General features: G+C 40.5%; 51 protein-coding genes (1 of these 51 running past the window's edge). 45 read left to right on the top strand and 6 right to left on the bottom strand.

Annotation, left to right across the window (positions count from 1 at the left end):
* Nucleotides 1–27 precede the first annotated feature (27 nt).
* The 13 genes from AACZ87_RS10550 to AACZ87_RS10490 all read left to right on the top strand — a co-directional run bounded on the left by AACZ87_RS10550 (nt 28) and on the right by AACZ87_RS10490 (nt 13,566).
* Complete coding sequence (locus AACZ87_RS10550; RefSeq protein ID WP_339866999.1) at nt 28–798, top strand: DUF4221 family protein; 771 nt, start codon at nt 28–30, stop codon at nt 796–798.
* A gap of 2 nt (nt 799–800) precedes the next feature.
* Nucleotides 801–1,949, top strand: coding sequence for a DUF4221 family protein (locus AACZ87_RS10545; RefSeq protein WP_339866992.1), 1,149 nt, complete (start codon nt 801–803; stop codon nt 1,947–1,949).
* A gap of 6 nt (nt 1,950–1,955) precedes the next feature.
* Nucleotides 1,956–3,107 carry a DUF4221 family protein gene (locus AACZ87_RS10540; RefSeq protein ID WP_339866991.1) on the top strand — a complete coding sequence of 384 codons (1,152 nt, stop codon included), beginning with the start codon at nt 1,956–1,958 and terminating at the stop codon, nt 3,105–3,107.
* Nucleotides 3,108–3,113: 6 nt separating this feature from the next.
* Nucleotides 3,114–4,235 (top strand): DUF4221 family protein, encoded by a 1,122-nt coding sequence (locus AACZ87_RS10535; protein WP_339866990.1) that lies wholly within the window; start codon nt 3,114–3,116, stop codon nt 4,233–4,235.
* Nucleotides 4,236–4,241: 6 nt separating this feature from the next.
* Entirely contained in the window at nt 4,242–5,390 is a 1,149-nt protein-coding gene (locus AACZ87_RS10530) for a DUF4221 family protein (protein WP_339866989.1), read from the top strand.
* On the top strand, nt 5,383–6,546 hold the full coding sequence (locus tag AACZ87_RS10525) for a DUF4221 family protein (RefSeq protein WP_339866987.1): 1,164 nt from the start codon (nt 5,383–5,385) through the stop codon (nt 6,544–6,546). Before AACZ87_RS10530 ends, AACZ87_RS10525 begins: the two co-directional genes overlap by 8 nt.
* Nucleotides 6,539–7,657: a DUF4221 family protein gene (locus AACZ87_RS10520; RefSeq protein ID WP_339866985.1), complete on the top strand. Its 1,119-nt coding sequence runs from the start codon at nt 6,539–6,541 to the stop codon at nt 7,655–7,657. The genes AACZ87_RS10525 and AACZ87_RS10520 overlap by 8 nt, the downstream gene beginning before the upstream one ends.
* Nucleotides 7,650–8,801, top strand: coding sequence for a DUF4221 family protein (locus AACZ87_RS10515; protein WP_339866984.1), 1,152 nt, complete (start codon nt 7,650–7,652; stop codon nt 8,799–8,801). Before AACZ87_RS10520 ends, AACZ87_RS10515 begins: the two co-directional genes overlap by 8 nt.
* Nucleotides 8,801–9,949 carry a DUF4221 family protein gene (locus tag AACZ87_RS10510; protein WP_339866982.1) on the top strand — a complete coding sequence of 383 codons (1,149 nt, stop codon included), beginning with the start codon at nt 8,801–8,803 and terminating at the stop codon, nt 9,947–9,949. The genes AACZ87_RS10515 and AACZ87_RS10510 overlap by 1 nt, the downstream gene beginning before the upstream one ends.
* Before the next feature lie 68 nt (nt 9,950–10,017).
* Nucleotides 10,018–11,187 (top strand): DUF4221 family protein, encoded by a 1,170-nt coding sequence (locus tag AACZ87_RS10505; RefSeq protein WP_339866980.1) that lies wholly within the window; start codon nt 10,018–10,020, stop codon nt 11,185–11,187.
* A gap of 108 nt (nt 11,188–11,295) precedes the next feature.
* Nucleotides 11,296–12,396 (top strand): DUF4221 family protein, encoded by a 1,101-nt coding sequence (locus tag AACZ87_RS10500; protein ID WP_339866978.1) that lies wholly within the window; start codon nt 11,296–11,298, stop codon nt 12,394–12,396.
* A gap of 114 nt (nt 12,397–12,510) precedes the next feature.
* On the top strand, nt 12,511–13,125 hold the full coding sequence (locus tag AACZ87_RS10495) for a cytochrome c oxidase subunit 3 (RefSeq protein ID WP_339866976.1): 615 nt from the start codon (nt 12,511–12,513) through the stop codon (nt 13,123–13,125).
* Between the two features lie 6 nt (nt 13,126–13,131).
* Entirely contained in the window at nt 13,132–13,566 is a 435-nt protein-coding gene (locus tag AACZ87_RS10490) for a hypothetical protein (RefSeq protein ID WP_339866974.1), read from the top strand.
* On the opposite strand, the gene AACZ87_RS10485 is transcribed toward AACZ87_RS10490, so the two are convergent.
* Nucleotides 13,563–14,033: a transcriptional repressor gene (locus tag AACZ87_RS10485; protein WP_339866973.1), complete on the bottom strand. Its 471-nt coding sequence runs from the start codon at nt 14,031–14,033 to the stop codon at nt 13,563–13,565. The two genes, AACZ87_RS10490 and AACZ87_RS10485, sit on opposite strands and share 4 nt — an antisense overlap.
* Nucleotides 14,034–14,244: 211 nt before the next feature.
* On the opposite strand from AACZ87_RS10485, the gene AACZ87_RS10480 reads away from it, so the two are divergent.
* The 12 genes from AACZ87_RS10480 to moaA all read left to right on the top strand — a co-directional run bounded on the left by AACZ87_RS10480 (nt 14,245) and on the right by moaA (nt 23,997).
* Nucleotides 14,245–15,498 carry an aspartyl protease family protein gene (locus AACZ87_RS10480; RefSeq protein WP_339866972.1) on the top strand — a complete coding sequence of 418 codons (1,254 nt, stop codon included), beginning with the start codon at nt 14,245–14,247 and terminating at the stop codon, nt 15,496–15,498.
* A gap of 118 nt (nt 15,499–15,616) precedes the next feature.
* The gene (locus AACZ87_RS10475) at nt 15,617–16,207 is read left to right on the top strand and encodes a LemA family protein (protein WP_339866971.1); all 591 of its coding nucleotides are present in this window, start codon (nt 15,617–15,619) and stop codon (nt 16,205–16,207) included.
* An 11-nt stretch (nt 16,208–16,218) separates the two neighbouring features.
* Complete coding sequence (locus tag AACZ87_RS10470; RefSeq protein ID WP_339866970.1) at nt 16,219–16,656, top strand: TPM domain-containing protein; 438 nt, start codon at nt 16,219–16,221, stop codon at nt 16,654–16,656.
* Complete coding sequence (locus tag AACZ87_RS10465; protein WP_339866969.1) at nt 16,634–17,440, top strand: TPM domain-containing protein; 807 nt, start codon at nt 16,634–16,636, stop codon at nt 17,438–17,440. The genes AACZ87_RS10470 and AACZ87_RS10465 overlap by 23 nt, the downstream gene beginning before the upstream one ends.
* A gap of 182 nt (nt 17,441–17,622) precedes the next feature.
* On the top strand, nt 17,623–18,798 hold the full coding sequence (gene glp, locus AACZ87_RS10460) for a gephyrin-like molybdotransferase Glp (protein WP_339866968.1): 1,176 nt from the start codon (nt 17,623–17,625) through the stop codon (nt 18,796–18,798).
* Nucleotides 18,799–18,819: 21 nt separating this feature from the next.
* Nucleotides 18,820–19,404 (top strand): molybdenum cofactor guanylyltransferase, encoded by a 585-nt coding sequence (locus AACZ87_RS10455; protein ID WP_339866966.1) that lies wholly within the window; start codon nt 18,820–18,822, stop codon nt 19,402–19,404.
* On the top strand, nt 19,401–20,213 hold the full coding sequence (gene cobA, locus AACZ87_RS10450) for a uroporphyrinogen-III C-methyltransferase (RefSeq protein ID WP_339866965.1): 813 nt from the start codon (nt 19,401–19,403) through the stop codon (nt 20,211–20,213). The genes AACZ87_RS10455 and cobA overlap by 4 nt, the downstream gene beginning before the upstream one ends.
* 28 nt (nt 20,214–20,241) lie before the next feature.
* Complete coding sequence (locus tag AACZ87_RS10445; protein WP_339866964.1) at nt 20,242–20,478, top strand: MoaD/ThiS family protein; 237 nt, start codon at nt 20,242–20,244, stop codon at nt 20,476–20,478.
* Between the two features lies 1 nt (nt 20,479).
* The gene (locus AACZ87_RS10440) at nt 20,480–21,508 is read left to right on the top strand and encodes a HesA/MoeB/ThiF family protein (protein WP_339866962.1); all 1,029 of its coding nucleotides are present in this window, start codon (nt 20,480–20,482) and stop codon (nt 21,506–21,508) included.
* Nucleotides 21,489–21,917, top strand: a complete 429-nt coding sequence (locus AACZ87_RS10435) for a molybdenum cofactor biosynthesis protein MoaE (RefSeq protein ID WP_339866961.1) — start codon at nt 21,489–21,491, stop codon at nt 21,915–21,917. The genes AACZ87_RS10440 and AACZ87_RS10435 overlap by 20 nt, the downstream gene beginning before the upstream one ends.
* Nucleotides 21,918–22,082: 165 nt before the next feature.
* A complete protein-coding gene (gene moaCB, locus AACZ87_RS10430; RefSeq protein WP_339866960.1) occupies nt 22,083–23,000 on the top strand; it encodes a bifunctional molybdenum cofactor biosynthesis protein MoaC/MoaB in 918 nt (305 codons plus the stop codon).
* Nucleotides 22,984–23,997: a GTP 3',8-cyclase MoaA gene (gene moaA, locus AACZ87_RS10425; RefSeq protein WP_339866958.1), complete on the top strand. Its 1,014-nt coding sequence runs from the start codon at nt 22,984–22,986 to the stop codon at nt 23,995–23,997. The genes moaCB and moaA overlap by 17 nt, the downstream gene beginning before the upstream one ends.
* A gap of 13 nt (nt 23,998–24,010) precedes the next feature.
* Here moaA and AACZ87_RS10420 read toward each other — a convergent pair whose 3' ends face one another.
* On the bottom strand, nt 24,011–24,682 hold the full coding sequence (locus tag AACZ87_RS10420; RefSeq protein ID WP_339866956.1) for a hypothetical protein: 672 nt from the start codon (nt 24,680–24,682) through the stop codon (nt 24,011–24,013).
* A 258-nt stretch (nt 24,683–24,940) separates the two neighbouring features.
* Here AACZ87_RS10420 and AACZ87_RS10415 point away from each other — a divergent pair, with 258 nt between their 5' ends.
* The 8 genes from AACZ87_RS10415 (at nt 24,941) to gldB (ending at nt 32,780) form a co-directional block, all read left to right on the top strand.
* Complete coding sequence (locus AACZ87_RS10415) at nt 24,941–25,822, top strand: EboA domain-containing protein (protein ID WP_339866954.1); 882 nt, start codon at nt 24,941–24,943, stop codon at nt 25,820–25,822.
* Nucleotides 25,823–25,858: 36 nt separating this feature from the next.
* Nucleotides 25,859–26,764, top strand: coding sequence for a TatD family hydrolase (locus tag AACZ87_RS10410; protein WP_339866952.1), 906 nt, complete (start codon nt 25,859–25,861; stop codon nt 26,762–26,764).
* 3 nt (nt 26,765–26,767) lie between these two features.
* Complete coding sequence (eboC, locus tag AACZ87_RS10405) at nt 26,768–27,679, top strand: UbiA-like protein EboC (protein ID WP_339866951.1); 912 nt, start codon at nt 26,768–26,770, stop codon at nt 27,677–27,679.
* Between the two features lie 71 nt (nt 27,680–27,750).
* Nucleotides 27,751–28,905 carry a 3-dehydroquinate synthase gene (locus AACZ87_RS10400; protein ID WP_339866950.1) on the top strand — a complete coding sequence of 385 codons (1,155 nt, stop codon included), beginning with the start codon at nt 27,751–27,753 and terminating at the stop codon, nt 28,903–28,905.
* A 24-nt stretch (nt 28,906–28,929) separates the two neighbouring features.
* Nucleotides 28,930–30,141, top strand: coding sequence for a metabolite traffic protein EboE (eboE, locus tag AACZ87_RS10395; RefSeq protein ID WP_339866949.1), 1,212 nt, complete (start codon nt 28,930–28,932; stop codon nt 30,139–30,141).
* A gap of 1 nt (nt 30,142) precedes the next feature.
* Nucleotides 30,143–31,516, top strand: a complete 1,374-nt coding sequence (locus AACZ87_RS10390) for a nucleotide pyrophosphatase/phosphodiesterase family protein (RefSeq protein WP_339866948.1) — start codon at nt 30,143–30,145, stop codon at nt 31,514–31,516.
* A gap of 106 nt (nt 31,517–31,622) precedes the next feature.
* A complete protein-coding gene (locus AACZ87_RS10385) occupies nt 31,623–31,760 on the top strand; it encodes a hypothetical protein (RefSeq protein WP_339866947.1) in 138 nt (45 codons plus the stop codon).
* Nucleotides 31,761–31,763: 3 nt separating this feature from the next.
* Nucleotides 31,764–32,780 carry a gliding motility lipoprotein GldB gene (gldB, locus tag AACZ87_RS10380; RefSeq protein ID WP_339866945.1) on the top strand — a complete coding sequence of 339 codons (1,017 nt, stop codon included), beginning with the start codon at nt 31,764–31,766 and terminating at the stop codon, nt 32,778–32,780.
* 98 nt (nt 32,781–32,878) lie between these two features.
* On the opposite strand, the gene AACZ87_RS10375 is transcribed toward gldB, so the two are convergent.
* The 4 genes from AACZ87_RS10375 to nth all read right to left on the bottom strand — a co-directional run bounded on the left by AACZ87_RS10375 (nt 32,879) and on the right by nth (nt 37,721).
* Nucleotides 32,879–33,826, bottom strand: coding sequence for a fasciclin domain-containing protein (locus AACZ87_RS10375; RefSeq protein WP_339866943.1), 948 nt, complete (start codon nt 33,824–33,826; stop codon nt 32,879–32,881).
* Between the two features lie 228 nt (nt 33,827–34,054).
* Entirely contained in the window at nt 34,055–35,278 is a 1,224-nt protein-coding gene (locus tag AACZ87_RS10370; protein WP_339866942.1) for a glycosyltransferase family 4 protein, read from the bottom strand.
* Complete coding sequence (asnB, locus tag AACZ87_RS10365; protein ID WP_339866941.1) at nt 35,275–37,050, bottom strand: asparagine synthase (glutamine-hydrolyzing); 1,776 nt, start codon at nt 37,048–37,050, stop codon at nt 35,275–35,277. Before asnB ends, AACZ87_RS10370 begins: the two co-directional genes overlap by 4 nt.
* Nucleotides 37,050–37,721, bottom strand: a complete 672-nt coding sequence (gene nth, locus AACZ87_RS10360) for an endonuclease III (RefSeq protein ID WP_339866939.1) — start codon at nt 37,719–37,721, stop codon at nt 37,050–37,052. Before nth ends, asnB begins: the two co-directional genes overlap by 1 nt.
* A 333-nt stretch (nt 37,722–38,054) precedes the next feature.
* Here nth and AACZ87_RS10355 point away from each other — a divergent pair, with 333 nt between their 5' ends.
* The 12 genes from AACZ87_RS10355 to AACZ87_RS10300 all read left to right on the top strand — a co-directional run.
* The gene (locus AACZ87_RS10355; RefSeq protein WP_339866937.1) at nt 38,055–39,167 is read left to right on the top strand and encodes a P1 family peptidase; all 1,113 of its coding nucleotides are present in this window, start codon (nt 38,055–38,057) and stop codon (nt 39,165–39,167) included.
* Nucleotides 39,168–39,176: 9 nt separating this feature from the next.
* On the top strand, nt 39,177–41,171 hold the full coding sequence (locus tag AACZ87_RS10350) for a heavy metal translocating P-type ATPase (RefSeq protein ID WP_339866936.1): 1,995 nt from the start codon (nt 39,177–39,179) through the stop codon (nt 41,169–41,171).
* A gap of 48 nt (nt 41,172–41,219) precedes the next feature.
* A complete protein-coding gene (locus tag AACZ87_RS10345; RefSeq protein WP_339866935.1) occupies nt 41,220–41,597 on the top strand; it encodes a nuclear transport factor 2 family protein in 378 nt (125 codons plus the stop codon).
* A gap of 4 nt (nt 41,598–41,601) precedes the next feature.
* The gene (locus AACZ87_RS10340) at nt 41,602–41,964 is read left to right on the top strand and encodes a cupin domain-containing protein (protein ID WP_283412098.1); all 363 of its coding nucleotides are present in this window, start codon (nt 41,602–41,604) and stop codon (nt 41,962–41,964) included.
* A 126-nt stretch (nt 41,965–42,090) separates the two neighbouring features.
* Nucleotides 42,091–42,837 (top strand): DUF2490 domain-containing protein, encoded by a 747-nt coding sequence (locus tag AACZ87_RS10335; RefSeq protein WP_339866933.1) that lies wholly within the window; start codon nt 42,091–42,093, stop codon nt 42,835–42,837.
* Between the two features lie 113 nt (nt 42,838–42,950).
* Complete coding sequence (gene ggt, locus AACZ87_RS10330; RefSeq protein WP_339866932.1) at nt 42,951–44,648, top strand: gamma-glutamyltransferase; 1,698 nt, start codon at nt 42,951–42,953, stop codon at nt 44,646–44,648.
* A 176-nt stretch (nt 44,649–44,824) separates the two neighbouring features.
* Nucleotides 44,825–46,132, top strand: a complete 1,308-nt coding sequence (locus AACZ87_RS10325; RefSeq protein ID WP_339866931.1) for an amino acid permease — start codon at nt 44,825–44,827, stop codon at nt 46,130–46,132.
* 60 nt (nt 46,133–46,192) lie between these two features.
* Entirely contained in the window at nt 46,193–46,384 is a 192-nt protein-coding gene (locus AACZ87_RS10320) for a hypothetical protein (RefSeq protein WP_283412094.1), read from the top strand.
* Between the two features lie 58 nt (nt 46,385–46,442).
* Nucleotides 46,443–47,510 (top strand): DUF3500 domain-containing protein, encoded by a 1,068-nt coding sequence (locus AACZ87_RS10315; protein ID WP_339866930.1) that lies wholly within the window; start codon nt 46,443–46,445, stop codon nt 47,508–47,510.
* Nucleotides 47,511–47,649: 139 nt separating this feature from the next.
* Nucleotides 47,650–49,032, top strand: coding sequence for an ATP-binding protein (locus tag AACZ87_RS10310; RefSeq protein ID WP_339866929.1), 1,383 nt, complete (start codon nt 47,650–47,652; stop codon nt 49,030–49,032).
* A gap of 255 nt (nt 49,033–49,287) precedes the next feature.
* Complete coding sequence (locus AACZ87_RS10305; RefSeq protein ID WP_339866928.1) at nt 49,288–53,055, top strand: two-component regulator propeller domain-containing protein; 3,768 nt, start codon at nt 49,288–49,290, stop codon at nt 53,053–53,055.
* A gap of 2 nt (nt 53,056–53,057) precedes the next feature.
* Nucleotides 53,058–55,210: the 5' portion of an ATP-binding protein gene (locus AACZ87_RS10300; RefSeq protein ID WP_339866926.1), read on the top strand. Its footprint extends 1,537 nt past the window's final position; only the first 2,153 of its 3,690 coding nucleotides appear in the window; the start codon lies at nt 53,058–53,060; its stop codon lies off the right edge, out of view.

Below are 55,210 nucleotides of genomic sequence, written 5' to 3'. Positions count from 1 at the left end.
AAGCTTCTCAAACGAAGTTTCCCCTAAATTTTAAACCGTTTCTCGGACAGTAGTGGTTTAAAATACAATTTTAGGGAAATAGAGGGTCTTGATATAGATGAAGAAAGCTTGATCACTTATAAAGCCCACATCTCATCTGATGAAAAGCACCTCTTTGCCTTGACTAATCCTTACAAAACAAGTACAGATGTAAGACTAATTATTATAGATCCAGAAACCAAAACAGGAAAAAGCATTTCCATGCCTAATATGCTTTCAACTTTAAGGTTTAAGATAGATATGCAGCAAGGGGGAAATTATTTGGGAGTAAAGGAAGCCATTAATTTAAAGATTTTGAACGATAAGCTTTTCATCACTAGCAGTGCAAATTCAGACAGTTATGTGTACGACTATCATAAAGACTCGCTTCATTTATATGAATTTCCTCACCAACTAGTATCTCTAAGAAAATCAGCAGAAGTAAAAAATGAGGTTGAGGATGAAAATGGGTTTTTTTCCGAATGGGCCAAATTCAAATATCAAACAAGCTTTGATAAGTTCTTATGGGATAAGAAGCGACAGCAATATTTCCGATTAGGCTACAATTTAATACCCCAGGAAACGCCTGAATTGGAAAAAGAATCTGAAGTTTTCCTTTTCACCTATGACAAAGACTTAAACCTTCTCGGTGAGACACGATTGGATAATATAGAATCCAGACTGGAATCTCCCTTCTTCAAAGACGGCAAACTCTACTCCTATGTCAACGTGGAGGATGAGCTCGGCTTTGCTGTATTCACATTTAATTTTAAAAAGTAACTATGAAAAAACTATTCGCCATTTCTCTTATCGCCCTACTCTCAGCCTGCGGCGGCAAAGAATCCGAATCCACAGAACAGAAAAATATCCTTGAAAATCTGACCTATTCGGTGGATACGGTGGTGGTGGATGCTGGAGAAGATTTTTTTAATCTAAGTTATGGTATAGCACCAAGACTTTCTCATGACAAAAAGACATTGCTCTTTTTTGAAGGAGATCCTTTAAAACTAGTTCAAGTGGATCTGAACAACTTGAAATTAAACAGCAAAACGGAGTTTCAGCATGAAGGTCCAGATGGAGTGGGGCCTTATATAGTAGATTATCAAGTAGGTCATGAAGGTAATTTGGCCATCAAAAGCTATGTAGGTATTGGAAACTTCAGTACTGAAGGAAAACTTGTGGAAACGCTCAAAATATTTCCAGCAAGCTTACCTCCAGGATTAGAAGATGATTATTTAAAATTGTATGGACCCACAATTTACTCTTCTAAAGCAAACCGCATTTATACACAACCTTCAACTGAGGTCCTAGGGGAACCAGCCTTATTTAGCATTGATCCCGACTCGAAGACCTATCAATCTTTTCCCATTCCAAAAGTTAAATTAGTTACAGATTTTTCCGGTACCTATAGAACAAAATCCAGTCAGGGAACAATGATTCGCTTTCTTGGACCAGAAACTTTTATGGGAATTGAAAACGGACACTTATTTATTTCTGGTGGCGCGATGAGCGGTTTTTATAGCTTGGACACCAATACTGACAGCCTTAGATTCATCGATATTGAGCATCAAATAGCCCCAAACCAATGGGATTTCGAAGTGATGAAGGAGTCCAGCGACGAAAGCAAATTTGAGGAGGACGAAAGAAAGGTAAACGAAGCTCTAAACTATTTGGACATCAAATGGGATGAGACTAGAGAGATGTACCTCCGTTTTGGGAAAAAGACTTTTCTGGGAAAAACCAGAGCAGATCCCAGAAAGTATGAATTATATCTTTTTGCGTACGACAAGGACTTCAATGTATTAGGAGAAACAAAAATTGAAGGATTGGAGAAAGTTCCAAGTTCCTACTTCTGGAAAGACGGCAAACTCTATTCTTATGTCAATGTCGAAGACGAGCTCGGCTTCGCAGTTTTCACCTTTGATTTTTAAGCATTTATGAAAAAACTACTGACAATTCCACTTTTAGCATTACTTGCTTCCTGCGGCGGCAAAGAATCCGAATCCACAGAACAGAAAAATATCCTGGAAAATCTGACTTACTCCGTGGATACCGTGGTAGTAGATGCTGGAGATGACTTTCTCAGCTTAGGTTTTAGATTAGGAGCTTTTGATCTGTCGCCAGACAAAAAGGAGCTACTTTTTTTCCAAAACAAGCCCCTTTCACTCGTGACCGTCAGCTTGGATGAGCTGAAAGTTCTCAGCATAACTGAGTTTGAGACAGAAGGGCCAAACAGTGTAGGCTCATTTATTGGTAACCTAGAGGCAGGGCCATCACCCGATGTTTTTATCAAGGGTTTCAATGGTCAGGGAATTTTCACTGCAAAAGGTGAAATGATTGAAAATCTCAAGATTTTTCCAGAGGGGCTTGATCAAAAATACACCAATGACTTCATGAAGATTTATGGTAATTCTATCTATGATTTCCAGAGCGAAAAATTTTACACTCAACCGTACGGCGAAATTATAAAAGACAATGAACTCTGGGTGATTGATCCTGCTAGCAAAACCTACACATCTTATCCTCTGCCTAAGATGAAAAGCGTAGGAGATTTAGCTATCACTTTTACCCAAAAGACTGCGGATGGTACGATGTCATCCTACTATGGACCTTCTGCTTACATGGAAATTCAAAATGACCAAGTGCTGATCTCGGGAGGGACGATGAGTGGAGTTTATAGACTGAGCAGCCAAGCGGATAGTATAGAATTCATAGACATCAAGCATATCACCGTACCAAACGAGTGGAATATCACCGTTCAGAAAGTATCAAGTGACGAAGCTAGTTTCAAGGAAGACCGGAGAAAAATTGCTGAGCAATTGAATTTCATGGATTTCAAATGGGATGATACTAGAGAAATGTACATCCGATTTGGGAAAAAGACATTTTTGGGAGAAAACAGAGGTGATCCCAGCAGCTATGAATTATACCTTTTTGCTTACGACAAAGATTTCAATGTATTAGGAGAAACCAAAATTGCCGGATTGGAGACAATCCCAAGTTCTTACTTCTTCAAGGACGGCAAGCTCTACTCCTATGTCAATGTCGAAGATGAATTGGGATTTGCTGTATTCACTTTTGAGTTTTAACTGACTTTGAGAAAGCTAAACCCATTTCTTCTTTTTATTGCTTTTGTTTCTTGCAATGAAAAAGATAGTTCCAAAAATTCTGAATCTGGAAATATCCTAGAGAATCTGACTTACTCCGTGGATACGATAGTCATGGATTCTGGTGAGGAGCTATTTAATCTTTCGGGAATGATTCATATGGCGTCTCAGCTTCCGAATTTGGTATATCTATTTGATGAAAAGCAATCTAAAATTCAAAAAATCGATCTTGACAAAAGAGCCCTCGTGTCCACGTTTCAATTTGAAAAAGAAGGGCCAAATGGAACAGGAACTTACCTCTCCAACTTTCAGTCTCTAAGTCAGGATCGTTTTCTCATCGTCTCAGATGAAGCTCAAGGAATTTTCAATGCAGAGGGAAATAAGGAATTGGATTTGAGATTATCCAATTTTTCTGATCCAGAGACTGAAGCTGAACAGGGAATTCAGCTACCCTTTGAAATGCAAATATCTGGTAATGGCAATTTTGCTTATGCTATAGTGGGCGATTTCTTTGAAGGAAATTGGAATTTTGTACGAATTAATCTGCAAAGCAAATCCTTAAAAACCTGGGATATGCCTGAGCTTCTAAATTCAAAAAAGTTTACAATTATGCTCAAAGGAAGTGATTCTTTTGACTTGAGAGCTGAAGACATTCACCTCAATAAACTGAATGAAAAGATAGCCGTCACTGCAGGCAATACGAGCTCGGTCTACAAGTATGATCCAGCATCTGACAGTTTGTATTCAGTAGGATTTCCACACGAACTGACTGCTAAAGAAAAGACCGGCACCTACCCGCTGGAAGTAACTTCCAAAAAGGAATACAGTGAAATAGTTTCAGAGATTAGGTCGGAGATCACATACGATACATTTATCTGGGATAGCAGTAGAGAGAAGTTTTTCCGATTGGGGAATAAGAGAATCAGAGATTCCAAAAAGTCAGAGGTCTTCCTCTATGCTTATGATAGTGAGCTAAACTTAATCGGTGAGCAAAAGATAGAGGGATTAGAACGGCCCCCATCACATTATTTCTTCAAAGACGGCAAACTCTACTCCTACGTCAATGTCGAAGACGAATTGGGATTTGCTGTATTCACTTTTGATTTCTAATAAACTATGAAAAAACTCTTACCATTTTTATCTCTAATTATTCTTGCATCCTGCGGTGAAAAAGACAGCGCAGAATCCACCAACTCATCCAATCTTGACTTCACGGTAGAAATAGACACTGTGCAGGTAGATCCCGGAGCTGATCATTTTATTTATTTGGCTAAGTTTTTACGTTCATCTTCCCTCAGCTCAGATAAGAAAACACTCTATAATTTCAACCCAACCGTTCCCGAATTGGAAGTTATTGACCTAGATGAGTTAATACTCAAGGAGGTGATAAAGCTGGAAAATGAAGGCCCAACAGGAATTAACGCTGCGAATTCATATATACCAATGGTTCATGTCTCTGACTCCGGCGAACTCTTCCTGAATAATTGGTCTCACATGATTAAACTCAATGCAGCGAAGGATAAGAAAAGTAGGTATTGGTTTTCATCAGACTCATTGAAAGGAGAATCATTGTCAGAGGTTGAAAAGATATACACTGAGGGATTTATGTCAGATGATGGGAAATTCTACTTTAGCAACTATGGAAAGCAGGATAATAGCCACAAAAATGGTCTCGCCATAGTGAATCTCAATTCCAAGGAACTAAAAAAAGTGCCACTGGATATTTTTGAAAAAATCGAACAATTTGAAATTGTATTTAGACCTAATGAGGATTCTAAAACGTCTGTCTCAGAGACAGTTTTTTACCTCCCATTTGAGGACAAAATTCTTATTTCAACTACAGCATATAATGAAATCTATCAAGTAAGCATTTCTGATGGCAGCGTAGAAAAAAAATCATTTCACTCTGAACTTACCGACGATGCCAAGCAAGGTAATTTTCAGAAAACTGCTGGTTCTGATAAAGAGCTAATGGATCTCGCAATGGAAAAAGTAAAAGAGATTCATTTCCTCAAGTTTCATTACGATGATCAAAATGAGAAATTCTGGAGATTTAGTACTTCACTCGATCGCATGATTGGCGATTCAGCCACCTACGATATTGTGCTTACAATTTTTGACAAGGATCTCGCCCAGCTGCACGAGGAAAAGGTGGAGTTTTCTGAAAAGGGTTCACTTACTTTCTTCAAAGACGGTGCTCTTTATTCTTACATCAACCTGGAAGACGAGCTTGGTTTTGTCAGAATCAAACCTACCTATGAATAAACTTAGACTACTTACCCCGATTATTCTGGCAGTTTTAGCCAGTTGCGGTGCAGAAAATAGTGTTGAAAACACTCAGGTTGACTCCATCAGTTTTTCCTATGAAATAGACACAGTGATGATCGATGCCAAGGATGAGTTCTTGTTTCTGAATATGGATATATACTTTTCGGATTATTCAGCTAAAGAGAGACTTTTATACAATATTAACCCTCAATCCGGTAGAGTAGAAATTATTAATTTGGAAAATAACAGCTTGGAAAAGCTTGTTCAGTATGAGCTTGAAGGACCTAATGGTATTTTAGAAATGGCAATGACGGGTTTGAAAAAGGCTTCTACCGGTGATTTTTTCTTCATGAATTATTATTTGTTAAACCAGCTGGACTCTTCGGATACTAAGACTGCCTCTTACAGATTGACAAATGAATTTCTGCACGGAGATGAGCTGGCAGAAAGTGAAGAAATAGACGGCATGGGGCAGATAGATTCGAATGGAAATTACTTCTCAAGCTTTTATGGAAACTATCAAGAAAAAGGTGGAATACGCGGAATAGCCAAAATCACTTTTTCTGACAGCACGCTTCAACTTATTCCACTGAATTTTTGGGCTGATATGGACAAGTATACGATCAAAATGGATGTGGGAGATGGCAGAGCTGTCTCTTCTCCTGAGCGTAAGTTTCTAACACTAGATGACCAAAACTTTATCGTCTCTACCACGGCCAAAAATTCTCTTTGGTACTATGATGCTGCCAAGGACAGCATTTTTTATAAGGAATATTCAAGTGTGTTTACTCAAAATGAGAAAGTGGTCAATTACCCGATAGATGCCAATTCTCAGGATGCTTTTAATGAAGCAAGCAAACTAAAAAATGATCAAGTAGTTTTTGGTCCTTTGGTGAAGGATGAGGATTCTGGCAGATTCTATCGCTACAGCCGGGAGAAAGATGATAGTGAAAATAATTATGCCTACGTTCTCACGATTTTTGATGAAGAACTGAATCAGCTTCATGAGGTAAAAATGCGTGAAGAGGTGACTATTCCAGGATACTATTTTGCAGCCAAAACTTTTGTCCACGATGGAATGCTTTACACCTTTCTCAATATGGAGGACGAAATGGCTTTTGTGAGGCTCAAACCAAATTTTAAAGATGAATAGGGTTATACTTTTACTGATACTCCTTGCTTCTGCAAGCTGCTCTTCAGAAAAAAAAGCTGATGGGGAAAACAAGAATTTCCAGTTTTCTTATGAGCTGGACACAGTTTACATCGACTCTAAAGGGGAATTTTTGTTTTTGAACAGAGGATTGGCTGGTTCCACCCTCACCAATGAAGACAAGCTCTACACATTCAACCATCCTAAATACCGAATAGATATTATAGACTTGGATACAAGAGAGTTGATCGATACTATCAAGTTTGAGAAAGAAGGGCCCACAGGTATAGGAACCTTCGGGGTAGACATGATCAATATAACCGATTCAGGTGAATTGTTCTTTTCCTCCTTCACAGGTCTGAGACATATAGATGCAAATGGGATTCTGAAAAGATCCTTGAATTGGGATGGTGATGAGCGTATCCAAGAGCAATTGGGAACGGGTGAGCTGATTAGTTTTGATGGAATCATTTCATCTGACGGCTCTAAATTCTATGGCACCTATTCCGGTAAAGGCAGGGGAGGATCCAGCATGGCAGATGGGTTGGCAATTATAGATTTGAATACATTCGAATTGAAATTAATCGAAGTTCCCAAACTGGCTGCGCTGGAGGAATTTACCATAACAGCGGAAATAGCCGATATGATGCCAATGACTAAAGGGGACAATTTCAGCCTTTTGCTAAACGATTCTAAAATTGTCATCTCTCAGAATTCAATCAATGGTGTATCTGTGTACGACGTGGAGAAGGACAGTCTGCTAACCTACGACTTTCAAACTGATCTTTTGCCTGACCAAAAGCCGGGGAAATTTGAAAGAAAAGTAGCCACCATGGAGGGATATGAAGAGTCCGCAAGAGCTCGGGCCAAAGAGCCTGATTTTGGAAAATTCATGTATGACTTCGAACGTCAATTGTATTACAGGATCAGTTTTCTCGATCAAAAAGGTATTCTTTCCATTTTCGATACAGACTTTAATCTGATCCATGAAGAAGCAGGCCTAGGAGATTATCATGGATTCAAATTCATCCGGGACGGTAAAATCTACCGCTTCATCAATAGCAATGACGAAATGGCTTTTGAAGTCTTAACACCAAAAATTAACTATGAATAAATTCAACTGTTTAATTCTCGCAATCTTAGTCGCCAGCTGCTCTTCGGAGAAAAAATCAGGTGATTCAGAAGCTGTTCCTTTTAATTTTTCCTACACCATAGATACTCTCATGGTGGATTCCGGGGATAGTTTTTTATTCCTGCAGCAAAACCTCGCTTCATCAGACCTTAGTCCAGATGGCAAGTATTTGCTCAATTTCAATGCGAAAACAATCGAAATGGAGATCGTTGATCTGGATGAGTTGAAGCTTTCTGAAGTTGTTCCATTGGAACAGGAAGGTCCGAATGGGATTGGGACAACTCCCTATTTCGGTGACTACAAAGCTCTATCAAAGGATGAGTTTATGTTTGCTGCACAAAACAGGGTAATTAAACTAGACTTACCTACTAACACAGCGACCTATTATTCTTTTAAAAGAGAAGATTTGGATGCGGAAGCTCTGGCTCCAAATGAAACACTCAAATCTAGAGGTCTCCTTTGCGCTGATGGTGCGATATTTTATTGCTGGTATGGTCTTGATGAGAAACCTTTCGATAACGAAGGCTTAGTTAAAATTGATTTGGTAAGCTCAGAAGTGAATGTGATTCCGATTCCACAGCTGGAGAAGCTAGAGCAATTTGCAATAGAAATTGAGATGAATGATGAAACCAAAATGGCTGGAAAATTCGGCGAGTCCGTCGAGCTTCTGGAACTAGAAGACAGGATCGTTATCCTACCATCAGCTATCAATGAGCTCTGGGTACTCGATAAGTCAACATTGGAAATAACTGTAAAATCCTATGAGTCTAACTTGATTTCAAATAGTAAAAAGGGGAATTATCCCAGAAAAGTTGATTCGAGACAGGCCATGCAGGAGGCGATGAAGGAAAGAAGTAAAGAGGTCAGCTTTTTCAGTTTAATGCATGATCCAAAACGAGACATGATTTGGAGGATTTCTGCTGAATTTGACCACATGAAAGAGGAGACAGTGGTGAAGAATTATTTCTTTACATTCTTTGACATGGATCTCAATCAGCTAGGTGAATTCCAGTTGGAAGATTGGGAGATGACAGGTATGCCATTTATCAAGGACGGAGATTACTATCAATTCATCAACATCGAGGACGAAATGGCTTTTATAAGACTTCAACCAACTTTTGACTAATGAAAAACTACAGTTGTTTAGTGTTAGCCTTGGCTTTCGCCAGCTGTTCTTCTGAGAAGAAGTCCGATAGTAGGGAAGATGCAGCCTTTGATTTCAGCTACGCAGTAGACACGGTGATGATAGATGCAGGAGATCACTTTTTTTTCCTCAACTGGGGGTTGAGTTTGTCGGATGTTTCCGAAGATCGAAAACTACTCTATAATCTAAATCCCGAAACCTATCTACTGGAGATTGTGGACTTGGACAATCTCAAATTAAAGAAGACAGTCCAATTGGAAAAAGAAGGTCCTGATGGAATTGGGCTCCCTTATTATGGAAAAATTCAGGTATTGGAAAATGGTAACATCGCTTTGTTTGGGCAGTATAAAATCCACATCGTCTCTGAGCAAGGGAAACTGGTCAATACCATTGAATTTGATCAAATCAAAATTCAAAATAATGATCAAAAAGAGGAAGAGAAAATTGGCTGGACCAGCGTACTTTCTGATGACGGCAAATTACTCGCGAGCACTTTAGTCAACTTTGATTACAAAACTCCAGCAGCAGGAATTGTTGTGATTGATTTAGCTTCAGGCTTGAATAAATATGTTTCAATGGACTTATTTGAAGAACTAAAGCAATTTGAAATCATGCATCAAGAAGGCAATGCCCCGGGTATTAGTATTGGCGAATATTCATACTTGAGTTTCATTGATCATAATCTGGTCATCTCATCTTCGGCGTACAACGAAGTGTATACTTATGATGTCAACATGGACAGCCTTGATCACTTCAGTTTTAGCGCAAGCCTTACAGCCAACGAAAAAAAAGCAAATTACTCTAATGAGGTACACTCAAATAAAGAATGGGCGGATGCTGAGAAAGCAAAAAACGAACAAGTTTCTTTTGATGAATTTTTGAAATTACCTGAGCAAAATATTTTCTGGAGACTGAGTACAGACAAAGACCGCATGATTGCGGATTCTGTTGTTTTCAAGCAGGTAGTCACCTTTTTTGATGCTGATTTTAAGATGCTCAAAGAGCAAGAACTTGAAGAGTTTTATAATTTCAGAAAACCATTCTTTAAGGACGGGATGCTTTATAACTTTATCAATATCAATGACGAAATGGGATTTGTGAGGTTAAAATCGATTTTTGATAAGGAATAAATCGTCACAATCGGATGAAAATATCGGATAAGTTGGTGTTTTGGAATTTTGACCTTACTTTTTAGCACATGAAGCTATGCTACCTTATAGGTCTTTTTCTTCTTGCCTCCTGCGGTCAGCAACCTGTAGAAGTGCAGCTTCCTGTAGCCAATGTTTTTCCAGATTTTAATTATGTCCTAGACACAGTTTTCATAGACGCAGGCGAGGAGAAGATTTACCTGGATATGGAACTGAATATGTCTGATTATTCGCTGAATGAAGGCAGGCTTTACAATTTGACTCCAGAATCTGGACGTGTGGAAGTCATTGATCTGGAAAACCATAAGCTAGACAGCATAATCAATTATAAGATCAATGGACCTAACAGCGTAAAGCAATATTTTCCATTCGGGATTAAAAAGACACTTTTGGGAGACACGTTTTTCAAAGAATACCATGTGATTCATAAAGTGAATTCGGCGGGCAAGAAGACAGATTCCTATGAACTGATCAACAGAGAGCTTTCTGGAGATCGCTTGCCTTTTGATACGGAAATCGACGGATTGGGAGAAATCTCTCCAGACGGGTCGTTTTTGGCGAGCTTTTATGGGAATTTCAAAATTGGAGGAAGTGTGCTGGGAATTGCGAAAGTGAACCTCAAGGATAAGTCCTTAAAATTAATTCCCATTGACTTTTGGGATGAATTGAAGGAATATACAGTCACAGTGGATTATGATATTGGCAAGAGAAATAGCTCTCCGGAATTAAAATTCTTGCTGTTGAATGGGCCGGATATCATACTTTCCACATCTGCGAGTAACGAGCTCTGGTACTACGATGCGGAGAGTGATTCGGTGATTCACAGGGAATTTCATAGTCGGATTACCTCTGACAAGAAATCGGGGAAATACCGCAAAGACATTAAGGATCAGCCATTATATATGTACTGGGTCAAGCGTAAAAATGATGAGGTCGTATTTGGTCCCCTGGTCAAAGATCACCAAGCGCACTTATTCTACCGATATAGCCGTGAGTTGGACAAAAGCAATCCTACTAAGCCAAAGTATGTATTTGTACTGACTGTTTTTGATGAAAAACTTGATCAAATTCACGAGCAAAGGCTTCAAAACAGCATTCCTATAATCGGTAAATACTTCGAAGGCAAGACCTTTGTGCATAAGGGATCGATCTATTCCTACTTGAAAAAAGCAGATGAGCTGGCTTTCATCCGACTAAAGCCAAGCTTCGAAAATGACTAAAGCTTCTCCTCTTCGCTGATGTTCGTGTGACACGAACCGAGGCTAAATCAAAGACCAATTAGCGAAACCTCAGAAGTAAAGTAAAAACCTGAATCTCCTATTTAACGAATGACAAAATACTTACCTCTTTTCATCATTCTTTCAATTGTTGGCTGTGCTGGCAAAAGCCAGAAAAGTGCTCAGTTAAAAGAGTTTGCATTTTCTTTTAGTATAGACACCGTGAGCATTGATCCAGGGGAACATTTGTTTTTTTTAGGACATGGATTGCCCAAAGCAAAGCTGTCACCAGACGAGCGCTACCTATATTATTTCGATGACTATAATACTACATTCGACAAGGTGGATTTGGTAGAAAATAAATATGCTGGGACAATTCCACTAAACAAGGAAGGTCCAAAAGGAATTGGCTCAACGTTCGATTACGCTATCAATCCTGACGGCACTTTCTTAGTATTAACAGGAAAAAGCTTACTTCATTTAGGTGAAAAGGGTGATTTACTTACTTCAGCACCGATAGTGGATAGTTTATTTGAAATCGATAGAGAAAAGCATTTTTTTAGATATGCGAATATATCCTCAGATCAACGATACTTTTTTGGGATAACTTCAGCTAACAATCAAGAACGATACCTTGCATGGATAGACAGAAAGGATTCTATTTATCACGAAGTAAGAGCTGATAGCATGGCCTACACTGAAAGTCTAAGAATTAATTTCGGGGGACTATCGATTTCAGGTATAAAAGAAGTCAAATACTTCAACAATAAATTTTTGCTATTCCACGATGAGGGAATTGATATCTACAGTCTAGATCCAACAGATGGGAATTGGGAATTCCATGACAATAATCCTAAGCTGATAGAAAAGCGAAAGTCTGGAAACTATTCTAAATCAGGGGAAATAGAAGATGCAGCTAAGATTCTAGCACAAAAAAATTTAGAAGTCAATTACCAACCCTTGGTTTATGATGTCAAAAACAATAGGTACTATCGAGTGGCAAGTAAGAAAAGGGAAAACCAAGCTAGGGGTACTGTTTCTGATCAATTCCTACTTATTTTTTCAGAAGACTTTAAATTGATTCATGAAGTAGATTTTTCTGATTTCCCTATTGCTCTTGGGAGATATTTTATACGAGAAGGGAAATTCTGGATGAGAAATAATGACACAGAAGAACTGGAGTTTTTCGTGTTTGATTTTGAGTTGAAATAATTTCAATAGAATAATGATTGCGCTCTTTGCGTAAACTCCTCCTCCTTCGTGGAAAAAAAATCCTTCAATTTACAATTTCCTGAACCTTCACCTCAGTTGACTGTTTTCTGAATAATGACTCAGCAAAATGATCAGCTTACTCTTTTCCAGCGGATTGAACGACTTCATCCCTTTGAGACCATGCTCTATCTGGGCATGCTAGGTAGTGGACTCATATTTATGTTTCTGACTTTTGCATTTCTGGTCTCTTCCCGAAATCTCCTCTCTGGAATGAACCAAACAGTGCCGGCAGCCTTTGTTGTTTCTACTTTTTTATTAGTAGTGAGTGGGTTTTCGGCTACAACTATACGTATCGCTTATCAGGAAGAAAACACTGAAAAGTTACTCAGCACCCTTAGGAATACGGTATTATTAGGATCCTCCTTTACGATTCTGCAAGTTATCGGTTGGTTTGAGTTGAAAGAAAAAGGCATAGAATTTACAGGGATCCCTAGTGGAAGTTTCCTGTATGTACTCAGCGGAGTTCATATTTTTCACTTGGTCGGAGCAATGATTTTCGCACTTATTCTATACGTCCAACTAGCCAAAAGCAACAAAGATGTCGTGAAAAGGTTAATCCTTCTTACCAACCCATTTGAAAAAATGCGGATTCGCTTGTTTACCTTTTACTGGCATTTTATGGACGGCATTTGGCTGATCCTCTTTCTCTTATTTGTCCTTAGCTTCTAAATAGACATGAAAATCAATATATCTACTAAGGTCAATCAGGACTATTTATCTGTCAAAAACGGATTTGATGAAACTCTCTTCACAGAGCTCAGCCCTCCATTTCCACCCGTCAAGTTGAAGCAATTTGATGGTTCTGAAGTTGGGGACATCGTTTCTTTGGAGTTAAACTTCTTGCTGTTCAAGCAGGATTGGACGAGCGAGATTACCGAAAGTGATACTACTGCCAAAGAATACTTCTTTGTGGATATCGGAGTGGCACTTCCATTTTTCCTAAAAAAGTGGAGACACAAACATCGAATCCTAAATGTAGGTGATCACGCTATCATCAAAGATGAAGTGGAATTCTCCGGGCCTTTTGGCATAGCGACTTTCCTCCTTTATCCGGCTATTTATTTGCAGTTTTTGTATCGCAAGCCGATTTACAGAAAGATATTCTCTTAGATCTCCTGAAGATTTTCGCAGTTTTCTATTTCACAATTCCCATAGAGGACGAGTGAATGACTAGTAATTCCTGATTGAAAGCCTTTGCCAATTATCTCCTTGATCTCATTGATTTTAGGGTCTGAAAACTCTCTGATTTTGCGACACTGATTGCATACATGGTGATCGTGATGCTTGTAGGTGAGTGCTTGTTCATAGAGCGCTACTTTATCTTTGAATTGATGCTTTACGGCCAGCCCACTTTCTACTAGCAAGTCCAAGGTGTTGTATATCGTAGCCCTACTGATGGTATAACCCTTATTTCTCATGCTGAGAAAAAGTCCTTCTACATCCATATGCTCATCTTCTGGAAGAGAATATAATTCGTCAATAACTGAAAATCTTTCAGGTGTTTTCCTGCTTCCCTGCTTCAATAGGAAGTTTTCAAAGATTTTTTTAGCCTTTTCGATAAGGGCTTTATCTGCCATGGGTTTAAAATAAGTTGATTTAAAGATCAGTCATTATCCATTTTATGACAAACCTAGTCGCTGAATCATGGTAATTTGGTTTCAATCTAATTAAAACTAAATAAGAGAATTCCGTAAGGAGTAGTGAAGTAATCGCTAGATTTTGCTGTCTACCCTTCAAAATTTCAAAATTCGGAGTAACTTATTTGAAACATCCAAGTTTCATAATTCTATGCATAAACGCTTACCTCTTTTCTTGGCATTTTTTCTGGCAGCGCAAATTTTGTGTTTAGCTCAGGTGCCTGGATTTTTTATGAAAGAGGAAAAGCGTAAAGTCACCTTACCATTTGTCGCATCGAATAGCCTAATCATAATTCCGGTTTCAGTGAATGGAAATACACCCATAAATTTTCTGGTAGATACAGGGGTACGCTCCAATATTTTATTCAGCAAGATTCTAGGTGATGCATTAGGTCTAGAGTATACTCGAAGAATCAAGTTGGTCGGAGCAGATGGAACCGATGATTTAATGGCTTCTGTCTCACCGATTAATCATTTCGATTTGGGCCCGGTCGAAGGCATTTTCCAGAGTTTGCTGGTTCTGGAGCAGGAATTTTTAGAATTGGAATCCGTGATAGGTGTTCCTATATATGGGATTCTTGGCTATGAGTTTTTCAAATACAACCCTGTTAAAATCAATTATGACGACGGGAAGATAGTTTTCTATGAGCCTAAGGCATTCAAATGGAGACCATTTATGTACAGGAAATTAGACTTGACAATTCTGGACAACAAACCGTATATAAATGCTGAAGTGGAGCAAAAAGATGGCTCAGTCTTAAGCCCTAGACTATTGGTAGATACTGGCGCCAACCATGGATTACTCCTAAACCGCGAAACCTCGGAAAATATTACAATGCCCCCACTTTTTATAGAATCAGCGCTGGGTCAAAGTTTGGGAGGTCTTTTGTATGGATACATAGGAAGGGTGGAGCATCTGAAATTGGCGAACTTCAAATTGGATGACGTTCTTACTTCCTATCCTGAGGAAACTCGATTTAGCTATGTGATCAAGGATTCTGGACGACTTGGGAGTTTGGGAGCAGAGGTTCTTGGGAGAACAAAACTTATTTTTGACTACCCCCGAGAGCGTTTGTGGATACAAAAAGCAGAAAATTTCTATGCGCCTTTTGAATACGACATGAGCGGCATGTCTCTTAAAAAAATCCCCAATGACGATAATAGAATCTATGTCAATGAAATCCGTCCGGGCTCTCCGGCTCATCGGGCAGGAGTCCAGGCCTTTGATGAGATCTTGGAAATAAATAGAGTTCCTACATTCATCTGGGCGCTTAGCGAAATCAACAAATTGCTGAGATCAGAGCCTGGCAAAGAAATCCAGCTGCAGATTCGCCGATACGAGGGTGATGACCTCACCAAATACGAAGATCACTCGTACACCTTTGTTTTGAGGAAGCAGATTTAGTCTTCTTTTGGGTGCGATTAAGATAAAAGCGGTAATTTTGAGTGAAGGATGGATGAAGAACCAAACTTCTTCTACCAAAATACGTGTCTAATCAAGTTATAAAATTCAATCTTTACATATGAAAAAGTTTCTTATTCCTATTGGTATCCTCTTGGTGCTCGGTATTTTCATTTACACCAAAGCCGTAGGAACCTACAATACTTTTGTCCAAACAGAGGAAGTGATCAACGGCCAATGGGCTGAGGTAGAGACTCAATATCAGCGTCGTTCTGACCTGATTCCTAACCTGGTAAATACGGTAAAAGGCTATGCAGATTTCGAGCAGGAAACCTTGACAGCAGTTATCGAAGCAAGAGCTAAAGCAACTTCTATGAATGTGGATGCTTCTAATCTTACTCCTGAAAAACTTGCTGAATTCCAAGGAGCACAGGACAACCTTTCCGGCGCATTGGGAAGATTGCTCGTAAGTGTGGAGCGCTATCCTGAATTAAAGGCAAACCAAAATTTCTTAGAACTTCAGGCTCAGCTGGAAGGCACAGAAAATAGGATTGCTGTCGCCAGACGTAATTTCAATCAGTCCGTTCAGGATTACAATTCAAATCTTCGAACCTTCCCGAACAACATCTTTGCAGGTTGGTACGGGTTTGAGCAGAAAGGTTACTTTGAGGCATCCGCAGGAGCCGAGAATGCACCTTCCGTTCAATTTTAATACAACTCATCATGGCTGAGAAATTATTCTCAACAGCAGATCGGGAAGCGATAGTGAATGCGATCCGATCTGCTGAAGTTTCCACCTCTGGAGAAATTCAAGTTCATATAGAAAGTCGATGCAAAGGCGAGGTACTCGATCGCGCGGTGAAGGTATTTGACACCCTCAAAATGCACCAAACTAAAGATCGAAACGGCGTACTATTCTACTTGGCTGTTGTCGATAAACGCTTTGCCATTCTAGGTGACAAAGGCATCAACGATGTAGTTCCGGAGGATTTCTGGGAAAAAATAAAAGAACACATGACTGGCTTATTCAAGCAAGGTCAATTTACACAAGGTCTGATCGACGGCATCCACATGGCCGGTGAGCAACTTGGAGCGCATTTCCCCTATCAGGGGGATTCAGACATAAACGAACTTCCTGATGAGATTTCTTTTGGATCATAAGATCCTACCTATCACCTTTCTTTACCTTTTGTTCACACTTGGACTTCAGGCGCAGGACTTCCCTCCTGTACCTAACCCACCGAGGTTAGTGACTGACTTCACCAATACACTTGCTGCTTCGGAGCTCGGACAGTTGGAAAGTAAATTAGTCGCTTACAATGATAGCACTTCCACGCAGATAGCCATCGTGATGATGCGATCTGTTGGGCAATACGACATTTCTGATTACGCTTTTCGCCTAGGACAAGCTTGGGGAATTGGCGGAGGAGAAAATGACAATGGGATCTTGATTCTGGCTGCTATGGACGATCGCAAGGTCTTCATTGCTACCGGATACGGAATGGAAGGAGCTGTTCCCGATGCATTGGCAAAGCGAATTGTTGAAAACTTGATCCTTCCCAATTTTCGGAGAGAAGCCTATTATGAAGGTCTCAATGAGGCTACAGATATGATTTTCAAACTCGCCTCAGGAGAATATAAGGCTGAGGATATTGAGTCGACTGGAAATGGCGGTGGAGCAATTTTTATGATTTTATTCCTCATTTTCATTTTTGTAATTCTTCCAATGTTGAAAAATAGAAACGACAATAATAACCATATGGGAGGCAGAGGCGGAGGAGTAGACCTTTGGACTACAATTATGCTTGCTAACATGCTTGGCGGTGGCGGTAGATCTTCCGGCGGCTTTGGCGGCGGTGGAGGATTTGGTGGCGGCGGAGGCGGCGGCTTCGGTGGTTTCGGAGGCGGCGGCTTCGGAGGCGGTGGAGCTGGAGGAAGCTGGTAAGAATAGAAATTGAGATTTTAAAAAACGCTTTGATTAGCGTTTTTTTTTGCTCCAAAAATGGTAGAGCTTCATAGTAGAAAGTGCTTTAGATCATAAAAACACTTACCGAGAGAATAAAATACGTAGAAAAGTAAGTATTTATACGTAATTTTTCATAAGTTTAGCCAATATTCCACAGCAAGATGATTTCAGTTTCTGAAGCTTTAGATTTTATCAAAACTCACGCTAGCCAGCTGCCAAGTGTAAAAAGGCTCCTTAGGGATTCCTATGGCTGCTATTTGGCTGAAGAAATTTTAGCTCCGATCAGTTTACCTTCGTTTCGTCAGTCTGCGATGGATGGCTATGCCTTTCGAAGAGGAGAGATAGAAGAGCTACAAGTAGTCGGTGAGTGCAAGGCGGGAGATGCGACCGATTTTGAGATTCTAGCAGATCAAGCCGTGCGCATTTTCACGGGTGCCCGTGTGCCTGACCAAGCGGATACTGTAATCATGCAAGAGCATGTGGTAGTGAATGGACCTAATATAGCCATTCAAATAATGCCTGAAAAATCCACAAATGTGAGAGAAGTAGGCGAACAAATTCAAGCTGGCGAACAAGTATTGCCAGCTGGGACGAGAATCACCGAATCCATCATTGGTTTTTTGACCAGTTTTGGGATCACAGAGGTTTTAGTCACTAACAAACCCAAAATTACGCTGATCGTTACGGGAAACGAGCTTCAGGAGGCAGGAACTCCTCTCAGGCCTGGAGCCATTTACGAGAGCAATGCGATCATGCTGGAATCTGCACTGAAATCAAGAGGATATGATTCAGTGCAGCTTTTAAAAGTGGTTGATGACCTGGAGGCGACCAAACGAGCCATTAAGTCTGGGCTCGAGAGTGACCTTTTGCTCATCTCAGGAGGGATATCAGTTGGCGATTACGATTTTGTCGAGGAGGCTTTGCAGGCAAATGGAGTTCAGGAAATTTTCTATAAAATCAACCAAAAACCAGGAAAACCACTATGGTTTGGCAAGTCAGATAAAACATTGGTTTTTGCTTTACCAGGGAATCCTGCTTCCTCACTTACTTGCTTTTTGATTTATGCTCTTTCGGCGCTGAAAATCATGTCAGGCGACCCTGATTACGACTTAAACTTCCAGTCTGGAGTGCTCCAGCATCGCACGTATAACAAGTTTGGAAAGACTCTTTTTATACTTGGAACAGAGAAAAATGGGGAATTGGATATTTATCCAAAACAAGCCTCTAGCATGTTGATTTCCTATGCTTTAGGAAATGCGTTGGTACTTGTCCCGGCAGAAAAAGAAATCCTTGAAGCTGGAGAGTCTGTACTTTACTTACCGATAAACAGACATTAGGGATTTATAGAGAATAGAGGAATGAAAAATTCAGCAAACATATCGGCTTACGTACTCTGTGGAGGAAAAAGCACACGAATGCAGTCTGAAAAAGGACTCGTCCTCTACAAAGGGAAACCTTTTATACGATGGATAATCGAAGCAATCATGCCGATCACGCCCAATATCATCTTGGTGACCAGCAATGGGGATTACACGTTGGTGGGATTGCCGATGATCGAAGATACCTATCCAGACAAAGGCCCTGTTGGAGGGATTTTTACCGCTCTCAATCATACAGATACCGAGCAAAATCTAATTCTCAGCTGTGACGTACCGAAGATTACAACTAGCCTTCTCGCAAAACTAACCACAGAATCAAAACAAAAAGATGCACTGATCACCTTTCTTAGCGATGACAAAAATGATTATCCTTTGATTGGTGTTTATAAAAAAAAGGCCTTAAAAACATTTTCTGATGCTATTTCAGCAGAAAAATTGAAACTCTGTCCGCTGGTGAATTTGATTTCGCATCATAAAATCATAATCAATACTGATGAAAAGTCACTCGTCAAGAATGTAAACAGCAAAGCTGAATTACTCTCACTTAATCAACTCGACCTATGAAAACTATCACCGGAAAATCCCCAAAACTTACGCTAATTGGTGCTGGCCCTGGAGATCCAGAGCTACTTACGTTAAAAGCCGTGAAAGCGCTGTGCCATGCAGATGTGGTGCTATATGATTCGCTGGTTAATGAGGAAATTCTACAACATGCCAATCGGGCATTGTTGGTTTTTGTGGGAAAAAGGAAAGGTAATCACAGCCATACACAGGACGAGATCAATGAGCTCATCGTGAATTACGCAACTGAATTTGGACATGTAGTCCGGGTAAAAGGTGGAGACCCATTTGTTTTTGGAAGAGGAAAAGAGGAAGAAAACTATGCTTTGGCACATGGAATTGAAGTAGAAGTGATTCCAGGAATTTCTTCCAGCGTGGCCGTTCCTGCCTCGGTGGGAATTCCTGTAACAGCGCGTGGAGTGGCCGAAAGTTTCTGGGTGATTACCGGCACCACTAGCAATCGGGAGCTTTCAAATGATTTGACCTTAGCAGCCCAATCCTCAGCAACAGTGGTAGTACTTATGGGTATGAGCAAGCTGAAGGAAATAACAGCGATTTATGCTTCCTTTGGAAAACAGGATTTACCTATAGCCATCATCCAAGACGGGACCAAATCGGAGCAAAAAGAAGTGGTCGGAACAATTCAAAATATCGTAGAAATCAGCGAAAATCAAGGCCTGACTGCACCTGCCGTTATTGTGATTGGCGAAGTGGTGCATCTGGCACGAGTGAAAAAACAATTGAAAGAAGATTGGATTTTGGAAGACGAATTTATTTTCCAAAACCTGAATACCTTGCCGTTTAGTAATTAATGCGAATGATCTGTATTAACTTGAAGCTATGATTACAGTAAACTATTTTGGAAATATCGCAGAAGCTGCGCGAAGCAATTCAGAAACTTTGGACAGTAAATCCATGAGTTTGGCTGATCTGCTTGATCTGTTGGACTCTAAATATGCCATTGCGCAATTCCCTTTTCAGGTAGCTGTCAATAGAAAAATTGTCTCAAAGCAACAAGACCTGAATATTTCTGATACAGACGAAGTAGCACTACTTCCACCATTTGCAGGAGGATAAAATGGAAAGATATCAGCGACAAATCATTCTTCCTGGAATTGGAACTTCCGGTCAGCAAAAGCTTAAGTCAAGTAGCGTTTTGGTGGTGGGAGCTGGTGGGTTGGGCTGTGCTGTTTTACCGTATTTGGCAGCAGCTGGAATAGGAAAAATTGGAATTATTGACGGTGATAAAATCGAAGAGTCGAACCTTCACCGGCAAGTACTTTATTCTGCTGATCAGATCGGGCTTTACAAAGTTAAAGAGGCTGCCGATACTATAATTAAGAAAAATCCTGGTGTGGAAGTTTTGGTTTTCGAGGAGTTTTTGACAGAAAAGAATGCCTCTGAAATCTTCCAGCATTTCGATTTGATCATTGATGCTACGGACAATCTCTTTATTCGATACGTCATTAATGATACCTGTGAGGACAGTGGAAAGCCTTTCATCTATGGCTCAATCCATCAATTTCAAGGGCAGATTTCGGTGTTCAATTTCCAAGGTGGGCCGAGTTATAGAGATATTTTCCCAGAGGAAAATCTATCCGCTCCGAATTGCGCCGAAGCTGGAGTGCTGGGAACGACCGTCGGATTGATAGGAATGCTTCAGGCAAATGAAGCAATGAAGATTATTTTGGGAATCGGGGAAGTGCTATCTGGCAAAATTCTGATTTACGATTTGCTCAGCAATTTGCAGCAAGTGTTTGAATTTGGTAAGGTAGCCGAAGCGAAAAAGCCTGATCTTTCTATTTCCTTTGATATGATTTCTGCAGAGGAAGCCCTATTAGGAGAATCAATAGTATTGGATGTGCGGGAGTTCGGAGAAATGCCCGAGGTGAAGTTGAACAATGGAATTCAGATTCCGCTTTCAGTATTAGAAAAAGAAGCGGATCGCTTGGATAAAACTGAGGAATTTCGGATCTATTGTAAATCTGGAGCAAGAAGTAGAAAAGCGGCTGAGTTACTTTCCCAAAAAGGATTTAAGAAGTTGAAGCTTATTCGCGGTGGAGCAAAAGACTTAATACAAATAGAAGATGAAAAAAGTATTTCTTGAAGGAGCGATTTCTCCTGAATTTATAGCTGATTCTATTGCGAAGCATCAAGGCAAGCATAGCATTGGTGCACATAACATTTTCCTTGGTCAGGTTCGTGCAGATGAAGTTGGTGATACTAAAGTCGTAGCCATAGAATACACAACTTATGAGGAGATGGCGAATGAAAAACTGCATGAAATCCGTGAAGCTGCTTTCGAGAAATTCAATTTGACTTGCCTACACATTTATCATAGTTTGGGTGAAGTGAAAGTAGGAGAGATTTGCATTTTTGTTTTCGTTTCCTCACCGAGAAGGAAGCAGGTCTATGAAGCCACAGAATGGCTCGTGAATCAAGTGAAAGAGCATGTTCCAATCTTCGGTAAGGAGAAACTTGATAATGCCGATCATCAGTGGAAGGTAAATAGTTGAACAAAACAGGTAAATCTGCAACTCCATAGAGAAAAAGACTAAAGCGACTTACAGTACGGTGAAAGTTATCATTTAGACAACTTCGGTCACCGGTCTTCGGTCTTCCAGCAAAGTAAACAATGAAAGTACGTCAAGGGGCATATTTGCAGATAATTAGGTAAACAAATGGTAGATATCACACATAAAGTCACCACACTTCGCACGGCAAAAGCTCAGGCGATTGTACATGTCAGTTCAGCTGAGACCATTGCAGCTGTGGTGGAAAACCGTGTACCAAAAGGCAATGTGTTCGAAATGGCTAAGGTGGCAGGACTTTTCGCAGTGAAAAACACCCACATTACCATTCCTGATTGTCATCCACTTCCTGTGGAATATACTGCAGTGGAATACGAGATTGATGGATTAGAAATACGGATTTATATTACCGTGAAGACAGTTTATAAAACCGGAGTGGAAGTGGAAGCCATGCATGGAGCTTCAGTGATTGCGCTGACGATGTACGATATGCTAAAGCCTATTGACAAGGGAATTGTAATTCGGGAAATAGGTTTAGTGCAGAAGACAGGCGGAAAATCCAGTTTCAAGGAAAAAGATCCTAAAGAAATCCAAGCTGCTGTAGTTGTTTGTTCTGACTCCATTTCTAAGGGGGTCAAGGAAGATAAAGCAGGAAAAGTAATTGTGGATAAGTTGAAGACGCATGGTGTGAATGTGACCTCTTATGAGGTAATTCCTGATGAGTTGGAGCTGATCCGAGCCCGGACTTTTGAACTAACTGAGAAGAATCAATTGGTTATTTTCACGGGTGGAACTGGACTTTCCCAAAGAGACGTCACACCGGAAGCCTTGGAGCCTATATTAGAACGCAGAATTCCAGGTGTGGAAGAAGCAATTCGTAGCTATGGACAGAAAATCATGCCATTTGCCATGCTTTCAAGATCCGTGGCAGGAACTATTGGTGACAGTATAGTCTTGGCTTTGCCAGGATCTACGAATGGAGCAAGGGAGTCAATGGATGCGGTTTTTCCGCATTTGCTGCATGTATTTAGAATATTGAAAGGAGCCAACCATGAGCCAAGCGAGTAATATAAATGAGCTAAAAGATACTTTTGGGAGAACTCACAATTACTTGCGAATCTCCCTGATAGAGAAGTGTAATTTGCGCTGCACATATTGTATGCCCGCTGATGGCATTCCACTCAGTCCCAAAGCCTCCTTGATGAGTGCAGAAGAAATTCTTGAGTTCGCAAGAATATTCGTCGGCATGGGTGTGGATAAGATTAGGCTAACTGGCGGAGAACCGCTACTTCGAAAGGATATCAATGAGATTTTAGATGGCCTTTCAAAGCTTCCTGTTGATCTTTCTTTGACTACTAACGGATTGCTGATTGATAGGCATGTGGATAACTTCAAGAAGTTGGGTGTCAAAAACATAAACTTCAGTTTAGACACTTTACGGGAAGATCGATTTTTTGAGATTACGAGAAGAACAGGTTTTCAAAAGACCCTGGACAATTTCCGACTGTTGCATGATGAAGGATTTAACCTGAAGATTAATACTGTGCTGGTAAAAGGAACCAATGATGACGAGTTGGTGGATTTGGTGAAGCTGACGAAGGACTTCAACGTCTCAGTTCGCTTTATAGAATTTATGCCTTTTGATGGCAATCGCTGGGATAAGTCAAAGATGGTTTCGGAGAAGGAAGTACTAAGCCAATTAGGTTCCCACTTCGGTGCTGAGAAGATTTCTGCTCTTCCAAATGAGGACAATTTCACAGCCAGAAAATTTAAGATTCAAGGATATAAAGGTGATTTTGGAATTATATCTTCGGTGACCAATCCATTCTGTGGAACTTGCAACCGAATCCGACTTACTGCTAATGGTCGGATCAAAAACTGCCTTTTTTCAAATCAAGAAACAGACTTGCTTGCCGCTATGAGAGCTGGTGAAGATGTGGAAAACCTGATTCTGAAATCTATTCTCAATAAAAAGGCCGTCCGTGCCGGCATGGACAGTATGGAGAAATTATCTGACCCTGCACTTCATTCTGATAACAGAAGTATGATTGCTATCGGGGGCTGATAGGTTTTTGCACTTAATGATTCTGTGCCATTTGACCTCCCAAACATGCCGCCTTCAGACTCTTCATTTTTTTGCTAACTAAGTAAATGTAAGTCAGGTCTGTAAAAAAAATCAGTGATCCCATATAGAGAATTAGTTCATGCACGCCCCCTGCAGTTTTAGATCCTATAATCCCAAACAGAATGGTCGTTGAAAATGTACCGATACACTTTGGGATGGCAATAAGTAAGGATTGCCCCTTTAAATCCATTCGACGAAAATACATTCTCACAAATAGGAATGACATAAGAAAGTTAATCAAGTAACCTACGTAAAGAGCTCCGTTAACTATTCCAAGGTACAGAAATGCGAAGTGTTGAATGATAAAACACACTACAAGAAACGCAATTGCCTGAGTAAAAAAGACGGTTTTACTTACGCTTACCTCGGCATAACCATACTTTAGGTAAGTGTATAATATTCCTGCATCAAGAAGCACCCAAAAGCAATTAACATACGTGGATATGTGAGAGCCAAAAACCAGATAACCTTGATAGGTATAATAAATCTCCCATGTAAAATTTAGGGCAAGGGTGATAAAGGGAATGCCATAGGATTTATCCCGGAATCCAAGTCGTAATGCCTCAATATATGCTATGATCCACCCAAGACCACAGAGGCCAATAAAAAAGGAACTTACGCTCATACCAGTTTATTCATACACGATTTATCATCAAGGGAATGGATGCATTAACAAGTCTATAATTAGCTTATCCTCCCAAAAGTCTTAAATAATTAATTTAAATCAGAATTTCTTATAGTCATTTTAAAGAAAAGTGATTTTCGTCATATCAGGCACTTTTTCCTACCGTTGAGCATTAAGTAACTGGATATTCTGGTAGATTTCAGCGAATTTTAACGAATAAAGCAAAGTTGACGCTAGGCCCTCAACGGCAATTCGATTATGAAAAATCAATTAACAAGCTTTCTCACCCAATTGCTTGAAACATTACCCAGTCAGAAAGGATTAGATTGGCTAAATAACCAAGTGGACAAAATTACTTCTGAAGGAAGTCCTTCCAAGTTTTTTCTCTCTTTCAGCCAAGCTTCCCGATTCTACAAAAAAGATAAACTCAAGCTTTCATCTGCTTCCATAGCGCATGCAAATGATCTGGTAGTAGGCTTTCAGCCTGAACATTGGGATGAGTTGCAGACCGCGAGAACGGTATTGATGCTAAGTTATCCACAGGAGAAAGACGCTTGGTTTGCTGCGATAAACCAGCTTTTTGAAACAGCAGATATGTACGAGCACCAGGCACTTTACGCAGCTTTGCCTCTTATGCCTTTTCAGGAGGATTTAATTCCTAGAGCTATTGATGGTTTGCGAACAAATATCTCTTTGGTATTTGATGCAATTGCATTGAATAATCCTTTTCCGGCGAAATATTTCCCCGAAGCAAATTGGAATCAAATGGTACTAAAAGCAATATTCATGCAGCGCCCACTGTATAGAATTCAGGGATTGGAAGAGAGAAGGAATCCAGCTTTGGCTTCAATAGCCCGAGACTTTGCGCATGAGCGTTGGGCTGCTGGAAGAGATGTGATGCCGGAAATTTGGCGCTTGGTAGCTCCTTTTGTAAACGATGAGTATTTCGATGACCTGAAAAAAGCTCTAGCTACAATAGATGATTTGCAGCAAAAGGCAGCCTTACTTACCCTTAGAGAATCGGCTTATTCAAAAGCTAAAGAAGTCCTTGAGACTAACTCAACCCAAGTAGCTAAACTTGATATGGATGCAATCGCTTGGGAAAGCATTGGCTTGGAGTTTCAGCGAACTCGAGTTTAATTCCTAATTTTACAATCCCTCAAAAATTTATCAGCAATGTATATAGATCCTCATATCCACGTCGTATCCCGAACCACAGATGACTATGAAGCCATGCAAAAGGCTGGAATTGTAGCAGTTATTGAGCCTGCGTTTTGGTTAGGTCAGCCTCGTACGGAAGTCGGTAGTTTTAAAGATTACTTCAGCACACTAGTAGGTTGGGAGCGATTTCGCGCGAGTCAATTTGGGATAGTACATTATTGCACGATGGGTCTCAATTCAAAAGAGGCAAATAACGAACCTTTGGCTGAGCAAGTGATGGAACTGCTACCGCTTTATGTAGGCAAAGAAGGTGTTGTTGCGATCGGCGAAATCGGATATGATGATCAGACTGAAGCCGAGGACAAATTTTATAGACTGCAATTGGAATTGGCCAAAGAAGTGGATTTGCCAGTACTTATCCATACGCCACACAGAGACAAAAGAAAAGGTACTATTCGTAGCATGGACGTCTCCGAAGAGCATGGTCTGGATCCGAAAATGGTGATCGTGGACCATAACAATGAGGAAACGGTTAAGGAAGTTTTGGATCGTGGCTACTATGCTGGATTCACTATTTATCCACATACCAAAATGGGTTCGGAGCGCATGGTTGAAATAGTGAAGCAATACGGTCCAGAGCGCATAATCGTCAATTCTGCTGCGGATTGGGGCATTTCTGATCCTTTGGCTGTGCCAAAAACTGCTGACCTCATGCGCAAATCAGGAATTTCAGAGGACCATATCAAGCTGGTGACTTACCAAAATGCGCTTACGGCATTTGGCCAAAGCGGACAAATGGATGAGCAAGATTGGTTGAATGCTGCTCCATTGGATCAAACCAAAAAAATGAGTGGAAACTCGGTACTTCGCGGTGGCCAAACACCACGAATAGAAGGAAACTCAGATATAGTAGAAAATTAATTAATGCGTACTTCTCGGCTTTTCGCCTATTTACAATTAACCCGTCCCGCAAATGTAGTCACGGCAATAGCTGACATTTGGGCGGGTTTCGCTATTTCTGGAACTTGGGTATACATCCTGACTGGTGGGCAAGGTAGCAATGAACTGATATTAAAATTAGCTTGGCTTTCATTGAGTACAATTGGATTGTATGCTGGTGGTGTTGCGTTTAATGATGTTTTTGATGCGGAGCTAGATGCTGTAGAGCGACCCGAGAGACCAATTCCAAGTGGCAGAGCTTCGAAGTCTGGAGCAGCATGGATGTCTTTCTTGCTGCTTCTAGGTGGAGTTTTGGCAGCTGCACAGGTTAATCTTGTGTCTGCCGGAATCGCTTGTGCAGTAGCATGTTTAGCTGTGCTATATGACTATTGGGGAAAACATCAGAATCTTTTAGGTCCTGTCAATATGGGGCTTTGTCGTTCTGGAAATTTACTTCTTGGAGTAAGTGTGGTTCCTAGCTTGTTTACTACCTATTGGATATTTGGGATGATACCGCTTGTATTTGTAGCGGCAATTACGATGATCAGTCGGGGTGAGGTGCATGGAAAAAACAGAAATGCGCTTTATGGAGGATTGTCAATGTATGTACTTGTGGTAGTGGTCATTGCTGCAATGCCAATTATGCATGACACTCCTATTTTGGAAGTAATCCCTTTTTTGGCATTGCTTAGTTACATGATTTTTCCGCCTTTGATCAAAGCTATTCGGAGCCAAGACCCAAAACTTATTGGCAAATCAGTGAAAGCTGCCGTTATTTCCCTAATTATTGTCAATGCTTCTATTGCAGCGGCTTTCGCAGGATGGAAGATTGGAATAATTGTGTTATTGTTGTTGCCAATTTCCCTTTGGCTGGCCAAAAAATTTGCTGTCACCTAGCACAAAGAACTAAAAGGAGCTCGGAATTGTCTTTATTCCAGCAATCAGCTTAAGCCCATACCCTGTTGATTATGAATACGATTATAGAACAATCATTTTCAGTACCCTTCAAATATCAAGTATGCTTTTCGGAAGAAATATTTTCTCCTGAGAATAAGCTTTTTATTGATATTCTTTCAGCTGAAAGAAAGTCCAAAGTCCTCTTCGTAGTGGACAATGGGGTCGTGCAAGCTCACCCAAACCTGTTAAGCCAACTGAAAATATATTCAGAGGTTCATTCAGAGTTTTTTACAATAGCTTCGGATCCAATACTAGTAGTAGGTGGAGAGGCATCTAAAAATGATGAGGCTATCTACCAAGAAATCGTTGAAGCAACCCATTTGTACGGAATCGACAGGCATTCATACATTGCCGTGATAGGAGGAGGAGCCGTGATTGACATGGTAGGGTTTGCCGCTGCAATTTCCCATAGAGGTATTCGACTGATCCGTATTCCTACTACAGTTCTCTCGCAAAATGACTCCGCTGTTGGAGTTAAAAATTCGGTAAATCTATTTGGTAAGAAGAATTACCTAGGGACTTTTACTCCACCTTATGCCGTTTTGAACGACTTCAATTTCTTAAAAACGCTAGACGATAGGGATTGGAGATCAGGAATTTCTGAAGCGATTAAAGTCGCTTTGATTAAAGATTTAAGCTTTTTTACATGGATTGAGGAAAATTCCTCAGCTCTTGCTGCCCGCGAAATGGCTCCTATGCAGGAGTTAATCATTCGCTGTGCACAGATGCATTTGGATCATATTTCCGGAAAAGATCCTTTTGAGTTTGGCTCATCCCGTCCTTTGGATTTTGGCCACTGGGCTGCACATAAACTAGAGCATTTAAGTGATTTTAGAATCCGTCATGGTGAAGCTGTGGCAATCGGAATTGCTCTGGACTCTACCTATTCTTATTTAAAAGAGTGGATTTCGGAAGACGATCTTACCAGAATAATTGCAGTATTTAAGACTTTGGGATTTGAACTTTTTGCTCCAGAATTAGGTGGAGACAACCTCATTAAAGGCTTAAAGGAATTTCAGGAGCATTTGGGCGGTCAACTTACTATCATGCTTTTAAAAGCCTTGGGCAAAGGAGAGGAAGTTCATGAAATGGATCATGAGCTAATTCATCAGGCTATAGACCTGCTCAAAAGTTACAACCAAACACAAAATTTGGTCACTAGTTAATTCAGCACAAAATCATCTTTATTCATGGAAATCAAAGGGTTTCACCTCAGTTACTGCAGCAATATTCACCCCGGAGAAAGCTGGGAGGCTACACTTGAAAACCTGAAAAAATATATCCCAGAAGTAAAGGAGCGTTTGGAAGTCGACCAGCCTTTTGGAATAGGTTTGCGCTTATCTCATGAAGCAAGTCTTGTGCTCCACAATGCTGATCAACTCGGTGACTTTAAAAAGTGGCTAGAAACTGAAAACGCGTATGTTTTCACCTTAAATGGCTTTCCGTACGGGGATTTTCACCGAACTACTGTAAAAGATCAAGTTCATTTTCCTGATTGGACTACAACAGATCGAAGGGATTATACCATAAGATCATTCCAAATTCTAGCACAGCTATTACCTGACGGACAAGATGGAGGAATCTCCACCTCGCCTGTTTCCTATAGACATTGGTTCAAATCGGATGCAGAGCTGAATGCTGGAATGGAGTTGGCAACGAAGCACTTGCTTGAAGTAGTTGCAGAACTGGTGCATATAAAATCGCAAACTGGCAAATCGCTTCATTTGGATATTGAGCCTGAACCTGATGGGATTTTAGAGAATTCCGATGAGATGGTTTGGCTATTTTCAGATTGGTTGCTGCCAATTGGAAAGCCTTGGCTAGCTGATAAATTGAACATTTCCGAAGAGCAAGCGGAGCAAGTTTTGAAGGAGCACATCCAGGTTTGCTACGATGTCTGTCACTTTGCAATTGTCTATGAAAAACCAGCTGATACCTTTGCGAAATTTGAAAAGGCAGGAATCAAAATTGGTAAGATTCAAATTTCTGCAGCCTTGAGAGTGCTCATCCCACATGAGCCAGCAGCTAGAGATTTGCTCAAGGTGAACCTATTACCTTTCGAGGAATCAACCTACCTACATCAAGTTGTGGCTAAAAGGAAAGACGGAACGATGAATTCTTACTCTGATCTACCTGAAGCGCTCAAAGTATTGGATACTACAGACGAAGAAGAATGGAGAATACACTTTCATGTGCCTGTTTTCTTAGATAATTATGGTGCTCTGGCTTCCACCCAGGATCAAATTTCAATTGTTCTCAATGAAATTTTAAAAAACCCTTCCTTGACGAATCACTTGGAAGTTGAAACCTATACCTGGGAAGTTTTACCAGAAGATACCCGCCTAAGTTTAGGAGAATCTATTTCAAGAGAGTTGGCTTGGGTAATCGAAAAATTGAATTAAAATGAAGAAGACAGTCGTCTTAGATATAGTGGCGCTTTCTCCACGAGTAATTGGAGAGCATACTCCCTTTTTGAAAAAGTGGATAGAAAAAGGTAAGCGCGCAGTAGTTGAACCTGTTTTGCCAGCTGTGACTTGTTCCGCTCAATCCGTTTACCTGACTGGCAAAATGCCAAATGAAAATGGGATCGTTGGAAATGGTTGGTATTTTCAGGATGAGTGTGAAATCAAATTCTGGCGCCAGTCGAACAAGCTGGTGCAATCCCCAAAAGTCTGGGAGACACTTAGGAAAGAGAATCCTGACTTTACCGTTGCCAATATGTTTTGGTGGTATAATATGTACTCCAGTGTTGACTATGCCGTGACTCCACGACCTCTTTATCTAGCAGACGGTAGGAAGGAACCTGATTGCCATAGCCAGCCGATGGAATTGCGTGACCGACTTCAGAAAGAGTTGGGTCAATTTCCTCTTTTCTCTTTTTGGGGACCAAATGCAAACATCGCCTCAAGCAAATGGATTGCTGATGCTTCCAAAAAAGTAGATGAGTGGCACAACCCAACTTTAAATCTGATTTATATACCACATTTGGATTACTCTCTTCAGAAGTATGGGATAGATTTTGACAAAATCGGCAAGTACCTAAAAGAAGTGGATGAGCTTGTTGAGGACCTGATCACCTATTTTGAAAACCAGGGAACACAAGTCATTTTGTTATCTGAATATGGCATTACTTCCGTGAGCAAGCCTGTTCATTTGAATCGCCTATTTAGAGAGAAAGGCTGGATTCAGGTGAAAGATGAGCAGGGTTTAGAGACCTTAGATGCTGGAACTTCCAAAGCTTTTGCTGTGGCTGATCATCAGGTCGCGCATATTCATGTGAATGATTTGAGTATTTTGCCGCAGGTGAAAAAGCTTCTTGAATCTACTCCGGGAGTAGAATTGGTGCTAGATGAGGAAGGTAAAAAGCAACATCAAATCGATCATGAACGTGCCGGTGATTTGGTGGTGATGTCTGATAAGGATTCTTGGTTTACCTATTATTTCTGGCTGGATGATGCCAAGGCGCCTGATTACGCCCGCTGTGTGGACATTCACAAAAAGCCTGGTTATGATCCTGTAGAGTTGGTTTTGAATCCAGACATTAAAATCCCTATGCTAACCGTCGGTTCAAAAGTGCTGAAGAAAAAACTTGGCTTCCGATACCTCATGGATGTGATTCCTTTGGATGCTACTTTGGTTAAGGGAGCCCATGGAAGACTAAGCGAAGATGATTCAGATAAACCTCTGCTGGTGTCTCAGGACAAAAACTTGGTGAATTCGGATACTATTCAGCCTACTGATGTGTATGATGTAATATTGAAAGCGGTAAGAGGGTAATAGCTTTTAAAAAAAATCGTTGAGTCTGTTACATATCCAATACCTATTTTTAAAGAATATGTATATCCGCTTTTGTGCCAGTATGGAGTCAAAAGCAAAAAAGAATATGTTAAACTTAAGAATTGAGGCCACTTCTGCCTGTCCCGCCACTGCGGGAGTCTTCGGTCATCGGTCTTCCGACCAGATAAGCAAGGAACCTAAGGTGACTGACATCATTGCGGATAATCATATTAAAGAAAAATAATTCATGCGAATTCACAGCTACCGACATATAACCCTTTCTCTCTTATTGATTTTAGCTTTCGCCTGCGGCAAAAAAGAAGATGAAGGCTGTGAGCTTTCACCTGAAATCTTAGACCAAGATCTGACGGTGAACATCATACGATTAGAAAAGGATTTTTTCGAAGCCAAATCAATTGATGAATTCAAGTATCTATTTGAGAAGCACCCAGAGTTTACCAAGGAATACCTACAAATGGATCTCTACGCAAGTCCGGACAGTTTGGCTGCCGAACTCCTAGCTATTCATCAAGATTCTGCCATGAGGGTACTTTATGACTCTGTGGAAGTAGTTTTTAATGATTTTTCGGGTGTGGAAAAGGATCTTGAAACTGCCTTCAAAGCCATCAAATATTACTTCCCACAATTTCAGATACCTAAGGTTTATACGTTTACCTCTGGATTTAATTCTGATTTAATTGTAAAGGATGATTTAATCGTCATAGGATTGGATTATTTCTTGCCTCCTACTCATACTTTCCAGCCTGAGCTTCCCCGATATATGGCTGAGCGATACGATAAACCTTACATCGTTCCTATGATTGTAATGGCAATTTCTTCCAGATTCAACAAGACTAATCCTGCAGATAATACCCTGCTAGCAGAGATGATTTATTATGGCAAAACATATCATTTTACAAAAGCGATTTTGCCCTGCACTTCTGATCAATATATCATTGGCTATACTCCTGAAGCGATTTCTGAGAGTTTTGACAATGAAGAATTGATATGGTCTCATTTCGTGGAAAATGAGTTATTGTTCGAAACCAACCCTTTTGAAATAAGAAAATACATAGGTGAAGCGCCGTTTACAGATGCAATAAGTACCAAAGCACCAGGTAGATTAGGGCGTTGGTTAGGTTGGAATATCGTGGACGATTACCAGTTCAATCAAGATGTACCTTTGGACGTATTGATGGCAGAACCAGATGCCGAGAAAATCTTTAGAGAATCGGGATACAGACCAAGAAAGCCAAATGAATAAGGGTTTTAATCCGTTATATAATAAAAAACGAGCCTAAAACTAGACTCGCTTTTACCAATAAACCCTGTTCCTATTACTATAGTATTAAATCGCAAAAATTACTCTGGTACTATTACTTTATCAATTACATGGATAACACCATTAGTTGCGTGAATGTTTAGCATGGAAGGCACTAGACCACTTTCATTTATCATCAAACCTGGAAGATCAACAGTTAAAGTCTCTCCTTCCAAAAGTGTAGGAAGCTCTGCTCCGTCTCTTAAATCCTGAGAGAAAGCTCTAGCAGGGACGACATGATATGTAAGTACTGAAGTCAATAAATCTACATCAATTTCATCTACTCCACTCACACCAAGTGCATCATACAAGTCTTCAAAAGCTGCATCTGTAGGAGCAAATACTGTTAGATTATCATCCATTCCTCCGCTCACTGCATCTACCAAACCAGCTCTTGAAAGTGCTGCTACTAATTGGGTAAATTCCGGTGTAGAAGCAGTAGTACTCGCCACTGCAATTTCAGCAATACTTTGAGTAGGAGCAGTAATTACATAATCAAGCGTGTGGATAACTCCGTTACTAGCCATTTTATCTACAGCCGTGATCATTGTGTTACCATTGATCCAGATTTTATTTTCAGGATCCACGCTAACATAAAATTTGTCTCCAGTGAGAGAAGTAACTGGACCGGCGGCTACATCACCTGAGGTGATATTTCCCGAAACAACATGATAACTTAAAATATCGGCTAAATCTGCGCTTCCTAACAATGCGTCAGCTGTTAACCCATTGTCAGAAATAAAATCTCCAATCGCAGCATCTGTTGGAGCAAAAACTGTGAAAGGACCTGGGCCGCTTAAATCATCGTCTAATTCCGCTGCAACAACTGCAGATGCTAAAATGGAAAAATTAGCATCATCTACTAATACATCTACGATGTCATCAGGTTCTGGCATCATGTCATCATCATCGTCATCGCAGGAAGAAAATGCCATCGTGACTAAAAGGGCAAGTGATAGCGATAAAAATCGCCATGCTTTAATTTTCATTGAATTCATGTTAGTTGGTTTTTGGTTAAGTATTAAGTTGGACTAATGAAACCAGCTAACCATAAAATGGTTTTGAGAAATGTAGATTTTTTAAAAGAAACCTGTTTATACACCTTTATTTATCAGGGTATTACCTAAAAAATTTGTGTAATTTATGAGCCTAAAACGGGAGAAAGGAAGATTTTCAGGCAGTACTTCTAAAGTATAAAAAAATGACTGACTAGCTATTTAAGCAGTCATAATATCCTTTTCGTCAGTAGAGTTTTGAGTGATACTCTTTGGATTTATTGCATGAGTTAACCTGGAAATTGCCAGCTCTTTGGTAAAATACTTTTCAGCTAACAATCGGGAGTTTACACCCATTTTTATCAATTTTCCCGGAGTATTTTCTAATTCTTCCAGCTTCGCAAAAGCTGAATCAATTTTTGAAGGAAGGCAAGAAATCCCAAGCTGATGAGTTTTCACCAAATCGTAAACCCAGCCTTTATGATTTACCAAAATTGGTTTCCCCGCAGCCAAAGCATCAAAAAATTTATTTGGACTGTTTGTCTTCAATACAGGCAAATGTGCAAAAGAAATCCAGGCAAAATCAGCGAGACTTAACACTTCATTCACTTTCTCTTTTGACCCAAATGGAATAAAATGAACATTGGAAAGTGATTTCTGAATTGCTAATTGTCTAAGCTGAGGCTCATGACTTCCTTGCCCCATTATTAGAAACTGCCAACTCTTTCCTTTATCCTGCGCTTTTTCTGCTAAATCTAAAAGCTCGTTCACCGCATTAACCTGACCCAAGGCTCCTGTGTAGGCAATTGTTAAAGCATCTGTCAGCTGATATTTTTGAAGTAATCTTTCACTTTTCTCCATCGGGAAAAATCTATCCAAATCTGAGAAATTAGGGATAAGGTGAATTTTCTGGCTTGGAGTGACTTTTCGCAAATGGTCTGCGATTCCCGGAGAAAGTGCCACTAAACTCATGGCACGCTGGTAAATCTTTTTCTCCAAGGATTCAAGACTTCTCTTTACTATTGGATTCTTAATTGCCCCAACCTCTATGGGAGCCTGTGGCCAGAGATCGCGTACTTCAAAAATATATGGAATCGCCATTCTTCTTTTTGCCCAAAGCCCAAGTAATCCTGTTGTAAGAGGAGTGGAAGTAACATACAGAAGGTCCGGCCTAGGTAATTTCTTTATCAGTTTTTTAGCTTGGCGCACATAGCTTAAGAAAGCCCAAACACGCCTAAAAAACCCGAATTTTTGTTCATACCTAACCGGCAAATAATGCACCTTAATTCCCTCAATCCATCGCTGATCATAGCCAGAATTAGACCCCGCAGTAATCATTTCTACCTCATGACCTGCATCCACCAATCCTTTAGCCAAATGATAAGAGCGCACAGCGCCACCTTCAGCTGGAGTTTTGAAATATTGATGGATGTAGATGATCCTCATAGCTTATGCAATTTGACCCATTCTGCGAGAAGAAACAGATTATAAAGTGTTAAAAAATGACCTTTGGTACCCAACTCAGGTTTGGCAGCCAGCGCTCTCATTCTTTCGGGAAAGTCCCCTCCATGGGTTTTTTCAAAGGATTTGATAGAATCGAAAACCCGCTTCGCAAATTCTCCATTTTCTGCAAACCACTCTTTCAAAGGCAATCCAAAGCCCATTTTCTTTCGCTCAGAAATCCATGATAAATCCAACTCATTCAGAAACTGTCGAATCCAAGGCTTCCCTTTAAGTAATTTCTCGTCATTTACGTTTCTCCAAAGTGTTATCATGGAAACATCCAAATAAGGCGATCTTCCTTCGATACTATGTGCCATCAAGGCATTATCCTGAATTTTCAACACGTCCTGCACTAAATAGACTTGTCTGTCAAAATCTAGCATTTGAGGATAAAGAGGAAGATTTTTGTCAAAAATCCTATCGTAATCCTCTCCTAATTCGTCAGGAATATTTTCTAAACCTGAGAAATTGAGAAAGGTCTTCTGTGGACTTGGATCGATTGCTGAAATGAATTTTTGGTAGCTTCTTCCTAGAGGGATTTTACCTAAAATCCCCTGAAATCTTAACAGCAAATCTTTCCTCTTCTGGTAAATATCAAACGCCTTATGCCGCTGATAACCTCCCCAAAGCTCATCTGCACCTGCCCCTGAAACCAATACTTTGACTGAATTTTTAGCCTCTTTTCCTATCATCCAATTTAAAAACCCAGCCGAATCACCAATTGGCTGATCCACGCTTTTCAGATAATCATCCCAGTTTTCCCAAAAGATCTTTTGATCAATTTCCACCAGCTTATGGTTGGAAGGGAATTGCTTTGAAAAGCGATTGGAAGCATCTCCATCCGCATATTTCTTGCGATATTTTTGTTCCACCTGAATGGTATAAGAATGCAAAGGAGTACCGGTTTTAGTGTACCAAAGTGCATAAAGTAAGGAACTATCTGCTCCTCCACTGAGCTGAATTCCCACCGGAACATCGGCATGAAATTGCCTCAAAACGACATCAGGTAAGGTCTCTTTGAATGTGTCAAAAGTTGGTTGGGAATTAAGCTTAGTATTGATTGAAATTGTATCCCATCTAAATGTCGAATGATTCAAAATCTTGGTATATCTCCCAGGCTTCCATTCATGAATTCCCTTATAAAAAGTACTCCCTAGAAGAGGTGCCCTCAAATAATAATAAGTTTCAAATTGTCTAGGATCAAGCGAGGTGTTTTTCAGACTTTGTATACTTTGACATTCCGAAGAAAGTAGAAGTGTGTCAGGACTCTGTGCATAAAAAAGAGGTTTCTCACCGTTTTGATCACGGGCAACAAGCACCGCTTTTTCAATTAAATCCACAAAAATAAAGGCAAACATTCCCTGAAGTTTCTCCAAGCCTTTTTCCCCAAAAACTCGAAGAAAATGCAAAACCACTTCAGTATCTGATTGAGTGATAAAAGTGATCCCCAAACCTTGAAGTTGCTTTCGCAACACTTGATAATTATAAAGCTCGCCATTCCAAATCAAGAGTGATCTTCCGTCGGGAGCCCATAAAGGCTGGTCTGCTTCCAGACCAGTGTGCAAAATTTTCAATCGGTTTACTCCAATCCATAGTCCTGGCCAGGGGCTGAAGCTCGCTTGTTGGTCCGGGCCACGATGCCTGCTTTTTTCAAGCATGGTATCAATTGCCTCCTCGTTTGCTCCCTTACCCCAAATCAGGTGGATTCCACACATTATTTTTCTGTTTCTACTTTGCTGAGTTTCCCTTGATTTTTCTCAAAATACCTACACAAATGTGTCAAAGTGCATTCTTCACACTTTGGACGACGGGCCAAACAAACATATCGACCATGCAAAATCAGCCAGTGATGTGCGATGTGCACATATTCTTTGGGGATATGTCGGATAAGTTGCTTTTCTACTTCCAGTGGAGTTTTGGCAGTTTGGGAGACTAAGCCGAGTCTTTTTGAAACTCGGAAAACATGGGTATCCACAGCCATGTTTGGCTGATTCCAAACAACTGAAGTGATCACGTTGGCCGTCTTCCGACCCACTCCAGGTAGCTTGATCAACTCCGGTACGGTGGAAGGAACCTCACCTCCAAAATCCTCCATCAACATTTTCCCCAAACCCAACAAATGCTTGGTTTTATTATTAGGGTAAGACACCGTCTTGATGTAAGGAAAAAGCTCATCAAAATTGGAAGCTGCCAAGAACTCCGGACCTGGGAACTTCTCAAATAAGGCCGGCGTCACCATATTAATCCGCTTATCAGTGCATTGTGCAGAAAGAACCACAGCACATAAAAGCTGAAAAGGATTTTCATACTGAAGTTCAGTTTCAGCAATGGGCATGTTAGTACGAAAATGGTTGATAATGGCTTCGTATCGTTCTTTTTTCAGCATTTTTATTCTTTTTTTAACCGCAGAGGAACACTGAGATTTACGCGGAGAGAACTATAATAAAGTGTTATTTTAAAATAAATTGACGCAATACTAGTGAATTTGAGATCACATTATAAGTCAGACTAAGCGATTTCGAAGTCTAACTTTTAACTATCCTCTGAGCGGAATGCTAATTTATAAGATGCTTGCACCAATCCCATTTTTGTAAAGAAATAGGTTTAATAATATTCTTAAATAATGAGAATACGCTATAAAACGCTGTTTTAGCCAGATTGATAGCCATGGTAATTTTTTGGTGAAGACATAAAGTTTAAATTCGGGAAACCACTAGCTATGCAATACCTCAAAACCTTATTTGTCCTTTTCTTTTTATCGACTTCTATTGCTTTTTCCCAAGAGAGACCAAGGGAAAAAGGGATCATATTTGGAGTACTTCCAACGGGGACATTAAATGCCATCACCGACGTGCCGGGTGTAAAAGTCGGGCATTTCACCAAAATCGAAGGCGAGAATATCCGTACTGGAGTTACTGCTATTTTACCTCATGGCGGTAATATTTTTCAGCAAAAAGTCCCCGCGGCTATTTACGTGGGAAATGGATTTGGCAAACTTGCTGGAGTGACCCAAGTGCAGGAACTTGGGAATATTGAGACTCCTATTATTCTCACAAACACACTAAGTGTGGCTGCTGGAATCGAGGGAACAGTTCGATATTCTTTGGAGGAAAATGAAAATGCCCAATCGGTGAATGCTGTAGTCGGCGAAACAAATGATGGCTACCTGAATGATATTCGTGGAATGCATATTTCTCCTGAAGAAGTCATCCAAACTATCAAATCCGCTAAATCCGGCACAGTTGAAGAAGGAAATGTGGGGGCTGGTACAGGTACTGTTTGCTTTGGGTGGAAAGGGGGAATTGGAACTGCCTCGAGAAAACTACCTGAAAGCCTAGGGGGATATACTGTCGGCATTTTAGTCCAAACCAATTTCGGGGGAAACCTGCAAATAGATGGAGTTGCCGTGGGCGAAAAAATGGGTAAGTATCCGTTTCGGGACGCGATGGAAAAATCGGATGGAAGCTGCATGATAGTTGTGGCTACTGACGCTCCAGTATTAGATAGAAATTTGGAACGAATGGCAAAACGTGCCATGATGGGCTTGGCTAAAACCGGAGGAATCGCTTCCAATGGATCTGGAGATTATGTGGTGGCTTTTAGCACAGCTGAGAAACTTCGGATTCCCTATTCAGCTAAATCGGGAACGTTGGAAAATGCCGAATTCATTCGAAATGACGATATGAGTTCCTTATTTATGGCAGTGATCGAAGCTACAGAAGAGGCTATTATAAACTCCTTATTTGCTGCTGAAACAATGGAAGGAAAGGACGGACATCGCGTGGAGCAATTACCAATCGATCAGGTGATGAAGCTGATGAAAGAAAATTAAACCAAAAACATGAGGAGTATTGATCAGAAAAACCAATTGGAAGCAACTCACAAAGATTGCTGCGCAGTGGATGAACAAGTAAATCATGAGCATTCCCAAGATGATGGGCATGATCACGATCACGCTGCGCCTGCGGGAGAGAGCATGCTGAGATTCTTTGCCCCTGCGATTTTTTCTTTTGTGGTCATGATGCTAGGTCTAGGTTTTGACTATGTTTTTCCACAGGAATGGTTCCAAGGATGGGTACGATTTGGTTGGTATTTAGTAGCCTATTTACCTGTTGGTTTACCAGTATTGAAAGAAGCCTGGGGAAGTATTCTGAAAGGTGATATTTTCTCTGAATTCCTGCTGATGGGAATTGCAACAGTAGGTGCATTTGCAATCGAAGAATACCCCGAAGGTGTGGCGGTAATGCTTTTTTATTCTGTTGGGGAAGTATTTCAGGCCATGGCAGTCACCCGGGCAAAGACCAACATCAAAACTCTATTAGATCAGCGTCCTGATGAAGTGACGATTTTGGAAGGTAACTCTACCAAAACAATCAAAGCTGCAAATGCCAAGATTGGCGATATCATACAATTGAAAGCCGGAGAAAAACTTGGTTTGGACGGAGAGCTATTGTCTGAGAAAGCCTCATTTAATACCTCTGCTTTGACTGGAGAGAGCATTCCTGCCTCCAAAGAAAAAGGAGCCGAAGTCTTAGCCGGAATGGTTAATTTGAATACTGTTTCGCAGGTCAAAGTGACTACAGCGTACACCGATAGCAAGCTTTCAAGGATCCTGGAATTGGTGCAAAATGCAACTGCCCAAAAAGCTCCCACAGAACTTTTCATCCGAAAATTCGCAAAAATCTATACGCCAATTGTAGTTTTTCTGGCGATTGGAATTTGCTTTCTTCCCTTCCTATTTGTAGACAATTACGAATTCAGTGATTGGCTGTATCGTGCACTGATTTTCTTGGTGATTTCCTGCCCTTGTGGATTAGTGATCAGTATTCCTTTGGGATATTTTGGAGGAATCGGTGCAGCGAGTAAAAACGGCATTCTGTTCAAAGGGAGTAATTTTCTGGACAGCATTGCTCAGATCAGTCAGGTGGTGATGGACAAAACCGGAACGATGACTGAAGGTGTTTTTGATGTGCAAGAAGTCCATCTTCAGCCTGATTTCCTTGATTCTAGAATTCTTGATTTTGCCAATGCCTTGGAAAGCAAAAGTACCCACCCAATTGCTACAGCCATTAAAAAACACGTTGGTGAAATTGATTCCAGCATTGTTTTGGAAAATGTAGAAGAGATTGCGGGACATGGCTTGAAAGCTCAGGTAGAAGGCAAGGAATTACTAGTCGGGAATTTCAAATTGATGGACAAGTATTCGATTCCTTATTCCATCGATCCTTCCGGCATAGTTTACACCTTGGTGGCAATAGCTTACGATGGGAAATTTGCTGGCTATTTGACCATTGCGGATAATATAAAGTCCGATGCTCAGCACACGATAACTCAATTGAAATCTATGGGAGTCGGAATCACGATGCTTAGTGGAGATAAAAGCAATGTGGTCAAGTTTGTTGCAGACAAATTAGGCATTCCGAATTCATTTGGAGATTTACTTCCTGAAGATAAAGTAAACAAAGTCAAAGAGATCAAAGCTCAAAAAGGAACAGTTGCATTCATTGGAGATGGAGTAAATGACGCTCCCGTTGTTGCAATTTCTGATGTAGGAATAGCGATGGGAGGCTTGGGAAGCGATGCTACAATTGAGACTGCGGATGTGGTGATTCAGGATGATAAGCCAAGTAAAATTCCGATGGCGATTTCTATTGGGAAAAAGACCAAGAGAATTGTCTGGCAGAATATAGGGTTCGCTTTTGGGATAAAAGTCGTGGTGTTAGTGCTCGGTGCATTGGGTATGGCTACCATGTGGGCAGCAGTTTTTGCGGATGTGGGCGTGGCATTGCTTGCAATTTTGAATGCGATAAGAATACAGAAAATGAAGTTTGATTGAAAAAGTAGGATGTAGTGTGCCGGATGACCGGTGAAAATTAACTTAACAATGAACTCCTCCAAAAATAAAGAGAACGCAATCGCTTTTTATAAGACTGCCTATGAAGGTAATCCGCGTAAAGCTGTAGAGTTATTCACAGGCGCTGAGTACATTCAACACAATCCTGCAGTGGGTGATGGAAAAGAAGAATTCATCGCATACTTCGAGCGCATGCAAAGGGAATATCCAGACAAGTCAATTAAATTCGTCAGAGCAATAGCTGAAGGCGATTTAGTCGCATTACATACACATCAAACTTGGCCCGGAAATGATCAGTATGTCACCATGGACTTTTTCAGATTTGATGAGAATGGAAAGATCGTAGAGCATTGGGATGCTATTCAGCAAATCCCAGCAACTTCTGCGAATGGGAATACGATGTATTAATAAGATGATAAAAAAGGTAAATATTAACGAGAAATTTGGCTTGATCAAGGAGCTTTGGACTCCCAAAATAATCGGAGAGCTAAACGGTCAGGACGTAAAGTTGGCCAAGGTAAAAGGTGAATTCGTTTGGCATAATCACACAGATGAAGACGAGCTTTTTCTGATTGTGAAGGGATCTCTAAAAATTGATTTTGAGGGAGAAAGTGTCACTCTGAACGAAGGGGAAATGGTAGTCGTACCGCGGGGAGTAGAACACAGACCAATAGCCGAAGAGGAAGCCTGGGTCCTACTTTTTGAACCACAAAGCACCAAACACACTGGTGATGTCAGATCAGATTTGACTGTGGATAAGTTTGAAAAAATATAGGGTTAAGTATTAATTTGAAAACCAGTAAGGTTAGCGATAGTTTTCATTTTTCCTCAAAAAAATAATTAATTATTACCCTATTAAATTACTAGGATTTACCGTAAAATTGCAGCTTAATTAGCCCTATTGAAAGCAGTTGCATTTTCCTCCCTCTTCCTATTCCTAAGTTTTTGGCCAAAATTAACCTTTGCTCAGAAGGATGTTACCCACCAGCAACTCATCTGGTATGGCTACTTTCTCACGCTGCCGATTGATGAAAATTGGTCAATAATGGCGGAAGTTCAGGAGAGGCATTTTGTAAATCCATTTGCGCAGCATCAACTCTCTGTAAGAGCTCATTTGAATCGTAAACTTGGTAAAAGCGGGTGGACCGCCACAACTGGTTTCGCTTCATTTTTTCAAAGCCCAAATAATCCTCGTTCAGAGCTGGATCTGATAGAGCCAGAACTTAGAGCGCATGTAGAAATGGCGTATAAACAAAAGTTCAACAAACTCACTCTTGATCATAGATACAGATCAGAGGCCCGCTTTTTTCATAATCTAAACTTAGATGAAACAGAATTAGCAGATGGCTATTTTTTCGGGAGTTTTAGATTTCGTTATCGTATTATGGCCTCTTATCCCATTTGGAAAATCAAGGAAAATCAACTTCTAAAAGTAATAGCAGGTGATGAGCTGATGGTCCAAGCTGGGGAAAAAGTGAAATATACATTTGATCAAAACCGATTGATAACAGGGTTAAACTTTACTTTTTCGCAAGCATTAAACGTGGAGCTTGCCTATCAAAAATGGATCAATCAACGTCAGACAGGCGGATATTACAATCGGGATATTGTCAGATTTACAATGAATCACCGTCTGGGGGTTAAATAGTAAGGGAGTTAATCTAATAACTTCCATTTTTTCCACTTATCAGAACTCTTACCAATGATCTGGTATTTTCTCTTATTTTTACTCAAACCACACTTTACCAACCTTAATACTCAATGAAAACTAACTTTATTCAAAAGGTAGCCATAGGCTGCTCAGTCCTTCTTCTGTTTTTCGTCAGTACCTCCCAAGCTCAGACTTACGCTGAAAATGGAATGGTCGTTTCTGACAATGTGATAGCTTCTCAAGTTGGAGTAGATATTCTCAAAAAAGGAGGTAATGCCATCGATGCTGCTGTCGCTACCGCTTTTGCTTTGGAAGTAACTCATCCGGAAGCTGGAAATATCGGCGGTGGAGGGTTTATCGTTTATTTAAACTCAGAAGGCGAGGTTACCACATTTGATTTTCGTGAGAAAGCCCCTTTGGCAGCAAGCCCAACCATGTTTTTGGATGAAAATGGAAAAATCAAAAATAACTCCAACCACCAAGGTTTATTGGCTGTAGGAGTTCCTGGGACAGTCGCTGGCCTCTATCAAGCCCATCAAAAATACGGAAAATTACCTTGGGCTGATTTGGTAAAACCATCCGTAGAATTAGCCAAAGAAGGCTTTACCATGAGCTATGGCTTGTATAATGCGGCAGTAAGAATGACTGACCGTGATCCTTCGGAGGACATTATGAAAAATTACTTCAGAGGGGAAAATGGACAAATCGTTAAGCCTGGGGAAACCTGGAAGCAACCTGCTTTGGCAAAAACCCTTAAAGAAATCCAAAAACACGGAAGAGACGGTTTCTACAAAGGCTGGGTAGCTCAGGAAATCGAAGATTACATGAAAGCCAATGGAGGAATTATCACCAAAGAAGATCTGGAAAAATATGAAGCCATAGAGCGCGAGCCAGTGAAAGGAACTTTCAATGGCTATGATATTTATTCCATGCCGCCTCCGAGTTCAGGCGGAGTTGCTTTGATCGAAATGATGAATCTCATGGAGGAAGCCAATATCTCTGAAGTGGAATTCAACTCTACTGCTTATGTGCATTTGGTAGCTGAAGCAATGAGAAGAGCTTTCGCAGATAGAGCTGAATTTTTAGGAGACCCAGATTTCAATTTGGATATGCCTTTGGATAGATTGCTTTCAAAGGATTTTGCAAAAACTCGCTTTGAGAATCTAGATATGACCAAGGCCTCTATCTCTGATCCAGCACAATTTGGTCACCCATATGGAGGAGATAATACCACTCATTTTTCGGTAGTTGATAAAGACGGCAACGCCATTTCTCTGACATACACCCTGGAAAATTCTTATGGCGTAAAAATGGGTTCTTCCAAACTTGGTTTCATTTTCAATAATGAAATGGGGGATTTTAATCCAGTTCCCGGGGAAACGACTACTACTGGACAAATTGGATCTGATCCCAATTTGGTAGCACCTGAAAAAAGAATGTTGTCAAGCATGACTCCCACGATTGTAGCAAAGGATGGAAAACCTTATTTAGTCATTGGTAGTCCTGGAGGAAGGACGATTATTAACACCGTTTTTCAGACGGTTTTGAATGTGCTAGCTTACGATATGCGAATTGATCGGGCTATCGAGGCGATGAAAATCCACCATCAATGGCTTCCAGATCGCATTTTGTATGAGGTAAATTTACTTTCTCCAGATACAAGAGAAGCGCTTGAAAAAATGGGGCATTCACTTACGCCAACAACTAATATTGGTGTACTGATGGGAATCACTTACGATGCTTCCAAAAAATTATATACCGGAGCTTCTGATTCTTCAAGCGAAGATGGTGGAGCGAGAGGTTATTAAATAGTATGATTATCCTGCAATGTTGCCGGCTACTCTAGATCCTTCGATTATCTAGTCCGAAGACGGTTGACGTCCCAAGCTTTCAGGAGATCGAATCAGCATCTATTTTAAGTTTGCCATAGCATGCTGATTTTGATAGCTTAATGACACAAAAGGCATCCACCAAAGAATTATAAATGGAAAAAGAAACAGGGTTAAAAAGGGAAATCGGATTGTGGGGTCTCTCTGCCAATATTGTTAATATTATTGTCGGCGCGGGCATCTTTGTCTTGCCAGCGATTGTTGCTGAGATCATGGGTTCCGCAGGCATCTTTGTTTACCTGTTTTGTGGATTTCTGATTGCTTTGGTCATGCTGTGTTTTGCAGAGGCAGGGAGTAAAGTCACTCGATCCGGAGGAGCTTATGCCTATGTTGAAACGGCTTTTGGTCCATATACAGGATTCTTAGCTGCTGTTTTTATGGTGATGGGCAGCGCATTTTCAGATGCCGCTGTAGCTAATGCCTTGATAGAATTAATTGGTCTGGCTTTTCCGGTTTTCGCTAATCAATACATCCGTGTGTTATTATTGTTTTTGGTTTTTGGGGGTTTGTGCTTTCTAAACGTGATAGGCGTCAAGCAAGGAATTGGTTTGGTGAAAATCAATACGGTTGCAAAATTGACTCCTCTACTCTTACTGATTCTATTCAGCTGGAAAGATGTTACTTTTTCCAATCTGATGATAGAAAATGCCTCCTCATTCAAGAATTTTGGAGCGGCTTCCCTGATTTTATTTTTTGCATTTCAAGGTGGAGATGCAGGATTAACCGTCGGTGGGGAGATCAAAAACCCTCAAAAGACTGTACCAAAGGCTATTTTCATAGGAATCACGTTTGTACTGATTCTTTATGTTCTAATTCAAACTATTTCTCAGGGAGTTTTAGGAGATCAATTGCCAGAATTCAAAGAAGCTCCTTTAGCATCTGTGGCAAATGTTGTTTTTGGTCCCTTTGGTTACAAGCTACTGTTAATTACAGCGGGAGTTTCTATGTTTGGAATGCTGAGTGGGGAAATTCTAAATTTGCCACGAGTGCTATTTGGTTTGGCTAGTGATCGGGTGATTCCTATGGATAAATTGGCTGCCATCCATCCTAGATTCAAGACTCCTTATATTTCGATCTTGCTTTATGGGGGAATTGGGTTTACCCTTGCAGCTATTGGCGGATTTCGACAGCTAGCTGTAATTGCATCAGCGAGTATGCTATTGGTTTATTTTGGTGTAGCCTTATCTGTGATCAAATTTAGGAGGAAGCAACCAGCTAATTCAGGAGATTTCAAAATTCCATTTGGATATACAGTTCCAATTCTGGCAGCTGGAATTATCCTCTTTTTCCTATCCAATTTGACTGGCTATGAAAAAACAGGAATTCTTATTTTTATAGCTTCCCTTACCCTGATTTACTTCTTGGTAAAAGCAGTTTCAAAAGGAAAATTAAAATCAGAATAGCCAGAGTAAGAATCATCTAAAATACGCTAGAACTAGCTAATAATTAAAACAGAATTACCTATGGGACTATTTTGGGATCTAATCCAGCAAAGTCAAATTCAAGACCATAAAGCAAAAGCTGAAACACTCGAGGTCAGAGTCAGAAACTTAGAATGGGAACTAGCTAATACTAGAGAATTATTAATCAAAACACTTAAAATCCTCGAAGAGCAATCTGGTAGGGACATCGATGGAGATGGAAGAATAGGGTGATTTTTCTAGGATGAAAACTCTATCTTAGAATATCTAGTGAGACTTAGCCCAAATGACCATGTATAGATCAAGTTTCTATTTCCTTCTATTTTTACTGACCTCTAGCCTTGCGCTTGCTCAGGATGTCAAAGCTCTAAAAGACGTCGCTGTTTCCTTTGTAGAGACCTTGCCTGAAGAGCAGAAATTAGCTGTGAAGTTTGACTTTTCTGATAGTTTGAGAACCAAGTGGACCAATTTGCCTTTAGGGTTAGCTCCTAGAAGTGGGGTTCGGTTTGGTGATCTTTCGGATGAAAGCAAAATTCAATTTCATCGGGTATTGAGCACAATTTTAAGTTCTCAAGGCTATTTGAAAGTTTTTTCAATTATGCAGGTAGATGATATCCTGCATGAAATCATGGAAATCGGCTATCAGAAAGGTCAGATGAATGAAAATACTATCAAAATGATCCGAACCTTGGATTGGGACTATGGCAATTATTTTCTTGCCATTCTAGGTAATCCGAGTAAGGATGATAATTGGGGGTTGAAATTCGAAGGACACCATCTTTCTCTCAATCTGACTGTTTCAGGAGACAAATTTTCCATGACACCTGTTTTTCTTGGTTCTGATCCAGCTGTGGTGGAAGTAACACAATATGCAGGTTTACGACCTTTGAGTAAAGAAGAAGATTATGGTTTTTGGTTTGTAAATACACTTAATGAAGAGCAGAAAACTAAAGCTACATTAAGCGAAAAAGTCCCTGGAGATATACTTACCAGCCCTGGTCGAGATCAGTGGATCAAGGAATTTAAGGGAATCAAAGGGGCAGAACTAAGTGCCGACCAGCAGAAAATCCTTCATTACCTCATCGAGGAATACGTTAATAATCTAGACCACCCTAAAGCTGAGGAGTACCTTGCCATCCTGCATGCGCGAGGAATGGATGAAGTCTATTTCAGCTGGATCGGTAGCTATGAACCTAAGAAAGCCCATTATTATATGATCCACAGTCCAGATTTCATCATCGAGTATGACAATGTAGGCTTTCTTGACAATGCCAATCACATTCATACTATTTGGAGGGAAAATGGAAATGACTTTGGCCAGGACATCTTAAAGCAACATCGTCTCGCACATCAACATTAGTTGGTTTCTTTTCTGTCATTTCTTGCAGGTCATTTACCAGGGTAATCTTGAACTTGGTGTCGCTATCACTTCTTCTACTGAAATTATTCTTATTTTGCTTCTTGCTTAGTCCCGCTTTTTTAATGCTAGCTCAGTTTCTATGGATTTTATACTTCTGATCATTGCTTTTAGATTTCTTCAAACGCATGCCCAAACCAAGGAGCTTTATCCCGAATGGCAAAGCTTATTTCTGAAAGCGTTAATCGCTGCTTGCTGTTTTTTGACTATTCAAATTGTTTTTGAAAGTACTGATGGAATAATGAAGTGGGTGGCGCATTGTATTAATTTGTATGTCGTTTATGCAGCTTACAATCGAAAAGTATTTGAACCGCTTAAGCCTTTTGTCTATGCCTTTTTTCCTGTGGTTCTTGTTCACGTTCTTCAGGACCTTACAAGGTTAGTTGCTCCGAGCTTTTATGACAGTTGGGATAGCTTATTTAACACCGCCGCCATATTTGGTTGGATTTGGCTCGTTGCTCAGTTTATCATTAGTAGAAAGCAAAGGAAAGCACTTGAAGTAGAGCGGATCAAGGCCATTCAGAAGGAAATAGAATTTAAGAATTCACAAAAACGCAAAGACGCGCTAGAGATTCAGGTAGCAGAGCGTACAGCCGAAATCACTGCCCAAAAAGAATCGCTAGAGAAAACACTCCAAGAACTCAAAGCGATGCAGTCCCAGTTGATTCAATCTGAGAAAATGGCATCCCTTGGGGAACTGACAGCTGGTATAGCCCATGAGATTCAAAATCCATTGAATTTTGTGACCAATTTTTCTGAGCTGAATAAGGAATTACTTGATGAATTAAAAGTCGAATTAGAAAAGGGGGATTTGGAGGAAATCAAGCTATTGTTGGGTGATCTGGAAGCCAATGAGGATAAAATCTTACATCATGGAAAGCGTGCTGATGCTATTGTAAAAGGCATGCTACAGCATAGTCGAAGTAGCAGCGGCGTGAAAGAAGCGACGGATATAAATGAGCTGGCGGATGAATACCTGAGACTATCTTATCATGGTTTGAGAGCAAAAGACAAGTCGTTCAATGCAACTATGGAAACGGATTTTGATGATTCAATAGGAATGGCAGAGGTAGTTCAGCAAGAGATCGGTCGAGTGATTTTGAATTTGGTGAATAATGCATTCTATGCTGTTTCAGAAAAGAAGAAGCAATTGGAAAACCTAAATGACACTGCACTTTCCAATAAGTATAAGCCAACCGTTTGGTTGAAAACAAAGAGAATCGTGGGGGGAATAGAGATTGTGGTGAGGGACAATGGAACTGGAATGCCAGAAGGAGTCAAGGATAAAATCTTTCAGCCCTTTTTTACCACAAAACCAACTGGGTTAGGCACTGGCTTAGGGCTTTCATTAAGTTATGATATAGTGAAAGCACACGGTGGAGAATTAACGGTGGCGAGCCAAATCGGGAAGGTAGAAGAGGGTGAGGAATCGTGGACTGAATTCAATATTTTTATAGCAGATTGATAGGAATGCCAATTGTATTTCTAGCTATTATTTTTCGCTTTTAAATTGGATTTTTCAAGTTTCAATTCTTGGTTCAAATTCCGAATTAAGTCTGTATCAAGCTTTTTTGAGTAAATGATATCAAGAGGGGATTATTAAAAAAGTACAAAAAATGTTTTGTGAAAAGCATTTTATAATGGGTAAAATATATTTACCTTTTACAATTCTTTTTTACCTATCTGGGCCATCAGATTTACACCAACTATAGTTTTTACAATGAAAAACTTTCTCTTTTTAGTGGGGAGCGGCATGTTACTTCTTTTTTCCTGTGCTACACGGGAGGACATCAAAACCGTACCTGTCACTACCCTAGCTGCTCTTCCGCAGATAGTAGAATTGAGAGAGCTTCCCGATTCAGTACAAGCGATGAAAGTTAATTTGGCAGAGAGCCCTGCGCCTCTTAAAATCAAAATCCCCAGTCAATCTGTAGGCTCCTATTCTCACCTGAATGAATCAGGGACTATGTCGAGGGTTAATTTGGAAGCGCCAACGTCACAGTTTTTGCCTTATTTGACAGATGAAAATGGACAAATAATTAGAGATTCTTCAGGAGAACCATTTTTCCAGGGAGATGGCGGTTTATCACAATTTAAGAATTACACTACGGATAACGGGTTAGCTTTAGACGCTGTAAACAGCGCTATTTTGGATAGCAGAGGACAACTTTGGTTTGCTACCAACGGTGGTGGAGTCAGTAGATTTGACGGATTAGTTTTCACTAACTACACCACTTCCCAGGGACTCGCAGGCAATACGGTTCGAGTTATTTTAGAAGACAGTAAAGGCATTCTTTGGTTTGGTACTGTAGGCGGAGGAGTCAGCAGCTATGATGGCAATGTGTTTACCACCTACACTACTGAGAATGGTCTCGGAGATGATGCTATTTTGAGTATCATGGAGGATGTGGACGGAAATATTTGGTTTGGAACGTATGGTGGCGGAGCAAGTAAATTTGACGGAAAAGGCTTTACCACTTTTACGACAGAACAGGGATTATCTGACGATGTTGTAATCAGCATTGCTCAGGACAACTCCGGAAATATTTGGTTTGGAACGAATGGTGGAGGAGCGAGCAAATTTGATGGAGAGAATTTCATTACTTTCACAATTTCTGAGGGATTAGCGTCGAATCGTGTCCGAAGTATTAAAGTAGATCAAGCTGGGAATATCTGGTTTGGTACAATTGGAGGAGGCGTAAGTAAGTTCGATGGTCAGAGATTTCAGACTATTGGTCTGGAAGAAGGACTAGCCAGTATGGTGATTCGTACGATCGTAGAAACAAGTGATGGGGCTGTTTGGTTTGCAACAGAAAACGGTGCAAGCAGGTATGAAAATGGCAAAATGACTACTTACACTCGGGAACAAGGCCTTGCAAGTAATAGTATCTTGGATATTGTGATTGGTGTAAATGGCAAACTTTGGTTCTGCACAGACGGAGGAGGAGTGAGCAGATTCGAAGGAAGAAGCTTTACAAATTTTACTTCATCTCAGGGACTGGGGAATAATATTGTTTTAAGTACAGTAGAGGATAAGGACGGTAACCTATGGTTTGGAACTGCTGGAGGAGGAGTTAGTCGATTTGATGGAGAGAAATTCACTACCTATACCACCGCTCAGGGCCTTGCAGGAGAAATCGTAAGTAGTAGTCATCGTGATAAAAGGAATCAGCTGTGGTTTGGGACTGGAGGAGGTGGCGTGAGCATGCTCGACGGAGATTCATTTATTACCTATACTACGTCTCAAGGCTTAGCTGCCAATGAAGTCTATAATATCAGTGAAGACCAGTTAGGTAATATGTGGTTTGGAACCGACGGTGGTGGGGTCAGCAAGTTTGATGGAGATTCATTTACAACCTTTACTACTCAACAAGGACTGGCTGGAGATGTTGTTTTGGGAATAGCGGAGGATAATTTCAAAAAACTTTGGTTTGGTGCTGCCGATGGAGGGTTGAGTAGATTTGATGGAATTGCTTTTACAAATTTCACCTCGGAACAAGGGTTAGCAGACGATGCAGTGATTCGATTGATCAGAGATCAACAAGGGAATCTCTGGATAGGAACTGAGAATGGGCTAAGCATTTTAAGCGCTGAAAAAATCCAACAAATCGAAAATGTGGTTGATCTAGAAGATTACAAATCGATTTTGGAAGATTCAGAGGGACTATTCCAAAACTTCACTACGAATGAGGGCCTTCCAGATAATGTGATTCTTCAAATCGCTGAAATGCCAGAAGGGAAGATGGCTGTGGGAACAAATCTAGGTATTGCGATTTTTGATGGACCAAAAGCTGGAGAACCGCTTGATTCCTTAAGAAATATTGAAATTTTTAATTCAGACACGGGCTTTCCGGTGAAGGATCTTGTCGATGGACAAAATGGGATGTTTGTGGATAAGAAAGGAATACTATGGGCGGGGACAGGAAACAATAAGACAGCACTGGTTCGGTTTGACTACAAATCCTTAAAAAGAAATCATACCCAGCCGACTGTTTTGATCAAGGAATTGCGCTTGAGTGAGGAAGTTATTTCCTGGCATAGCCTCAGCAAGGAATATGATCAAGTTTCGGCAAATACATTTTCGCGTACCATAGATGAGTTGATGGTTTATGGTAAAGAATTGAGCGATTCAGATCGGGAAGCTTTAAAGGATAAATTCAATGGGATTGAATTTGACAGTATTTCTAGGTTTTATCCTTTGCCACAAAACTTAGTCCTTCCCTACAGAAATAACGACATCAACATTGATTTTGGAGCGGATGAACTCGCCAAACCCTATTTGGTAGAGTATCAGTACATTTTGGAAGGATATGATGAAAAATGGAGTCCTGTCCTGAAGAAAACCACTGCCAATTTTGGTAATATTCAAGAAGGGAAATATACCTTCAAAGTCAAGGCACGATTTACCGGACCGGCTGATCCAGGAGTTAGCGAATGGACTGAGCCTTTTAGTTATAATTTTGAGGTACTTCCTCCTCTCTACAGAACTTGGTGGGCATATTTGATCTATGGAATGCTCTTTATTTCGTTGATTTACCCGATCACTATTTACCAACGAAATCAAGTGCTGAAAGCTGAAAATGAGCGAACCAAGGAGCGTGAGCTACAGCATGCCAAGGCTATAGAAGTTGCTTATACAGAATTGGCCAGTACTCATGAAAATCTGAAAGAAACTCAGGCACAGCTACTACATTCTGAGAAAATGGCTTCTCTGGGAGAACTGATGGCTGGAATCGCACACGAGATTCAAAATCCTCTGAATTTTGTGAATAACTTTTCTGAAGTGACCAATGAGCTGGTTAAGGAATTAAGAGAAGAAAGAGATCGACCTGAAGACCAAAGAGACGATGAGCTTGAAAACGATATTTTAGAAGATATAGAGAGCAACCTCGACAAGATTAACAAACATGGCAAGCGCGCCGGAGCTATCGTAAAGGGAATGCTGCAACACAGTAGAAGTGGTAAAGGATCTAAGGAACCAAGTAGTGTAAATGTTCTCGCAGACGAATACCTGCGATTATCCTACCATGGACTTCGTGCGAAGGACAGTTCGTTTAATTCTGATTTTGAATTGGATTTGGACTCAACTGTTCCCTTGATTCCTATGGTAGGACAGGATATGGGTAGAGTTCTTTTGAATTTGTTTAACAATGCATTCTATGCTGTAAATGAAAAGAAGCAGGAACAAGGAGAAAGTTATAAGCCATTAGTAAAAGTCAAGACATCAATGGTAGAAGTATCGCCAAGCAAGGAAGCTATTCAAATTAGCGTGAACGACAATGGAAAAGGTATCCCCAAAGCAATCGTGGAGAAAGTGTTCCAACCGTTCTTCACTACCAAACCTACTGGTCAAGGGACAGGTCTTGGACTATCGTTAAGTTATGACATAATCAAAGCTCACAATGGAGAAATCCGTGTAGAATCAGTAGAAGGGGATGGGACAACATTTACGATCACCTTGTCATTACCGTCCTCAAATCTCAGCTAACTATGGAGAAAAGATACCGTCATAATGTGTTAAAATTTCTCACCTTAAGTTTGGGCGTACTTGCTACCGCTTGCCAGCAAGGGAATGACGTGCCTTTCCCTGAAAATCCCTCTGGATATGAGGAACCTTCAATTGAATCATTCGAAATACCCCAAGGAAAGCTGCTAAACTGGACTAAAGTTTCTTCTGAACAAGTGCCTAAGGCAATTGAATACGCAATTGACTTTGATAAGCTTCCATCCAAGCCATTTACTATTTTCGATTTTAGACCCCTAAAATCCTCGCCTCAACCTACCGCCATAAAGTGGAGTGAGGAGATTAACATCAGCATGGATACCATTCCTGGGTTAGCTGTTACAGTCAAAAAACAACTGCTAGAAGAACCTCAAATAAGTAAACTGGCCTTTCTATCTAAATCTGATCTTTCCGATGCTGGGATTTTGAGAATCGGACAGACTGAAGGCCTAATTGGGAATAGAGTCTACGCTATGGTAACTGATGATCATGGTATAGTTTGGATATCGACAGAGCGTGGGCTATCCAGGTATACAGGAGATCAATTTGAGAATTATACTATCCTTCCACGAAATCCTGACGGACTAATCGATAGTATAGTTGATTTGGAAATCGGAGCGAATGGAAACCTGCTCATCCTATCTCAGCTATCGGGGATATATGTGCTTGATATTTACCGCGGCGTAATTACCAATTACCAGATCGGAACCCAATTCGCCAGAATACATGAGGATGATTCTGGCATACTTTGGCTAGGCAATCTTGATTCTGGAATCCATTTTCTCGATCCTGAAAGTCAGAAGCTACATCAATTGAACGTCCTCGAAGGCATTACATCCGCAGGAGTATTTAGGGATAGTTCAAATAACCTGTGGTTTGGCACAAGAGGGAAAATTGGGGTTTTAAACGCTGAGCGAACTTCTGTTAAATTCATCGGCGATGAATCTGGCCTACACCCGTCAGGGTTCTACTTTGAATTTACTGAAAATGCCAAAGGAGAGGTGTGGGTTTCATCTTTTGAAGATGGGCCAGTTTCAATTTCATTAGAAGAGAATAGAATTACCAAGTTTGGTCCTGATCAGGGTTTTTTTGGTAAATCACTTTCTGTAACATTTGATTTGCACAATAGGGCTTGGATTACTGACAACGATACGATTACACTCTATGATCCAGACATTCAAAAAATTAAGAAAATCAAAACCGGGGCGAAATTCGTAACTAGTGGTTTTCCTGCAGCTACCATGACTGATGCAAAAGGAAATGTGTGGATTGGTACTGAGAATACTGGGGCATTATTAATCAATCCTGAAGGCATGCTGGCTCAGCACTTTGATGCCAGAAGCGGCTTAGTGAATGATGAAGTCTGGGGAATACAAGAAGGTCCGGATGGGATGATCTGGATGGCTACCTATGAGGGCATAAATATTTATGATCCTAAAAAGGATAAAATTTACCTTCTGAAATTCCCAGGGAATGCAAATGTCAACAACCATAGATCTGTTTCGAGAATATCACCAAATGAGCTGTTGTTCGGAAGCTTTGGTGGATTTACGCTAGTTAATTTAAGTACCAAAACGGCCTCCGTTTATGAGTTAGACAAGCAGGTTGCCAGGATCGCTTGGAAATCAATAAGAGACAGAAATGGGAACATATTTTTGGGAACTGTCGATGGCGTGCTCAAATTTAACAAAGACCTCACTGTGCTCGAAAAGGCAGATGTAGCCTCAGGTCTGGCCTCTTCTCGGGTTTGGCTAATAGAAGAGGATAAGGATGGGCGAATTTGGTTCGGCAACGAAATAGGGATAGATATTTTTGATCCTAAATCTGGAAATGTCAGCTATTTAAGTGAGTCTACAGGACTGACTAGTGACTATACCTCTATCATGATCAAAACTAAGAAAGAGGAAATAGTAGTAGGTGGCGATGCGGGTTTTTCTATCATTGATTTGAATGCCGATACGATTACAAATCTAACTCCTGCACAAGGCCTAAATCCTCCAGTGATGTATGACATGCTGGAAGTGGGTGAAGACCTGCATATTGGTTCCGATAATGGAATTGTGGTTGTGAAAAGACCTCAAATAGATAATCCTGAAGCTATCTGGCGTTTCTATAACTACGGAAAAAGAGAAGGATTTCC

This window comes from uncultured Algoriphagus sp. (assembly GCF_963974365.1).
Taxonomy (GTDB): Bacteria; Bacteroidota; Bacteroidia; order Cytophagales; family Cyclobacteriaceae; genus Algoriphagus.
This window is presented reverse-complemented; position numbering and strand designations above follow the sequence as displayed.

Excerpts from the sequence above, each read along its gene's own strand:
- AACZ87_RS10545 (WP_339866992.1), top strand. The coding sequence starts at position 801 with ATGAAAAAACTATTCGCCATTTCTCTTATCGCCCTACTCTCAGCCTGC.
- AACZ87_RS10540 (WP_339866991.1), top strand. The coding sequence starts at position 1,956 with ATGAAAAAACTACTGACAATTCCACTTTTAGCATTACTTGCTTCCTGC.
- AACZ87_RS10530 (WP_339866989.1), top strand. The coding sequence starts at position 4,242 with ATGAAAAAACTCTTACCATTTTTATCTCTAATTATTCTTGCATCCTGC.
- AACZ87_RS10525 (WP_339866987.1), top strand. The coding sequence starts at position 5,383 with ATGAATAAACTTAGACTACTTACCCCGATTATTCTGGCAGTTTTAGCC.
- AACZ87_RS10520 (WP_339866985.1), top strand. The coding sequence starts at position 6,539 with ATGAATAGGGTTATACTTTTACTGATACTCCTTGCTTCTGCAAGCTGC.
- AACZ87_RS10515 (WP_339866984.1), top strand. The coding sequence starts at position 7,650 with ATGAATAAATTCAACTGTTTAATTCTCGCAATCTTAGTCGCCAGCTGC.
- AACZ87_RS10510 (WP_339866982.1), top strand. The coding sequence starts at position 8,801 with ATGAAAAACTACAGTTGTTTAGTGTTAGCCTTGGCTTTCGCCAGCTGT.
- AACZ87_RS10505 (WP_339866980.1), top strand. The coding sequence starts at position 10,018 with ATGAAGCTATGCTACCTTATAGGTCTTTTTCTTCTTGCCTCCTGCGGT.
- AACZ87_RS10500 (WP_339866978.1), top strand. The coding sequence starts at position 11,296 with ATGACAAAATACTTACCTCTTTTCATCATTCTTTCAATTGTTGGCTGT.
- AACZ87_RS10495 (WP_339866976.1), top strand. The coding sequence starts at position 12,511 with ATGACTCAGCAAAATGATCAGCTTACTCTTTTCCAGCGGATTGAACGA.
- AACZ87_RS10490 (WP_339866974.1), top strand. The coding sequence starts at position 13,132 with ATGAAAATCAATATATCTACTAAGGTCAATCAGGACTATTTATCTGTC.
- AACZ87_RS10485 (WP_339866973.1), bottom strand. The coding sequence starts at position 14,033 with ATGGCAGATAAAGCCCTTATCGAAAAGGCTAAAAAAATCTTTGAAAAC.
- AACZ87_RS10480 (WP_339866972.1), top strand. The coding sequence starts at position 14,245 with ATGCATAAACGCTTACCTCTTTTCTTGGCATTTTTTCTGGCAGCGCAA.
- AACZ87_RS10475 (WP_339866971.1), top strand. The coding sequence starts at position 15,617 with ATGAAAAAGTTTCTTATTCCTATTGGTATCCTCTTGGTGCTCGGTATT.
- AACZ87_RS10470 (WP_339866970.1), top strand. The coding sequence starts at position 16,219 with ATGGCTGAGAAATTATTCTCAACAGCAGATCGGGAAGCGATAGTGAAT.
- AACZ87_RS10465 (WP_339866969.1), top strand. The coding sequence starts at position 16,634 with ATGAGATTTCTTTTGGATCATAAGATCCTACCTATCACCTTTCTTTAC.
- glp (WP_339866968.1), top strand. The coding sequence starts at position 17,623 with ATGATTTCAGTTTCTGAAGCTTTAGATTTTATCAAAACTCACGCTAGC.
- AACZ87_RS10455 (WP_339866966.1), top strand. The coding sequence starts at position 18,820 with ATGAAAAATTCAGCAAACATATCGGCTTACGTACTCTGTGGAGGAAAA.
- cobA (WP_339866965.1), top strand. The coding sequence starts at position 19,401 with ATGAAAACTATCACCGGAAAATCCCCAAAACTTACGCTAATTGGTGCT.
- AACZ87_RS10445 (WP_339866964.1), top strand. The coding sequence starts at position 20,242 with ATGATTACAGTAAACTATTTTGGAAATATCGCAGAAGCTGCGCGAAGC.
- AACZ87_RS10440 (WP_339866962.1), top strand. The coding sequence starts at position 20,480 with ATGGAAAGATATCAGCGACAAATCATTCTTCCTGGAATTGGAACTTCC.
- AACZ87_RS10435 (WP_339866961.1), top strand. The coding sequence starts at position 21,489 with ATGAAAAAAGTATTTCTTGAAGGAGCGATTTCTCCTGAATTTATAGCT.
- moaCB (WP_339866960.1), top strand. The coding sequence starts at position 22,083 with ATGGTAGATATCACACATAAAGTCACCACACTTCGCACGGCAAAAGCT.
- moaA (WP_339866958.1), top strand. The coding sequence starts at position 22,984 with ATGAGCCAAGCGAGTAATATAAATGAGCTAAAAGATACTTTTGGGAGA.
- AACZ87_RS10420 (WP_339866956.1), bottom strand. The coding sequence starts at position 24,682 with ATGAGCGTAAGTTCCTTTTTTATTGGCCTCTGTGGTCTTGGGTGGATC.
- AACZ87_RS10415 (WP_339866954.1), top strand. The coding sequence starts at position 24,941 with ATGAAAAATCAATTAACAAGCTTTCTCACCCAATTGCTTGAAACATTA.
- AACZ87_RS10410 (WP_339866952.1), top strand. The coding sequence starts at position 25,859 with ATGTATATAGATCCTCATATCCACGTCGTATCCCGAACCACAGATGAC.
- eboC (WP_339866951.1), top strand. The coding sequence starts at position 26,768 with ATGCGTACTTCTCGGCTTTTCGCCTATTTACAATTAACCCGTCCCGCA.
- AACZ87_RS10400 (WP_339866950.1), top strand. The coding sequence starts at position 27,751 with ATGAATACGATTATAGAACAATCATTTTCAGTACCCTTCAAATATCAA.
- eboE (WP_339866949.1), top strand. The coding sequence starts at position 28,930 with ATGGAAATCAAAGGGTTTCACCTCAGTTACTGCAGCAATATTCACCCC.
- AACZ87_RS10390 (WP_339866948.1), top strand. The coding sequence starts at position 30,143 with ATGAAGAAGACAGTCGTCTTAGATATAGTGGCGCTTTCTCCACGAGTA.
- AACZ87_RS10385 (WP_339866947.1), top strand. The coding sequence starts at position 31,623 with ATGTTAAACTTAAGAATTGAGGCCACTTCTGCCTGTCCCGCCACTGCG.
- gldB (WP_339866945.1), top strand. The coding sequence starts at position 31,764 with ATGCGAATTCACAGCTACCGACATATAACCCTTTCTCTCTTATTGATT.
- AACZ87_RS10375 (WP_339866943.1), bottom strand. The coding sequence starts at position 33,826 with ATGAAAATTAAAGCATGGCGATTTTTATCGCTATCACTTGCCCTTTTA.
- AACZ87_RS10370 (WP_339866942.1), bottom strand. The coding sequence starts at position 35,278 with ATGAGGATCATCTACATCCATCAATATTTCAAAACTCCAGCTGAAGGT.
- asnB (WP_339866941.1), bottom strand. The coding sequence starts at position 37,050 with ATGTGTGGAATCCACCTGATTTGGGGTAAGGGAGCAAACGAGGAGGCA.
- nth (WP_339866939.1), bottom strand. The coding sequence starts at position 37,721 with ATGCTGAAAAAAGAACGATACGAAGCCATTATCAACCATTTTCGTACT.
- AACZ87_RS10355 (WP_339866937.1), top strand. The coding sequence starts at position 38,055 with ATGCAATACCTCAAAACCTTATTTGTCCTTTTCTTTTTATCGACTTCT.
- AACZ87_RS10350 (WP_339866936.1), top strand. The coding sequence starts at position 39,177 with ATGAGGAGTATTGATCAGAAAAACCAATTGGAAGCAACTCACAAAGAT.
- AACZ87_RS10345 (WP_339866935.1), top strand. The coding sequence starts at position 41,220 with ATGAACTCCTCCAAAAATAAAGAGAACGCAATCGCTTTTTATAAGACT.
- AACZ87_RS10340 (WP_283412098.1), top strand. The coding sequence starts at position 41,602 with ATGATAAAAAAGGTAAATATTAACGAGAAATTTGGCTTGATCAAGGAG.
- ggt (WP_339866932.1), top strand. The coding sequence starts at position 42,951 with ATGAAAACTAACTTTATTCAAAAGGTAGCCATAGGCTGCTCAGTCCTT.
- AACZ87_RS10325 (WP_339866931.1), top strand. The coding sequence starts at position 44,825 with ATGGAAAAAGAAACAGGGTTAAAAAGGGAAATCGGATTGTGGGGTCTC.
- AACZ87_RS10320 (WP_283412094.1), top strand. The coding sequence starts at position 46,193 with ATGGGACTATTTTGGGATCTAATCCAGCAAAGTCAAATTCAAGACCAT.
- AACZ87_RS10315 (WP_339866930.1), top strand. The coding sequence starts at position 46,443 with ATGTATAGATCAAGTTTCTATTTCCTTCTATTTTTACTGACCTCTAGC.
- AACZ87_RS10310 (WP_339866929.1), top strand. The coding sequence starts at position 47,650 with ATGGATTTTATACTTCTGATCATTGCTTTTAGATTTCTTCAAACGCAT.
- AACZ87_RS10305 (WP_339866928.1), top strand. The coding sequence starts at position 49,288 with ATGAAAAACTTTCTCTTTTTAGTGGGGAGCGGCATGTTACTTCTTTTT.